The following is a 57,671-nucleotide window of genomic DNA, read 5'->3' as shown; positions in this document are numbered from 1 at the left end:
AAAACCTCCGCCCATGCGGCGCATGTCGACCACGATTTTGTTCATCGACACATCAAGCACTTCGGCGACAAGCTTCTGCACTTCCGTCGGGTTCTGCGTCGAGCAGTAGACGATCATGCCGCCGTCTTCCGTCGGCATCACCGAAGAGATCTGGGTTTCGAGGTAGAAGTGTTCCTGGCCGCCGATGTGCAGCGTGCCCTGGATGCGGTGCTCGGCAGTCGCCAAGGCACCCGCAGAGTCGCCGCGCTGATGGGTGTGGCTGTCGAGCACGAAGTGGCGTTTGCGCAGGGCTTCGACCACGTCCAGCACCGGCTCGAGATCTTCGTATTCGATGATCGCGGCCATCGCGGCCTTGCGTGCGGTTTCGAGGTCTTTCGCCGCCACGGCGAGCACCGGCTGACCGACGAATTGCACGTCATCAATCGCCAGCAGCGGGTCGCCCGGCAACAGCGGCCCGATGTCCTTCAGGCCCGGCACATCTTCATGGGTGATCGCGATGCGCACGCCTTCGAAGGCGTAGCAGGGCTTGGTGTCAATGCTGATGATTTTCGCGTGGGCGCGGTCCGACAGGCGTGCATAAACATGCAGCTGGTTCGGAAACTCCAGGCGGTCGTCGATGTACTGCGCTTCACCGGATACGTGCTTGGCGGCGCTGTCGTGCTTGACGCTGCGGCCGACACCGGTGGTCAGGTCCTTGGCGAACAGTTCAGCCAGTTCGGCTTGGGTCTTCTCTACAGCGTGATGATTAGACATAAGCGGTCACCCGAGTCTCGATGTGCGGTGTTTGCAGTTCGATGAAGTATTTACGCAGCAGGTTTTGCGCGCTGAGCAGGCGGTACTCTTTGCTGGCGCGGAAGTCCGACAGCGGGGTGAAATCTTCGGCCAGTGCGGCGCAGGCGCGTTCGACGGTGGCGTTGTTGAACGGCGCACCGAGCAATGTTTTTTCGCAGGCACTGGCGCGTTTCGGAATGGCCGCCATGCCACCGAAGGCGACGCGGGCATCGGCGATCACACCGTTTTCCAGACGGATTTGGAACGCGGCGCACACAGCGGAGATGTCATCGTCCAGACGCTTGGACACCTTGTAGGCGCGGAACAGTTGTTCGGCGCGGGCCCGCGGCACGATGATCTTCTCGATGAACTCGCTTTCCTGACGCGCGGTGACCCGGTAATCGATGAAGTAATCTTCCAGGGCCAGGGTGCGCCGGGTTTCGCCTTTGCACAGGACGATTTGCGCGCCCAGGGCGATCAGCAGGGGCGGCGAGTCTCCGATGGGCGAGGCGTTGCCGATGTTGCCGCCGAGGGTGCCCTGGTTGCGGATCTGCAGCGAGGCAAAACGTTGCAGCAACTCACCGAAATCCGGGTACTCGGCCTTTAATGCTTCGTAGCAGTCGGAGAGGGCGGTGGCGGCGCCGATTTCCAGGCGATCATCGAAACGCTCGATGCGCTTCATCTCGGCGACGTTGCCGACGTAAATCATCACCGGCAAGGTGCGGTGGAATTGTGTGACTTCAAGGGCCAGGTCTGTACCACCGGCCAGCAGGCGCGCCTGTGGATAAGCGTCATAGAGGTCGGCCAGATCGACGACGGTCAGCGGCACCAGGCAGCGCTTGTCGCCACTGTTGAGCTCGCCGATGGACGTTGGGGCAATCGCTTTCAAGCGCGCGATGGTATCGGCTTCACGCGCATCGAACTGGTCCGGTTGCTTGCCGCAGCAAGACTGTTCGGCGGCTTGCAGGATCGGCCGATAACCGGTGCAACGGCACAGATTGCCGGCCAGCGCTTCGTGCGCCTTGTGAGAATCGGGTGCATCGCTGTTCTTTTGCAGGGCGAACAGCGACATGACGAAGCCCGGGGTGCAGAAGCCGCATTGCGAACCGTGGCACTCGACCATGGCTTTCTGCACGCTGTGCAGTTCGCCCTGATGCTTGAGGTCTTCGACGCTGATCAATTGTTTACCGTGCAACGACGACACGAACGTCAGGCACGAGTTGAGGCTGCGATAGCGAATGTGTTCGCGGCCGTCGTCATCCGTTTGTAGCTCGCCGACCACCACAGTGCAGGCGCCGCAGTCACCGCTGGCGCAGCCTTCTTTGGTGCCGGGTTTGCCCACATGGTCGCGCAGATAATTGAGCACGGTCAGGTTTGGGTCCAGGGCGTGCTCGCTACGGAGTTCCTGGTTAAGTAAAAACTGGATCACGGAAGGCCTCGCAGACTCATTATTGTTGTTAACCGACTTGAACCGAATTTAGCAGGTCTGACTTTTCGGTCAATGATTTTCTGACTTAAAGGTCAGGAAATAGCATTTTGTCGACAAACACCTCATTTCTTCAGTATTGACCCTCACGCACACACCTGCTTTTTTGCTTGAATCGTGCCAAAACCGCCGAGTGGGCACTCCGCCATGAGCTATCAAGTGGGTTACACTGCGCCGCTTGTGCAGATCGAAGAGTTTGAAGGACAACCATGACGTTCAAGGCGCCGGACAGCCTCGCCGAGCAAATCGCTCACCACCTCGCCGAACGCATCATTCGCGGCGAAATGAAGCCCGGGGAGCGCATTCAGGAACAGAAGGTCACGCTGGCGCTCAATGTCAGCCGCGGCTCGGTCCGTGAAGCCTTGCTGATCCTCGAGCGTCGCCACCTGATCGCGATCCTGCCGCGACGAGGCGCCCATGTCACCGAACTCACGGCGCACAAGGTCCAGAGCCTGTGCACGCTGATGAGCGAGCTGTACATCCTGCTCGGTAACGCCGTGGCCAGTGGCTGGAAAGTCCAGGCCGACATGGCGCCGTTCGTGCAGATCCAGCAACGTCTGGCCGCCAGCTACGAGCGTCAGGACATCCGCACCTTCGTCGACGACAGCTTCAATGTGATGCGCGCCGCGTACCCGTTCGCCAACAACCCGTACTTGCAGGAAACCGTCGAGAATCTGCAGCCGGCCATGAGCCGCGCGTATTTCCTCGCCCTGGACCAGCGCAAGGCGTCGATGAGCGAATTCCTCGAACTGTTCGAGCGCCTGCTCGCTGCCGTGCTGGCCCGTGACTTTCCGCAGATCCGCGAAGTGCTGACGGCGTATGCCCAGCGCAGCTGCGATCTGGTGGTTTCTGCCCTGACGGACGCTTAAGCGTGCGGCTCAAGTGCATCAAGCTGGCGGGGTTCAAGTCCTTCGTCGATCCGACCACGGTGAACTTCCCCAGCAACATGGCGGCAGTGGTCGGGCCCAATGGTTGCGGCAAGTCGAACATCATCGACGCCGTGCGCTGGGTGATGGGCGAAAGCTCGGCCAAGAACTTGCGTGGCGAGTCGATGACCGACGTCATCTTCAATGGCTCCACCAGTCGTAAACCGGTGAGTCAGGCCAGCATCGAGCTGGTGTTCGATAACTCCGACGGCACGCTGCTCGGCGAATATGCCGCCTATGCGGAAATTTCCATTCGCCGCAAAGTGACCCGCGACAGCCAGACCACTTATTACCTCAACGGCACCAAATGCCGACGTCGCGACATCACCGACATCTTCCTCGGCACCGGCCTCGGCCCGCGCAGCTACTCGATCATCGAGCAGGGGATGATCTCCAAGCTGATCGAGTCCAAGCCCGAAGACCTGCGCAACTTTATTGAAGAAGCGGCGGGCATCTCCAAATACAAGGAGCGCCGGCGCGAGACTGAAAACCGCATCCGCCGCACCCACGAAAACCTGGCGCGCCTGACCGACCTGCGCGAGGAGCTCGAGCGTCAACTCGAACGCTTGCACCGTCAGGCCGAAGCCGCGAAGAAGTATCAGGAATACAAAGGCGAAGAGCGCCAGCTCAAGGCCCAGCTGTCAGCCTTGCGCTGGCAGGCATTGAACGAACAGGTCGGTCAGCGCGAAGCGGTGATCGGCAATCAGGAAGTCACCTTCGAAGCGCTGGTCGCCGAGCAACGCAACGCCGATGCCGCCATCGAACGCTTCCGGGACGGGCACCATGACCTGTCCGAGCGCTTCAATCTGGTGCAAGGGCGCTTCTATTCGGTCGGCGGCGACATCGCCCGGGTCGAGCAGAGCATCCAGCACGGTCAGCAGCGTCTGCGTCAGTTGCAGGACGATCTGAAAGAAGCCGAGCGCGCACGTCTGGAAACCGAGTCGCATCTGGGGCACGACCGCACACTGTTGCTGACCCTCGGCGAAGAGCTCGACATGCTCACGCCGGAGCAAGAAGTTACCAGCGCCGCCGCCGAAGAAGCCGCCGCCGCGCTGGAAGAATCCGAAACCACCATGCACGGCTGGCAGGAGCAATGGGACACGTTCAACCTGACCGCCGCCGAGCCGCGGCGCCAGTCCGAAGTGCAGCAGTCACGCATCCAGCAGCTGGAAACCAGCATGGAGCGTCTGGCCGACCGTCAGAAGCGCCTCGGTGAAGAGCGCGCGTTGCTCTCGGCGGACCCGGAAGACGCGGCGATCATGGAACTCAGCGAGCAACTGGCGGCCAGTGAAGCCACGCTTGAAGATTTGCAGGCCAGCGAAGAAGCCCAGGTCGAACGCCTTGAGCAACTGCGTCAGGAATTGCAGCTCGCGTTGCACAATCAGCAGCAGGCGCAAGGCGATTTGCAGCGCCTCAACGGTCGTCTCGCTTCCCTTGAAGCCTTGCAGCAAGCCGCGCTTGATCCGGGCACCGGTACCGCCGAATGGTTGCGTGAGCAGCATCTGGCGGATCGCCCGCGTCTGGCCGAAGGTCTGAAGGTGGAAGCGGGTTGGGAGCTGGCGGTGGAAACCGTGCTCGGCGCCGACCTGCAAGCGGTGCTGGTGGACGACTTCGGCGATTTCGATCTGGCTGGTTTTGCTCAGGGCGATTTGCGCTTGCTCAGCCCGGCCACTGATGGCGTGCGCGTGCCGGGCAGTTTGCTCGACAAGGTCGAGGCGCAGATCGATCTGTCGCCGTGGCTGGGGCAGGTCAGGCCGGTCGACAGCCTCGAACAGGCGCTGGCGTTGCGCAGTCAATTAACCCTTGGGCAGAGCCTGATCAGCCGTGATGGTTACTGGGTTGGTCGGCACTTTTTACGGGTGCGGCGGGCCAGCGAAGCCGAAAGCGGTGTGCTGGCGCGCGGTCAGGAAATTCAGCGGTTGACCGAGGAGCGTGAAGAGCGCGAAGCCACGGTCGAGACCCTGGAAACCCAACTGCAGAACCTCCGGGCGCAACAGCGTCAGCAGGAAAACGGACGCGAACATCTGCGCCGTCTGCTGCAAGACGAAGCGCGTCAGCAAGGTGAATTGAAAGCTCAACTGTCCGCCGGCAAAGCCAAGGCTGAACAGCTGACGCTGCGTCGTACGCGCCTCGACGAAGAGCTCGCGGAACTGGGCGAACAGCGCGCGCTGGAACACGAAAACATCGGTGAGGCACGCCTGCAATTGCAGGAAGCCCTCGACGCCATGGCGCTCGACACCGAGCAGCGTGAATTGCTGTTGGCCCAGCGCGACAGCTTGCGCGAGCGCCTCGATCGGGTGCGCCAGGAAGCCCGGCAGCACAAGGATCACGCGCATCAATTGGCGGTGCGTCTCGGTTCGCTCAAGGCGCAACACGACTCGACGCGTCAGGCGCTGGAACGGCTGGAAATGCAGTCCGAGCGCCTGACCGAAAAACGCGAACAGCTCAGCCTCAATCTGGAAGAGGGCGAGGCGCCGCTGGAAGAGCTGCGGTTGAAACTGGAAGAATTGCTCGACAAGCGCATGACCGTCGACGAAGAACTCAAGACCGCGCAAATCGCTCTGGAAGACGCTGACCGTGAACTGCGTGATGCGGAAAAACGACGTAACCAGGCCGAGCAGCAGTCGCAGTTGATTCGCGGCCAGATGGAAACCCAGCGCATGGAATGGCAAGCCCTGACTGTGCGCCGCAAGACCCTTGAGGATCAACTGCTGGAAGACGGCTACGACCTGCACGGCGTGCTCGCCACGCTGACGGCCGAGGCCAACGAGAAGGACGCCGAAGAAGAACTTGAACGCATTGCCGCGCGCATTCAGCGTCTCGGTGCGATCAACCTCGCGGCCATCGACGAATACCAGCAACAATCCGAGCGTAAACGTTATCTGGATGCGCAGAACGATGATCTGGTGGAAGCGCTGGACACGCTCGAGAACGTGATTCGCAAGATCGACAAGGAAACCCGCAACCGCTTCAAAGATACCTTTGATCAGATCAATGGCGGTTTACAGGCGCTTTTCCCAAAAGTTTTCGGTGGAGGGCGCGCGTATTTGGAACTGACGGGCGAAGATCTACTCGATACAGGGGTAACGATCATGGCGCAGCCGCCAGGGAAGAAGAACAGCACCATCCATTTGCTCTCCGGTGGCGAAAAAGCCCTGACCGCATTGGCGCTGGTTTTTGCGATCTTCAAGTTGAACCCGGCGCCGTTCTGCATGCTCGATGAAGTTGACGCACCACTGGATGACGCTAACGTTGGACGCTACGCACGGCTGGTCAAGGAAATGTCGCAGACGGTGCAGTTCATCTACATCACCCACAACAAGATCGCCATGGAAATGGCCGATCAACTGATGGGTGTGACGATGCACGAACCGGGTTGCTCGCGTCTGGTGGCAGTGGATGTCGAGGAGGCGATGGCAATGGTGGACGCCTGAGTCGGCGTCTGTAGGACGGGTATTGCCAGGCCGTAGGACGTTTTTACTGGGTCTTACTTGCTGGCCAATCGACATATTCGCTAAAGCCATGGTGACAGACGGTGTAAAGTTGCCTTTGGTCGTGCTAGTTTAATGTCAATTTTTCGTATACGTGGGCAAAACGCCTGTCAGAACATAGAGTTGGCGCCACGTTTTAAAGCGGTTTACGAGTTGTAAACCCCTTATTTTTCAGCATTTTTTATAGAGGCACGGGATTACATGGAAATCGGTCTGCGCGAGTGGCTGATCGTCATCGGCATTATTGTTATTGCCGGTATTCTTTTTGATGGCTGGCGCCGTATGCGCGGCGGCAAGGGAAAACTGAAATTCCGTCTTGACCGAAGTTTGTCCAATCTGCCGGACGAGGACACCAGCGCCGAGCTGTTGGGCCCGCCCCGCGTGCTGGACACACACAAGGAACCGCAACTGGATGAGCACGATCTGCCCTCGGTGAGCATGCCTGCCCGTGAACCGCGTGAGTCGGGTTCCAAGCGCGGCAAGCGTGGTCATGGCGAACCGTCGCAAGGCGACATGAACCTCAGCCTTGATCTGGATGGCGGCCCGAGCTTCAGCAGTCGTGACGACGATTTCCCGGATGACACCAAAGCCTCGCCAGCCGTGACTGAAAAAGATCAACCACAAGCTGAAGAAGTGCTGGTGATCAGCGTGATCTGCCGCGACGCCGCCGGTTTCAAAGGCCCTGCGTTGTTGCAGAACATTCTGGAAAGCGGTTTGCGTTTCGGCGAGATGGACATCTTCCACCGTCACGAAAGCATGGCCGGTAATGGTGAAGTCCTGTTCTCCATGGCCAATGCGGTCAAGCCGGGCATCTTTGATCTGGACGACATCGACCACTTCAGCACCCCGGCCGTGAGCTTCTTCCTCGGTCTGCCTGGACCGCGTCATCCGAAGCAAGCCTTCGACGTGATGGTGGCTGCGGCGCGCAAACTGTCCCAGGAGCTGAACGGCGAACTGAAAGACGACCAGCGCAGCGTGCTGACCGCCCAGACAATTGAGCATTACCGTCAGCGCATCGTCGAGTTCGAACGCCGCGCGTTGACCCAGAAGCGTTGATTCAAAGGTTGCTCCCGCGCCGTGCGCGGGACGATCGGCAAAATAGATTGAGCAGCCTCGGCTGCTCTTTTGCTTTATGAGAGAACACCCATGACCGCCGTCAAAAACCGCATTCTAGAGCTGCGCGCTGAGCTGGATCAGCACAACTACCGCTATCACGTGCTGGACGAGCCGAGTATTCCGGATGCCGAATACGACCGTTTGTTCCACGAGCTCAAGGCCCTTGAAGCGGCTAATCCTGAACTGATCACCAACGATTCACCGACCCAGCGTGTCGGCAGTGCGGCGTTGTCGGCGTTCACCCAGGTGCGTCATGAAGTGCCGATGCTCAGCCTCGGCAATGCCTTCGAAGAAACCGACATGCGCGAGTTCGATCGCCGGGTGACGGAAGGCCTGGACTTGCCGGCTGGCGACTTGTTTGGCGGCGGTGCGGCGGTGGAATACAGCTGTGAACCCAAGCTCGACGGCCTGGCAGTCAGCCTGCTGTATCAGGACGGCGTGTTGGTGCGCGGCGCGACTCGCGGCGACGGCACCACCGGCGAAGACATCAGCGTCAACGTCCGTACCGTGCGCAACATTCCTCTCAAACTGCACGGCACTGGCTGGCCGGCGATCCTGGAAGTGCGCGGCGAAGTGTTCATGTCCAAGGCCGGTTTCGAGCGGCTCAACGCTACCCAGCTGGACGTCGGCGGCAAGACTTTCGCCAATCCACGCAACGCCGCGGCCGGCAGCTTGCGCCAGCTCGATTCGAAGATCACCGCCAACCGTCCGCTGGAGTTCTGCTGCTATGGCATCGGTCAGACTTCGGCCGATATTGCCGACACGCACATTGGCAACCTGCAGCAGCTCAAAGTCTGGGGCTTGCCGATCAGCCATGAGCTGAAGCTGGCGCACGGCGTCGACGAATGCCTGGATTACTACCGCGACATCGGCGAACGCCGCAGCGGGCTGGCGTATGAAATCGACGGCGTGGTGTTCAAGGTCAACAGCATCGCCTCTCAGCGTGAGCTGGGTTTCCGCGCTCGCGAACCGCGCTGGGCGATCGCGCACAAATTCCCGGCCATGGAAGAACTCACTGAGCTGCTCGACGTCGAGTTCCAGGTCGGTCGCACCGGCGCCGTCACGCCGGTCGCGCGTTTGAAACCGGTCAAAGTGGCCGGGGTCACCGTGGCCAACGCGACGTTGCACAACATGGATGAGGTCGCGCGACTGGGCCTGATGATTGGCGACACCGTCATCATCCGCCGCGCGGGTGACGTGATTCCGCAAGTGGTGCAAGTGGTGCTCGAGCGTCGTCCGGACAATGCCCGGCCGGTACACATTCCCGAGCAGTGCCCCGTGTGCGGTTCGCAGGTCGAGCGCACGCAACTGGTCAAACGCAGCAAAGGCCGCGAGACCGTCAGCGAAGGCGCGGTGTACCGCTGCGTCGGTCGTCTGGCCTGCGGTGCGCAACTCAAGCAGGCGATCATTCACTTCGTTTCCCGCCGTGCCATGGACATCGAAGGCCTGGGGGACAAGAGTGTCGAGCAACTGGTCGACGAAGGCCTGGTGAGCTCGCCGGCCGATCTGTATGCCCTGAAGTTCGACGACATTGTCGATCTGGAAGGCTTTGCCGAGGTTTCGAGCAACAAGTTGCTGAGTGCCATCGAGGACAGCAAAAAGCCAAGCCTGGCGCGGTTTATCTATGCCCTCGGGATTCCCGATGTCGGCGAAGAGACGGCCAAGGTGCTGGCGCGTTCTCTGGGGTCGCTGGAGCGGGTTCAGCAGGCGTTGCCGCACGTGCTCACGTACTTGCCGGACGTTGGCCTGGAAGTGGCTCACGAAATTCACAGCTTCTTTGAAGATGCGCATAACCAGCAAGTGATCAAGGAGTTGCTCAAGCACGGTCTGCAGATTCAGGATCAGGGCGAGCTTGGGGCCGAGTTCGCGGCCAGCACGACGCTGGGCGGGTTTCTCGACAAGCTGCACATTCCTTCGGTCGGGCCGGGCGGGGCGCAGAAGCTGGCGGACCGGTTCGGTTCGCTGGAAGGTGTGTTCGGTGCGGACTGGCTGGACTTGCGTCAGACGCTGCCGGAGAAACAGGCCAATTCGGCTCGCGAGTTTTTTGCGCTCGAGGACAATCGTCTGATCGCTGAGGCTGCCGAGAAGCAGTTGCGCGATTTCGGCATGCATTGGCAGAGCGAGAAAAAAATCGTCGAAGGGCTGCCGCTGGCCGGGCAGACCTGGGTGCTGACCGGTTCGCTGGAGTTGATGAGCCGCGACGTCGCCAAGGAAAAACTTGAAAGCCTGGGGGCGAAGGTAGCGGGATCGGTGTCGGCCAAGACCCACTGCGTGGTGGCAGGGCCGGGAGCGGGTTCCAAGTTGGCCAAGGCCAATGAGCTGGGGTTGAAGGTGCTCGATGAAGAAGCGTTCGTCGAGTTCCTGAAACACCACGGTATCGCGGTCGAGTCGTGATCGTTCCCACGGTCTGCGTGGGTCTGCCGCCCCGGACGCTCCGCGTCCCTGGATACGTTCCCACGCAGAGCGTGGGAACGATCGCTGCGTGGCGATGATCTAGTCTTGGCAAGCCTCAGGGAGAGATCGCCATGTACCGCTTCTTCGAACAGCTCAGCGCGCGCATCGCCGCGCCTTTCATGGGCGTCAACTCGCGCAACAGCAAGGTCTGGCAATGTCGCTGCGGGCAGTCGCTGTTCTTTCGCAACAGCCAGTGCCTGGCCTGTTCGGCGGCGCTGGGCTATCAGCCTGAGCAGAGTCGCTTGTCTTCGCTGCAGCCAGGTGAGCAGGCCGACACCTGGCTGCTCGATGCCGACCCGCAAGCCGGCGTGTTCCGCCGCTGCGCCAATCTCGATTCCCCGGCGGCGTGCAACTGGCTGCTCCCGGCCAATGACCACGATGCGCTTTGCATCGCCTGTAGCCTGAATCACACCATTCCCGACCTGTCGATTCCCGAAAACCACGAACGCTGGCGCAAGGTCGAAACGGCCAAGCGACGACTGGTCGCGCAGTTGGTCAGCCTCGGTTTGCAGGTGATACCCAAAACCGTCGACGAAGAAACCGGCCTGGCGTTTGATTTTATCGGTGTCGACCTCGAAGGCAAATCACCGACCACCGGTCACGCCAACGGCTTGATCACCCTCGACATCAAAGAAGCCGATGACGCCCACCGCGAGCAGGTCCGGGTGCAAATGCACGAGCCCTATCGCACGTTGCTCGGGCATTTTCGGCATGAGGTCGGGCATTATTACTGGGACCGGTTGATCGCCAGCAGCGATTGGCTGGAGCCTTTTCGTGGGTTGTTCGGTGATGAGCGCGCCAGCTACGCCGAGGCGCTGGAGCGGCATTACCAGCAAGGCGCGCCACTCGACTGGCAACAACAATGCGTCAGCGCCTACGCGACCATGCACCCGTGGGAGGACTGGGCGGAAACCTGGGCGCATTACCTGCACATGATGGATGCGGTGGACACCGCGCTGGGATTCGGCATGAGCGCGCGGGAAATGGATTTCGATTACCAGCCATTCCCGTCAAGCGCGCTCTACGACCCGCAGCATCCCGGCGGCGCGGCGTTTCTGTCGTTCGTCAATGCGTGGATCGAGTTGGCGGGCATGCTCAATGAGTTGTCGCGCAGCATGGGCCAGCCGGATTTCTACCCGTTCGTCCTGCCGCCGCCGGTGATCGCCAAGCTGCACTTCATCCATCTGGTGATCCAGCAAGAGGGCGGCAGGGCGGATGAGGTGCTGCAGGACCTCTGACCATCCTGTAGCCGCTGACGTGCAGCGCGAGGCTGCGTCCGGCTGCGAAGCAGTCGTGAAATCTACCAGCGCGGTGTTTCAGGTTGACCGCGGACGCAGCCTCGCGCTGCTCGTCAGCGGCTACAGAGGAAGGTCTTTCACAGGGATTGCATGTCCTTGAAGCCGTTCATGTTTTTTAATCCGCCCCAACGGTTGTAACTTCGTCTCAGATAGGTACAATGGCGCGGCTCGCCGTCAGGTGAGCGTCGTTATGGTGACCCCATCGGTCCCCCCGCAACGATTACCCGTGAACCTGGTCAGATCCGGAAGGAAGCAGCCACAGCGGGAACATTGTGTGCCGGGGTGTGGCTGGTGGGGTTGCCTCCATAACGCACCGCGAATCCTCTTTCGCGTTTTCTATCTGAAAATATTTTTTTGTCGTTCTGCCATGGATCATCTCCAGGGCGGTTTTTCGACGTTTGCGGTTTTCAGAACGAACATTTCACTTATGCACCGATATTCATTGCTGCACGAAGGCTTGGACAAGCCTTGGTCAAGCTGCGAGCATTGCGCGCCCTCGTCAGACTGGCGCGAGGTATTCAAGTCAGATTGATCTGCAGTCTTGCAGGGCCATCAAAAATGCGCGTCCGGGATGACACGCCATTCTTCCGCTAGCGACAGCGAGCCTGATTCATGGATGAGAAGTACCGCAGGGCTGTGGATGCCGCCGCGATTTTTTCCGAGACCGACCTGAACGGCCGGATCACCTACGTCAATGACCAATTCTGCGCCGTGTCCGGTTATAGCCGTGAAGAGCTGATCGGCCAGAATCACCGTCTGCTCAATTCCGGCGTGCATTCCTGCGAATTCTTTTCTGTGATGTGGCGCACCATTGCGCTGGGCAGTGTGTGGAAAGGCGAGATCTGCAATCGCGCCAAGGACGGCAGCCTGTACTGGGTCGACAGCACCATGGTGCCGGTCCTCGATGATGACACCGGGCGGGTCGATCGATACCTGTCGATCCGGTTCGACATCAGTGAAAAACGCGAGTTGCTGCATACCTTGCAATGGCGGGTCGGGCATGACGTGCTGACCGGATTGCCTAATCGCGCGTACCTCTCGGATTTGCTGGATCAGGCGCTGGAGTTCTCACGGCTGGAAGACACCCCGCTGGCGGTGTGCATGCTCGACCTCGACGGGTTTAAAGCGGTCAACGACGGCTACGGCCATGCCAGTGGTGATGTGTTGCTGGTGGAGGTGGCCAGGCGTTTGCGTGGCATCGTGCGGGGCGAAGATGTGGTGGCGCGTCTGGCAGGCGACGAGTTCGTGCTGGTGTTGCGTCATGTGCGGGATCTGCCCGAACTGCGTGCGGCGCTGAACCGGGTGCTGGGTGCGATTTCGGCACCGTACGTGCTGCATGGCAAGGACGTTCATGTGTTCGCCAGCATCGGGGTCACGCTGTTTCCCCTCGACAATGAAGATGCTGAAACCCTGTTGCGTCACGCCGACCAAGCCATGTACGTGGCCAAGCAGCGCGGACGCAACCGTTTTCACCTGTTCGACGTGACTCGGGATCAAGAGGTCAAGGCGACGCACCAGACCGTCCAGCGCGTGCGTCAGGCGTTGGCAGCCGGTGAACTGCGTCTGCATTTCCAGCCCAAGGTCAACATGCGCCTGGGTAAGGTCGTCGGTTTCGAGGCGCTGTTGCGCTGGGCGCACCCGCAAAACGGCCTGATACGGGCCAGGGATTTCTTGCCCGCGGTGGAGGAGACGGACCTGATCATCGACATCGGCGAGTGGGTGATGGATCAGGTCCTGGCGCAGTTGCACCGCTGGCAGCAGGCGGGGCAGTGCTGGCCGATCAGCCTGAACATCGCGGCACGGCATTTTGAGCGTGCGGATTTTGTTGAACGGCTCAAGCAGGTGCTCGCTCGGCACGCCGAGGTGCCTGCGCAGATGCTTGACCTGGAAATCGTCGAGTCGGTGGCCATCGAGAATATCCACCACGTCAGCGTCTGTTTGCAGGCTTGTCAGGCGCTGGGGGTGCAGTTTTCGCTCGGCGACTTTGGCACCGGTTATTCGTCACTGAGCTATCTCAAGCGTCTGCGCACGCAAACCATCAAGATTGATAAGACGTTCGTGCGCGACATGCTGGAGGATCGCGATGACCTGGCGCTGACCACCGCTGTGATCGGTCTGGCCCGGGCATTTGGCCGGCAGGTGATTGCCGAAGGGCTGGAAAGCATCGAGCACGGTGAGTTGTTGCTGAGACTGGGTTGCGAGGTCGCCCAAGGCTATTTCATCGCCCGGCCAATGCCGCCCGAAGCGGTGCCAGGCTGGGTGGCGGGGTTTGTAGTGCCGCCGCAATGGCAGGCAGTGACCATGTCCCTGTAGCCACAGGCTGCTAAAAGTTTGCGGGGGTGCCGATGTACAACCGGATAATGTCATCAATCTCCCCGGACATTTTCATCCGCAACAACGTGCGCAGAATGCGCTGCACCGGCACCTTGGGGTCATTGCGCACATAGCAACCGACATTCTGTTCCTGCAACACGGCCACCGCTTTCAATTGTCGGTCGGGCAGCAGGCGCTGATTGAACCAGTCCAGTGTCCATTGATTGCTCACGGCATAGCGATGACGCCCGGCATTGAGTTTTTCCAGCACTTGTTCCTGATTGCGCGCGTCTTCGCGGCGCAGGCGATCGGCATCGAACAGCGGTTGCAGCGTCGGGTAGTAATAGCCGAGCACTGTGCCGATGGGCTGGCGTGAAAGGTTCGCAGGCAACACCAGGGCGGGCGGGGCTTGCTGACTGACCAGCACGTCACGCTGAAACCACAGCGGGATGCTCCAGATGTAGTCGCCTGACTGATTCGGTAGCCATGACTGCGCGGCATAGCAGCGCACATCGACCTCGCCGTGTTCCATGGCGTTTTGCACTCGCGCCCGGGGCAGTACGTGAAATTCCGCCGGCACTCCCACCTGAGTGGCCAGGCTGAGCATCACGTCATACAGGATGCCCTGGGTCAGGCGGCCATGATCCAGTTGCACCATCGGCATCGCCCAACTGTCGGGCACGACAAATCGCAACGGCGCTTCGGCAGCGGCGGCGCTCACACTTATCCACAGCAATGCCCCCAAGGCACAACGCATAAACGCTCCGGTACAGCTGAAACCCGAGCCGATTAAAGCCCCCAAAGTGCAGCTTAGCCAGATTAGACGAGCACACCGGATGCAATTTTGGCCTTGCTCCGCTAGCATTAGCCGCTTCTGTTCCTTCGTTGCGACGGTTTTCGATGAGTTATCAGGTTCTTGCACGTAAATGGCGTCCGCGCTCGTTCCGCGAAATGGTCGGCCAGACCCATGTGCTCAAGGCTCTGATCAATGCCTTGGACAGCCAGCGGCTGCACCATGCCTACCTGTTTACCGGTACGCGCGGGGTGGGCAAGACCACCATTGCGCGGATCATCGCCAAATGCCTGAACTGTGAAACAGGTATCACTTCGACGCCGTGCGGCGAGTGCTCGGTGTGCCGCGAAATCGATGAAGGGCGCTTTGTCGACCTGATCGAGATCGACGCCGCGAGCCGGACCAAGGTCGAAGACACCCGCGAACTGCTCGACAACGTGCAGTACGCCCCGAGCCGCGGGCGCTTCAAGGTCTACCTGATCGACGAAGTGCACATGCTCTCCAGCCATTCCTTCAATGCGCTGCTGAAAACCCTCGAAGAGCCGCCGCCCTACGTCAAGTTCATCCTGGCGACGACCGATCCGCAGAAACTTCCTGCAACCATTCTGTCGCGGTGCCTGCAGTTCTCCCTGAAGAACATGACGCCGGAACGCGTAGTCGAGCATTTGACCCACGTGCTGGGTGTCGAGAATGTACCGTTCGAAGACGACGCATTGTGGCTGTTGGGCCGTGCCGCCGATGGCTCGATGCGCGATGCCATGAGCCTCACTGACCAGGCCATCGCCTTCGGTGAAGGCAAGGTCATGGCCGCCGACGTGCGGGCGATGCTCGGTACGCTGGATCACGGCCAGGTCTACGACGTTTTGCATGCGTTGATCGAAGGTGACGCCAAGGCGTTGCTCGAAGGCGTTCGTCATCTGGCCGAACAAGGCCCGGACTGGAACGGCGTGCTTTCGGAAATTCTCAACGTACTGCACCGCGTCGCCATCGCCCAGGCCTTGCCTGAAGGCGTCGACAACGGTCACGGCGACCGTGACCGGGTACTGGCGCTGGCCCAGGCGTTGCCAGCCGAAGACGTGCAGTTTTATTACCAGATGGGCCTGATCGGCCGGCGTGATTTGCCGCTGGCGCCGGACCCGCGTGGTGGCTTTGAAATGGTCCTGCTGCGGATGCTCGCCTTCCGCCCCGCAGACACCGCGGACGCCCCGAGGCAACCGCTAAAGCCAGTGGGGATCAGCCAGGCCACAGTTGATTCCGCAAATTCAGTGGCTGCCGCGCCGGTTGTTGCGCCGGTAGTCGCTGCGGCAGTTGCACCTGCTCCCGTTGTTGCCGTTCCAGTTCCCGCGCCGGAACCTGAACCGGTTGCGCCCGTTGTCGTACCGGAACCGGTGGTTGAGCCCGTAGCGGTCGAGGCCGTCGTCGACTTGCCGTGGAACGACCCGGTCGTTCCCGACGTCATGCAGCAACCCGCCGTCGAGCCGGTACTGGAAACCGCCAGCGAGCAGCCCGAGTTGCCGCCAATGCCGTTGCCAACGCCGGACAGCGTGGTGCCGGATGCGCCGGAGTGGGCCGCTGCGCCGATCCCGGAACCGTCCGTTGCCGACGTCGATGCCGCTACCCCTGGCATCGACCAGGACGACGAACCGCCGCTGGACGAGGATTACATCGAGCCGGACATGGATTCGGCCTACAGTTACCTTGATGAACTGGCCAGCGAACACACCGCCGAACCCGCGCCGGAACCGGAGCCGGAACCCGCTGCGATGCCGGCCACCGGTCTGGCGCTGCAATGGCTGGAAATGTTCCCGAAACTGCCGATCTCCGGCATGACGGGCAGCATTGCCGCCAACTGCACGCTGATTTCCGTCGAGGGCGATCACTGGCTGATGCACCTGGACCCGGCCCACAGCGCCTTGTTCAATGCGACCCAGCAACGTCGTCTCAACGATGCGCTGAACCAGTTTCACGGGCGCACGCTGACCCTGAGCATGGAGCTGATCAAGCCTGAGCAGGAAACTCCGGCCCAGGCGGCGTCCCGGCGCCGAGCCAACCGTCAGCGCGAGGCCGAGGAGTCGATCCACGGCGATCCGTTCATCCAGCAAATGATGCAACAGTTCGGTGCGGTGATCCGTAACGATACTATTGAACCTGTCGACGCTCTGGTCAGTCAGGGCTAATAACTGAAGGCGTTCGGTCAACAGGGCCGGACGCTGTTTAATCCAAGTACTTTTGAGGTGATTCCCATGATGAAAGGTGGCATGGCCGGCCTGATGAAGCAGGCACAGCAGATGCAGGAAAAAATGGCCAAGATGCAGGAAGAGTTGGCCAACGCCGAAGTCATCGGTAAAGCGGGCGGCGATATGGTCACCGTGGTGATGACCGGTCGTCACGACGTCAAGAGCGTGACCATCGACCCAAGCCTGGTTGAAGGCTTGAGCGAAGACGACAAAGAGATGCTGGAAGCCGTCGTCGCCGCCGCCGTCAACGATGCCGTGCGCAAGATCGAAGCGAACAGCCAGGACAAAATGTCCGGCATGACCGCAGGCATGCAATTGCCGCCGGGCATGAAGCTGCCATTCTGATTCGCTAAAGCGCATCGGATGAGCTACAAAAAAATGCCAGGCATCGCGCCTGGCATTTTTGTTTCTGCCTGATGGGTGTAGCGTCTGTGCGATCGCCATCGCGGGCAAGCCTAGCTCCCACAGGCGTCACCTCAATCCTGTGGGAGCGTGGCTTGCCCGCGATGAAGTCACCTCGGTACACCTGACGAAACATCGAACCTGAAACCGCCACAAAGGTCTGCTCCCCTATACCACTCGATTCTCGATCAAAGGAGACGCTCACATGCCACAAGCATTGACCCTCAACCAACGTATCGTCCTGGCGTCCCGCCCGGTTGGCGCGCCGACGCCGGAGAATTTTCGCCTGGAAAGGGAAGCGTTGCCGGAGCTCGCTGACGGTCAGGTCCTGCTCAAGACCCTTTACCTGTCGCTGGACCCGTACATGCGCGGTCGCATGAGTGACGCGCCGTCCTATGCCGCCCCGGTCGAAATCGGCGAGGTCATGACCGGCGGCGCTGTCAGCCGGGTCGAACGCTCGTTGAATCCAAAATTCCAGGAAGGTGATGTGGTCGTCGGCTCCACCGGCTGGCAGAGCCATAGCATCAGCGACGGTCGCAACATCATCCCGGTGCCGTCCGGGTTGCCGAGCCCGTCGATGGCCTTGGGCGTGCTGGGGATGCCGGGCATGACGGCCTATATGGGGCTGATGGACATTGGCCAGCCGAAGTCCGGCGAAACCCTGGTGGTCGCGGCGGCATCCGGTGCCGTGGGGTCGGTGGTCGGTCAGGTAGCGAAGATCAAGGGTTTACGCACGGTCGGCGTCGCCGGTGGCGCGGAAAAATGCCGTTATGTCGTCGACGAATTAGGTTTTGATGCCTGCGTCGACCACAAGAGTCCGGACTTCGCCCAAGAGTTGGCGGAGGCGTGCCCCAACGGCATCGACATCTATTACGAGAACGTCGGTGGCAAGGTGTTCGACGCGGTATTGCCGCTGCTCAACCCCAAGGCGCGTATTCCGCTGTGCGGCCTGATCGCTTCCTACAACGCCCACGAAGCCCCGAGCGGCCCGGATCGTCTGCCGCAATTGCAACGGACGATTTTGACCAAGCGCGTGCGAATCCAGGGCTTCATCGTGTTCGACGACTACGGCGATCGCCAGCCGGAATTCATCAGTGCCATGGCGCCGTGGGTGCGCGACGGCAAGGTGAAATTCCGCGAAGACGTGGTCGATGGTCTCGAACAGGCACCCGAAGCATTCATTGGTCTGCTGGAAGGGCGCAACTTCGGCAAACTGGTGGTGCGGGTCGCGCAGGACTGAGTATTTGACGCTAAAGAGAGGCGCGGGTATAAACCGCGTCTCGTTGTTTTGTCGGACGTTTCCCTATGAGCTTCAGCCCTTTGATTCGCCAACTGATCGATGCCCTGCGAATTTTGCCGGGCGTGGGTCAGAAAACCGCCCAGCGCATGGCGCTGCAACTGCTTGAGCGTGATCGCAGCGGTGGTTCGCGACTGGCGTTGGCCTTGAGTCAGGCCATGGAAGGGGTGGGTAATTGCCGTTTGTGCCGCACGCTGACCGAGGACGACCTGTGCCCGCAGTGCGCGGATACCCGCCGTGACGACACGTTGTTGTGTGTGGTGGAAGGGCCAATGGATGTCTATGCGGTGGAGCAGACCGGTTTCCGTGGTCGCTACTTCGTGCTCAAAGGGCATTTGTCGCCGCTTGACGGTCTTGGGCCTGAGGCGATTGGTATTCCGCAGTTGATGGCGCGGATTGAAGAGGCCGGGACTTTTACCGAAGTCATTCTTGCGACCAACCCGACGGTGGAAGGTGAGGCGACGGCGCATTACATTGCGCAGTTGCTTAGCAATAAGGGGCTGATTGCTTCGCGTATTGCTCACGGTGTGCCGTTGGGGGGGAGCTGGAGTTGGTGGATGGCGGGACGTTGGCGCATTCGTTTGCCGGGCGTAAGCCGATAGCCTTGTAGTGGCTGAACGGGCCTCATCGCGGGCAAGCCCGGCTCCCACACTGGATCTCCAGTGTTCACCACAGCATTGTGGGAGCTAGGCTTGCCCGCGATGGCCGCGCCTCAGTTCTCCGTATTGACACAATCCTGTTGAAAACCAAGCAAGCGCTCGGTTAACGTCGCTGAACCTTCAGTGGAGTTCGCCGATGCCTGCCTTTCAGGAATACTTCGATCCCAGCCACCAATTGGTCCGTGACAGCGTCAGACGTTTCGTCGAGCGGGAGATCCTTCCGGACATTGATCAGTGGGAGGAAGCTGAAAGCTTTCCCCGTGAGCTCTACCTCAAGGCCGGTGCTGCCGGGATTCTGGGAATTGGCTATCCCGAAGCGCTGGGCGGCAGCCATGAAGGTGATCTGTTCGCCAAGGTCGCTGCCAGCGAAGAGCTCATGCGCTGTGGCTCGGGTGGACTGGTGGCCGGTTTGGGGTCGCTGGACATCGGCTTGCCACCGATCCTCAAGTGGGCCCGGCCCGAAGTGCGTGATCGCGTGGTGCCGCAGGTGCTGACCGGCGAGAAGATCAGCGCCCTGGCGGTCACCGAACCCAGCGGCGGTTCCGACGTCGCCAATCTGCAAACCCGCGCCGTGCGTGACGGCGACTTCTATCGCGTCAGCGGCAGCAAAACCTTCATCACCAGCGGCGTTCGCGCCGATTACTACACCGTCGCAGTGCGCACCGGCGAGCCCGGTTTTGGCGGCATCAGCCTGTTGTTGATCGAGAAGGGCACACCCGGTTTCACCGTCGGCCGTCAGTTGAAGAAAATGGGCTGGTGGGCATCGGACACCGCGGAGTTGTTCTTCGATGACTGTCGGGTGCCGGTGGGCAATCTGATTGGCGCGCAAAACATGGGTTTCGCCTGCATCATGGGTAACTTTCAGAGTGAGCGGCTGGCGTTGGCATTGATGGCCAACATGACTGCGCAGCTGGCGCTGGAGGAGAGCCTGAAGTGGGCGCGTCAGCGCGAAGCTTTCGGTAAACCCATCGGCAAGTTCCAGGTACTCAAGCATCGCCTCGCCGAGATGGCGACCGCGCTGGAAGTGTCTCGGGAATTTACCTATCGCCAGGCGGCGAAGATGGCGGCGGGGCAGAGTGTGATCAAGGAAATTTCGATGGCCAAGAACTTTGCCACCGACACGGCGGACCGGATCGTCAATGATGCGGTGCAGATTCTGGGAGGCTTGGGTTACATGCGTGACAGTCTTGTGGAGCGGCTGTACCGGGATAACCGGATTCTGTCGATTGGCGGCGGGACGCGGGAAGTGATGAACGAGATTATCAGTAAACAGATGGGGCTTTAATTGGTGGTGTAGCGGCTGACGTCATCGCGGGCAAGCCCGGCTCTCATATGACATAGGTCACTGTGGGAGCCGGGCTTGCCCGCGATGGCGTCAGTACCAACGCCGCTTACTTGTCAGTCAACGCAAACTGCGTCAGGCAGAAAGTAGGAATCCCCATATCTTCCAATCGCTGCGACCCACCCAGCTCCGGCAGATCAATAATCGCCGCCGCTTCATGAACCCGCGCGCCCATGCGTCGAATCAGGTTCGCCGCCGCAATCAGCGTGCCGCCCGTGGCAATCAAGTCATCGAACATCACCACCGAATCGCCCTCGCACAGGCTGTCGGCGTGGACCTCGAGGAACGCTTCGCCGTACTCGGTCGCGTAACCCTCGGCCAACACGTCGGCCGGCAGTTTGCCTTGCTTGCGGAACAGCACCAGCGGTTTGTTCAACTGATACGCCAGCACCGAACCGATCAGGAAGCCACGCGCGTCCATCGCCCCGATGTGGGTGAAATCGGCTTCGACGTAGCGATGGGCAAAGCTGTCCATCACCAGGCGCAGGGCCGTGGGTGACTGAAACAACGGCGTGATGTCACGAAAGATCACGCCCGGCTTGGGGAAGTCGATCACGGGGCGGATCAGGGATTTGATGTCGAAGGAGTCGAAGACCATCGTCGAGGTGTCCTGGCAGGCTGCAAACGTCGCAGTATAACGGCGGCTGAACCGTTTCGCTCAGCCGCAAGGGTGACAATCAGCCTTCGAGAGAGCCGCCGGCCAGCGCGCAGAGTTGGATCGGGTCGAGGATACGAATTTCCTTGCCTTCAGCGGCGATCAATTCGCTCTGCTGAAAACGGGTGAACACCCGGGACACGGTTTCGACCGCCAGCCCCAGGTAATTGCCGATTTCGTTGCGCGACATGCTCAGGCGGAACTGGTTGGCCGAGAAACCGCGGGCGCGGAAACGTGCCGACAGGTTGACCAGGAACGTGGCAATGCGCTCGTCGGCGGTTTTTTTCGACAGCAGCAGCATCATTTGTTGATCGTCGCGAATCTCGCGACTCATGACGCGCATTAACTGGCGACGCAGTTGCGGCAGTTGCACGGACAGTTCGTCGAGGCGATCGAAAGGGATTTCGCACACTGAGGTGGTTTCCAGCGCTTGCGCGGACACGGGGTGCTTTTCAGTGTCCATGCCCGACAGGCCGACCAGTTCACTCGGCAAGTGGAAACCGGTGAGCTGTTCTTCACCGGCGTCGCTCAGGCTGAAGGTCTTGAGGGCGCCGGAGCGCACCGCATAGACGCAATCGAAGGTGTCGCCCTGGCGAAACAGGAACTCACCTTTTTTCAGCGGACGGCCACGCTTGACGATGTCGTCCAGCGCGTCCATGTCCTCCAGGTTCAGAGACAGCGGTAAACACAGGGGGGCGAGGCTGCAATCCTTGCAATGGGCCTGGTTATGAGCACGCAGTTTGACTGGCTCGGACATTTCTTCAATCCTTGTGGGAAAATCACACATAAGACGTAAGGGTAACCCACGGGATGGCATTCCGGCCAGTTTGTGCAGATATTGTCACGCCACGATACCGCGTGATGTTTGGCGGTCCTGTAAACTCTGAAATCCGCCTCCATGGCGATGAAGAATTAGATCACCCGGGAAAATCGTTGGTGGTTGAGTTGCTGAAGATAAGCATCGAACACCATGCACACAGAGCGCACCAGCAAACGACCGGCCGGCAGTACAGTGATTCGTTCGTTGTCGAGGCTGATCAAGCCGTCATCGGCCATGGTCAGCAACTGCGGCCACAATTGGCCGAAGTAACCGCGAAAGTCGATGTTGAACGCTTGCTCGATCTCGACGAATTCCAGGCTGAACCTGCAGATCAGCTGCTGTATCACCGCCCGCCGCAGCCGATCATCGGCGTTGCACACCAGGCCACGGCTGGTGGCCAGTTGACCCGTGGCCAGGGTGTTCTGGTATTGAGCCAGATCGCTGGTGTTCTGGCAGTACAGATCACCGATCTGGCTGATGGCTGACACCCCCAAACCGATCAAATCGCAATGGCCGTGGGTGGTGTAGCCCTGAAAATTGCGCTGCAGGGTTGATTCCTCCTGGGCGATCGCCAGTTCGTCGTCGGGCAGGGCGAAGTGGTCCATGCCGATGTAGCGGTAACCGGCCGTGGTCAGTTGCTCGATGGTGCGCTGGAGCATTTCCAGCTTCTGCGCCGGTGTCGGCAGCTCGTCGCTGTTGATGCGTCGCTGCGGCATGAAGCGTTCGGGCAGGTGCGCGTAGTTGAACACCGAGAGCCGATCCGGTTGCAGGTTGATCACTTCATCCACCGTGCGGGCGAAGTTTTCGGGCGTCTGCCGGGGCAAGCCGTAAATCAGGTCGATGTTGATCGAGCGAAATTGCAGGGTTCGGGCCGCATCGATCACCGCGCGGGTTTCTTCCAGGCTTTGGAGGCGGTTGACCGCCCGTTGCACGGCCGGGTCGAGGTCTTGCAGGCCAATGCTGACACGATTGAACCCCAGCTCGCGCAACAGGCCCATGGTTGACCAGTCGGCTTCGCGAGGATCGATTTCGATGCCGTAGTCGCCGGAATCATCGTCCAGCAAGTTGAAGCTCTTGCGCAGTTGAGCCATTAACTGGCGTAGTTCATCGTGGCTGAGGAACGTCGGGGTGCCGCCGCCGAAGTGCAGTTGTTCGACCTTCTGCGCCGGGTCGAGGTGACAGGCGATCAGCTGGATTTCCTGCTCAAGACGCTGCAAGTAGGGCAGGGCGCGGCCGCGATCCTTGGTGATGACTTTGTTGCAGGCGCAGTAGTAGCAAATGTTCGCGCAGAACGGCACATGCACGTACAGCGACAACGGGCGCAGGGCCTTACGGCTGTCGCGCAGTGCGTGAAGCAGGTCGAACGAGCCGACTTGACTGTGGAATTGCACAGCCGTCGGGTAAGAGGTGTAGCGCGGTCCCGCCAGGTCATAACGGCGGATCAGATCGGTGTCCCAACGAATGGCGTCGAGCATCATGCGGGCATTCCCCCGGATAGGCTTGCAGTGTGGGCGAGTCTAGGGGGGAGGCGTTGGGGCATCTTGATTTGCATCAACGGTGAGCACGGACGTGTAGCAGCTGCCGAAGGCTGCGTCCGGCTGCTAAGCAGTCGTAAATCTTTCACCTCGGGCTCTCAGGGGATTTGCATGCTTTGTATAGGCGAGGACTTCGTCCTCGAACGCAGCCTGCGGCAGCTGCTACAGGGCGGACTAGTGACCCATCAACCAATGCTGATGCGGCCCCGGCAAGGTCCAGAGGCCGAACAGCATCACCAGCAGACCACCGGCCATGCGCACGCTGCGTTTACGCAACAGCGCCGTCACCCGCTCAGCCGCCAGGCCTGTGGCCAGCAACACCGGCCAGGTGCCCAGGCCGAACGCGAGCATCAACAAAGCGCTGTCCAGCGCATTCCCCTGACTCGCCGACCACAGCAAAGTGCTGTAAACCAACCCGCACGGTAGCCAGCCCCAGAGCGCGCCCAGCAGCAAGGCGCGGGGCAGGCTCGACACGGGCAGCAGTTTGTTGGCAATCGGCTGGATATGCCGCCACAGGCCGCGACCCAGGCTTTCGATGCGAGTCAGGCCGCTCCACCAACCGGCGAGGTACAGCCCCATGGCGATCAGCAGCAGACCGGCGATGACCCGCATAAACATCGCTGCCGGGCTGTTGGCCACGGCCCAGCCGGCCAGGCCGATCAAGAGGCCGGCGGTGGCGTAGCTGAGGATGCGGCCCAGGTTGTAGGCCAGCAGCAAGCGAAAGCGTCGGTTGCGTTGTTCCTTGGGAATCGCCAGGGTCAACGCGCCCATCAAGCCGCCGCACATACCCAGGCAATGGCCGCCCCCGAGCAAGCCGAGAATCACCGCAGACACCAGCAGTGGCGCCAATTCAAGCATGAGGCGGCGCCTTGTCGTCGGGTTTGGCCGGATGGCCGCTGGCTTCATCGACCGCAGCTTTGTGGGCCGGGTCCTGGTCGTCGAACAGAATGCTGTGGGCCGGGCCGTCGAGGTCATCGTACTGACCGCTGTCCACCGCCCAGAAGAAGATGTAGACGGCGATGGCCACGATCAGCAGCGCGGCCGGAATCATCACGTAAAGAGCTGGCATGGGTGGACTCCATGCCCGCGCGGCTCAGGCCGGCAGCGGGCGGGTTTCTGGCGTGGCGCGGGTGGCTGGCGAGCTCGGCAAGCGAGTCAGGCGCAGGGCATTGAGCACCACGGTCAACGAACTGATCGACATGCCGACGGCAGCCCACACCGGAGTGATCCAGCCGAGGGCAGCGAACGGCAACATGAGGCCATTGTACAGCCCGGCCCACAGCAGGTTCTCGATGATTACCCGACGGGTTCGCCGGGCCAGACTGAAGGCTTGCACCAGTGCGTCGAGACGGTTGGACAGTAACACGGCATCGGCACTGGTTTTCGCCAGATCCGTGGCCGAGCCCATCGCCACGCTGATGTCGGCCGCGGCCAGTACCGGCACGTCGTTGACCCCGTCTCCGAGCATCAACACCTTGCGGCCTTCCTTGTGCAGTTGTTGCAGGACTTGCAATTTGTCGTCGGGACGCAAACCGCCACGCGCCTCGTCGATTCCCAACTCGGCGGCAACGCTGGCGACCATCGGCGAGCTGTCTCCGGACAGCAGCAATGTGCGCCATCCCCGCGCCTTGCAGGCTTGCAGCAACGCAGGGGCATCTGCGCGCAACCGGTCGTCGAGGACAAACCACGCCAGAGGGCCCTGACTGTCGCCGAGCAGCAGCCATTGGCCCGCTTCATCGGGCATCGAAGGTGCGGCAGCGCCACTGAGTTCGCAGACAAAACCTGGCTGGCCAATGCGCAGGCGTTGTACGCCGACCAGGCCTTCAAGCCCCAGCCCCGGTGTGCTGTGGACTTCTTCGGCGGCCAGTGGCGCGCGGCCGAAGGCGCGGGCGATCGGGTGTTCGGAGCGGTTTTCCAGCGCGGCCGCCAGGCTCAGGCATTGGTCACTGTCGAGTGCGGCCAGCGGGCGGATTGAACGTAAGGCGAGGCGCCCTTCAGTCAGGGTCCCGGTCTTGTCGAAGATCACCGTGTCGATCTGGTTCAGACCTTCCAACACATGGCCGCGCGTCAACAGCAGGCCGAGTTTGTGCAGCGTACCGGTGGCGGCGGTCAGCGCGGTGGGCGTCGCGAGGGACAAGGCACACGGACAAGTGGCGACGAGCATGGCCAGCACAATCCAGAAGGCCCGGGATGAATCGAGTTCCCACCACAACAGGCCAATGGCGGCAGCGGCGATCAGCGATAGCAGCAAAAACCACTGCGCGGCGCGGTCGGCGATTTCCGCCAGGCGCGGCTTTTCGGCTTGCGCGCGATCCAACAGGCGGACAATGGCGGACAGTCGTGTGTCCTGGCCCAGGGCCAATACTTGCACGGTCAGCGCGCCTTCAACGTTCAACGTGCCGGCGGTGACTGCATCGCCTGGCATTCGCGGTTGCGGCAAGTATTCACCGGTCAGCAACGATTCATCGATGCTCGACTGACCGTCGAGGATCTTGCCGTCTGCCGGCAGAATGGCCCCCGGATGGACCAGCACCTGATCGTCGACGCGCAATTCGCTGAGCAGGATTCGCTCGCTCTGGCCATCCGCGCTCAGGCGCAGGCATGAAGCGGGCAGCAGGTTGACCAATTGGGCAGTGGCCGCAGCGGTACGTTCTCGGGCGCGGCGTTCCAGATAACGACCGGCCAGCAGGAACAGCGCAAACATGCCGACTGCATCGAAATACAGCTCACCAACGCCGCTGATCGAAGTCCAGATCCCGGCGAGGTAGGCGCTGCCAATCGCCAGCGACACCGACACGTCCATGGTCAGGTGGCGGGTGCGCAGGTCGCGCATCGCGCCTTTGAAGAACGGCGCACAGCTGTAGAACACGATTGGCGTGGTCAGGAACAGCGCGACCCAACGCAGAATGGTGTGCAGTTCGGGGCTGAGGTCGATGTTGAATTCCGGCCAGGTGGCCATCGTCGCCATCATCGCCTGGAACCACAGCAGGCCGGCCACGCCGAGTTGGCGCAAGGCCAGACGGTTCTCACTGGCCAGTTGTTCACTGGCGCGGTCGGCTTGATAGGGGTGGGCGGCGTAACCGATATGGCGCAACTCACTGAGCACCTTGCTCAACGGTAATTGCGCATCGGCCCAGCGTACGTGCAGGCGATGGTTGGACAGGTTGAGGCGCGCTTCGGCCACCGCCGGCAAGCCGCGCAGGTGTTTCTCGATCAGCCAGCCGCACGCGGCGCAGCTGATGCCTTCCATCAACAGGGTGGTTTCGGCGAGGTCGCCGTCGTGGCGCACGAACGGCGCTTGCACGTCGGCGCGGTCGTACAGCGCCAGTTCGTCCACCAACTGCACCGGCAAGGCTTCGGGGTTGGCCGATGACTCGCTGCGATGCTGGTAATAGCTTTCCAATCCGCCCGCCACAATCGCCTCGGCCACGGCCTGGCAACCCGGGCAGCAGAACTCGCGGGTTTCACCCAGGACCGCCGCGGTGAAGCGGCTGCCAGCCGGGACGGGCAGGGCGCAGTGGTAGCAGGGGGTTGGAGTGGTCATTCGGTTTTCACAGGGGGTTGTCCGATGATCGTTCCCACGCAGAGCGTGGGAACGATCAGAGTCGGGCTTACTTTTTCAGGTCTTCCGCGCCTTGCAGCGGCTCATCGCCCAGCAGCAGGTCCTTGTCATGGCTGACCTGTTCTTCTTCGAACAGGCGCCAGGTCTTGTCGCCTTCGACCCCCAGCAGTTCTACAAAGCGACGGCCTTCGACCTTGTCGCTCAGTTGACCGATGTAGCGGCCCTGTTCCGTGTCGCTGTGGGCGAGGGTGATCTTGCGATCCTTCTCCGGTTGCGTCGGCGAGATCAGGTTCAGTTCAAGGGTTTTCGGTTGGCTGTTGCCGCTCAGGTGCAGGTCGACTTCGCCGGTCACGCCATCCAGATGCACGCTGGCCCGTAACAGCAGGGTCTGGGCCAACAGTTCACGGTCGAGGGAGCGGTTGATGCCTTTGCCGGCTTCGTAGTAGTTGTCGTTCACCAGGTTGTCCGGGTTGTTCACCGCGATGGTCACCATGGACAAGGTCAGGGTCACCGAGCAGGCCAGAATCCCGATGATGATCCACGGCCAAAGGTGCTTGTACCAGGGACTTGCGGCAGTTGCTGCGGGCATGATCACTTCTCTCAACGAATTTGGGGGCCGATGAATCGGCTCTTGGCTTCAACATGAACGCTGTCGTCATCGGCATCCTTGAGGATGAATTTCACCTCGTTGGTGCTCGATGGCAGTTGTTCCGGTGCACTGGACAGCTCCACTGGCTGGCTGAAAATTTCCCCGGCGGCGACTTTGATCTCGCGCTTGCCTTGCAGCTTGAGGTCCGGCAGGCCGGTGGCTTCCAGCACGTAGGTGTGGTCGCGCTGATCCTTGTTCATGATCTTCAGGCTGTAGACGTTTTCGATCCGGCCCTCGGCGTTCTCGCGGTACAGCACGCGGTCTTTGCTGACGTCGAAACCGACCAGCGAGCGCATGAAGAACGCGGTGATCAACAACGAGATCATCGCCAGCAGCACCACGGCATAGCCGATCAGGCGCGGGCGCAGTTTATGGGTTTTTTGCCCGGACAGGTTGTGCTCGGTGGTGTAGCTGATCAGGCCGCGCGGGTAATCCATCTTGTCCATGATGGCGTCGCAGGCGTCGATACAGGCGGCACAGCCGATGCACTCGATTTGCAGGCCATCGCGGATGTCGATGCCAGTCGGGCAAACCTGTACGCACATGGTGCAGTCGATGCAATCGCCCAGGCCTTGAGCCTTGTAGTCGATGCCTTTCTTGCGCGGGCCACGGGATTCACCGCGGCGTGGATCGTAGGAAACGATCAGCGTGTCTTTGTCGAACATCACGCTTTGGAAACGCGCGTACGGGCACATGTAAATGCACACCTGCTCGCGCAACCAGCCGGCGTTGCCGTAGGTGGCGAGGGTGAAGAAACCGACCCAGAAATACGACCAGCCATCCGCTTCGCCGGTGAAGAAGTCGAATACCAGCTCACGGATCGGCGAGAAGTAACCGACGAAGGTCAGGCCGGTGACAAACCCGATCAGCAGCCACATCGAATGTTTGCTGAGCTTGCGCAGGAATTTGTTGGCGCTCATCGGCGCTTTGTCGAGCTTGATGCGCTGGTTGCGGTCGCCTTCGGTGACCTTTTCGCACCACATGAAAATCCATGTCCAGACGCTCTGCGGGCAGGTGTAACCGCACCACACGCGACCGGCGTAGACCGTAATGAAGAACAGGCCGAAGGCACTGATGATCAAAATCCCCGACAGCAGGATGAAGTCCTGAGGCCAGAAGGTTGCGCCAAAAATAAAGAATTTACGCTCCGGCAGGTTCCACCAGACGGCTTGGTGGCCGCCCCAGTTCAGCCACACCGTGCCGAAATACAACAGAAACAAAAAGGCACCGCCCATCATCCGCAGGTTGCGGAACAAACCCGTGAAGGCGCGGGTGTAGATCTTTTCTCGAGAGGCGTAGAGGTCGACGCTGTTGTTTGCGTTCTTGTTGGGTGGAGTGACGTCGTGTACCGGAATCTGGTTGCTCATCATTGCATCCCACGGCAGTGGAAAAATGCCTCGGTCAGTACATGCCGACCGCGGTCAAAAGGGGTGGTGCAGTGGCGCAATGATACGCCTGAAGCTCTAGCACAAGGGTGCGACCTTTGGTCGCGTTGGGAAAAAAACCTGAATGGTGTAGCAGATGTAACAAAACGTGATGCAGATCAATTGACTTGTGAAGTATGGACGAATTTTGGGGGGCAGGGCTCGTTCAGTTGCAGATTTCATGCTTGGGGTCGGTGAAGGGGCAAGCCTTTTGCCTTTGATTGTCTGGCACCCGGTTCGCTGTTTGACGATAAATACCGGCCTTTAATAGTGTTGGAAATTTCAGTGAGTGAAATACTATTAATTAATTAGAGGGGGCGTTGCGTGTTTTGTTTTTGAGGGTTTTGGCATAAGTTTGTTTTCGGCGAAGAGTCGCCGTTCTTATTTGGTTTTGATGGAAATGGAATTCTATGAAGTTGTTAACAAAGAGTGGCTTTATTGTCGGCCTCATGATGGCTTCAATAGCCAGTTATGCGGCGTATGTGCCGAGCATTATAAATCCGGAATTTGCGGTGTTTACTTCTGATCCGCAATACCCCTGGACAGATAAAACAGATGCTGGCGTAGAAGAATCGGATTCTGAACAGCAGGCCCGATCCCGAACGTTGATCGAAAGCCAGTATTCCGATATTGCTCATTTCAGGAAGAGTCGTCCGTGGATGGAAGTTCCTGTCATGATCAACGGTGATATTACGGCGTATGGTCACGGCTGGCAGCGCTCCTATATTCGCTCGGTGCAGAAGAAGTATTTCGGTAGCGATTTTGTCTACGGGCTGGGTAATCATGATTATGAAAATCTCGATTGTTTTTCCGCGAGTTGTGCTGCGGGCAGCATTACCGACTTCGAGGAACATCATCGCGATAAAGTGGGGAGTTTCGATTTAAAAATCAGTGGTCCTTTCTTTAATAAGCTGTATTCCGGAAGTCTCGCCTGGTCCAGAGATGTTGGGGATGTGCATTTTGTTCAGTTGAACAACGAGCCGACGTACTCGGATCGAATTTCCCATCCCTTGAACCCGACGACCTTCGAGATCACGGACTCACTGGATTGGTTGGAGCAGGATTTGAAGACGGCCCGTGCCAAAGGTCAGATCATCCTTCTAAATATGCATAAACCAGGTTACTGGAAAGGCGATTCGGAGCAGGTCACCAGGTTCCGCAAGATAATCGCGGACAATAAGGTCACTGCAGTCTTCGCTGGTCATCTACACGAGGACGCCGGAGGATTTCAGGGTGGATACTACTTTGGCGATGTGCCCTTATTCCTGAGCGGCGCGGCGTCACAGCAGACGTACTTGATTGCCAGCTTTTCGCAAGACCGGAAATCGATGACCGTTGACCTTGTCAAAGGGAATCACTGGCCGAGTCGCACCTTCGTGGCCACGGTTGCGGTCAGGTAAACTTTCGCTACCGGCCCATAACGAAAAAGGCCCCGCCAATTCACATTGGCGGGGCCTTTTTTTGTTGCTTCAAGCGTGTGTCTTACTGAGCGTCTGCCGCCGGAGCCTTCTCGCCGTGAGACAGGCTGTAGACGTAAGCGGCCAGCAAGTGAACCTTGTCGTTGCCTTGCAGCTGCTCTTGCGCAGGCATCTGGCCCTGACGGCCGTAACGGATGGTCTGCTGCAGTTGAGCGAAGCTCGAACCGTAGATGAACGCGGCCGGGTGGGTCAGGTTAGGGGCGCCCATTGCTGGCGTACCTTTACCTTCCGGACCGTGGCAAGCCACGCAGTTGGCGGCGAACAACTTCTGGCCGGCAACCGGGTCAGCCTTGGTGCCTTCCGGCAGTTTGCGGCCATCGAGGTTGGTCAGGACAAAGGCAGCGACATCGGAAACGCCTTGCTCGCCGATTACGTCAGCCCACGCCGGCATGACGGCGTGACGGCCGCCCATGATGGTGGTCTTGATGGTGGCAGGCTCGCCGCCCCAGCGCCAGTCGGCGTCGGTCAGGTTAGGGAAGCCGTAAGCGCCTTTGGCGTCGGAACCGTGGCAGACCGAGCAGTTGGAGGCGAACAGGCGGCCACCCATCTTCAGGGCTTGCGGGTCTTTGGCGACTTCTTCGATTGGCATGGAGGCGAACTTGGCGAAGATCGGACCGAACTTGGCGTCCGACTTGGCCATTTCCTTTTCCCACTCGTGAACGCCGGTCCAGCCGGTCTGGCCGTTGGCGAACGCAGTCTGCTTCTCGTTATCGAGGTAGTTGTAACCCGGCAGCAGGCCTTTCCAGTTGCCCAGGCCCGGGTACAGCACCAGGTAACCCAAGGCAAAAATGATGGTGCCCACGAACAGCATGAACCACCATTTTGGCAGTGGGTTGTCGTACTCCTCGATCCCGTCGAAGGAGTGGCCAACCGTTTCTTCCGTCTGCTCGGCGCGCTGGCCCTTGCGGGTGGACAGCAGCAGCCAGGTCAGGGCGAAGATGGTGCCGAGACTGAGGACTGTGACGTACAGACTCCAGAACGTAGTCATTCTTTGTTACTCCTAGAAGCTTGCTCGACGTGCTTGATGGCTTCGGGATCATCCGCGAAAGGCAGCAAGGTCGCGTCTTCAAACTCCGACTTGCGCTTGGGGCTGAACACCCACAACGCCAGACCGATGAAGGCCACCATCACAACAACGGTGCCCAGGCCACGAATCATCCCGATATCCATCTAAATCACCGTTTGCTTTTGATGATGGTGCCCAGGCCTTGCAGATAGGCCACCAGCGCGTCCATTTCGGTTTTGCCCTTCACAGCATCCTTGGCGCCGGCGATGTCTTCGTCGGTGTAAGGGACGCCGAGCGTGCGCAAGACTTCCATTTTCTTGGCGGTGTCTTTGCCGTCGAGCTTGTTTTCCACGAGGAACGGGTAGGCCGGCATTTTCGACTCAGGCACTACGTTGCGCGGGTTGTACAAGTGCGCACGCTGCCAGTCATCGGAGTAACGACCGCCGACACGGGCCAGGTCCGGACCGGTACGCTTGGAACCCCACAGGAACGGGTGGTCCCAGACGCTTTCACCGGCAACCGAGTAGTGGCCGTAACGTTCGGTTTCGGCGCGGAACGGACGGATCATCTGCGAGTGGCAGCCGACACAGCCGTTGGCGATGTAAATGTCGCGGCCTTCCAGTTCAAGCGCAGGGCGAGGCTTCATGCCTTCGACCGGCTTGTTGGTAACGTCCTGGAAAAACAGCGGAACGATCTGGGTCAGGCCGCCGATGCTGACGGCGATAACCATGAAGAAGGCCAGCAGGCCAATGTTCTTCTCGACTGCTTCATGCTTCATCAGTGAGCTCCAACTACAGCAATCTGTTCAGCAGCTTTGGCTTCAGCCGGGTTCGAGGCACGTACGGTACGCCATACGTTGTAGGCCATGAACAGCATGCCGCTGGCGAAGAACGCACCGCCCAGGGCGCGAACGATGAAACCAGGATGGCTGGCTTGCAGCGCTTCGACGAACGAGTAGGTGAGGGTGCCGTCGTCGTTGATTGCGCGCCACATCAGACCCTGGGTAATGCCGTTGACCCACATCGAAGCGATGTACAGAACGGTACCGATGGTCGCGAGCCAGAAGTGCGTGTTGATCAGGCCGACGCTGTGCATCTGCGCACGACCGAACAGTTTCGGGATCATGTGGTAGATCGCGCCGATCGAGATCATCGCTACCCAGCCCAAGGCACCGGCGTGTACGTGGCCGATGGTCCAGTCGGTGTAGTGAGACAGCGAGTTGACGGTCTTGATGGCCATCATCGGGCCTTCGAAGGTCGACATGCCGTAGAACGCCAGCGACACGACCAGGAAGCGCAGGATCGGGTCGGTGCGCAGCTTATGCCAGGCGCCCGAGAGGGTCATCATGCCGTTGATCATGCCGCCCCAGCTCGGAGCCAGCAGGATGATCGACATCGCCATGCCCAGGGACTGAGCCCAGTCCGGCAGCGCGGTGTAGTGCAGGTGGTGCGGACCGGCCCAGATGTACAGGGTGATCAACGCCCAGAAGTGCACGATCGACAGGCGATAGGAGTAGATCGGACGCTCGGCCTGCTTCGGAACGAAGTAGTACATCATCCCCAGGAAGCCGGTGGTCAGGAAGAAACCTACGGCGTTGTGGCCGTACCACCACTGGATCATCGCGTCAGTCGCACCCGAGTAAGCGGAGTAAGACTTGAACAGGCTGACCGGCAGCGACATGTGGTTGACGATGTGCAGCATCGCGGTCACGACAATGAACGCGCCGTAGAACCAGTTACCGACATAGATGTGCTTGGTCTTGCGCTTGACGATGGTGCCAAAGAACACCAGTGCGTAAACGATCCAGACAATAGCCAGCAAAATTGCCAGCGGCCATTCCAGTTCCGCGTATTCCTTGGTCGTGGTGTAGCCCAGCGGCAATGTAATGCCGGCTCCGACGATCACCGCTTGCCATCCCCAGAAGTGGAAGGCCGCGAGGCTGTCGGAAATCAGTCGCGTTTGGCAGGTTCGCTGCACGACGTAATAAGAAGTGGCAAACAGTGCACAACCACCGAAGGCGAAAATCACCAGGTTGGTGTGCAACGGGCGTAAGCGTCCAAAAGTCGTCCACGGCAGACCGAAGTTCAATTCCGGCCATACAAGCTGTGAGGCGATGAAGACACCGAGCCCCATGCCAAGGATCCCCCAGACCACCGTCATGATGGCGAACTGGCGGACTACCTTATAGTTATAAGCAGTCGGACTGATTGCTGTGCTCATTCTAAGGTTCCACGGTTTGGGTGTTTTATTAGGAGTAAAAATCGGCCGCAAGTATGGAGAAAGCAGGGGGTCATTGCAACGCGCCATGACCTGGGTCAATGCTTTCAAAAGCTGATTCTGCGGCCTTTCCATGCGCCGCGTAAGGACAAAATCACCCAAGGGCAAAATGTCGCAGCGGACGAAAATGAGAAGGGGGTCCGGTCAGATGTAACGGGGTGTGTTCAAACGCAACGATCGGGTGACCGACGGCAATTGGCGCGACAGCCGGTATCTACCAGCCTTTGCGGCTTGCCATTGAGCAGAATCGTCGAACACATCGGCTAAAAACGACCTGGAACCGGCTCATGCCAGTCCGCACCGAGCAAGCTTAGACCCGAATCTGGTGAACCGAAAGAAAGAGCGTGGGGAGGGTGCGACAATGGGTCGCAAAGAAGCAGTTGCAAGCTTCAAGCTGCAAGCTTCAAGAAGATCTCGTCGCTTGCAGCCTTTGCTTTTGTCTTTACTTGACGCTTATAGCTTGAACCTTGCCGCTCAACTGCTCATCACCTTTCGAAAGGCTATAAACATAAGCCGCGAGCAGTTGCACCTTATCGTTGCCGAGCAATTCGTTCTGCGCCGGCATATGGCCCTGGCGGCCATGGCGAATGGTCTGTTGCAGCTGCGCCAGGCTTGTACCGTAAATAAAACCGGCCGGGTGCGTCAGATTCGGCGCGCCCATGGCTTCTGTGCCCTGGCCTTTTGCCCCATGACAGGCGACGCAGGTGGTACTGAACAGTTGCTGTCCGGCTTGCAGGTCGGCGCCGCTGTCGGCAGGCAACGGCAGGCCGGCGAGGTCGTGACGCACATAAGCGGCGACATTCTTCACGCCGGTCTCACCGAGGATTTCACCCCAGGCCGGCATCGCGGCCATGCGCCCGCCCATGATCGTGGTTTTGATCGTGTCGGCCATACCACCCCAGCGCCAATCGCTGTCCGTCAGGTTCGGGAAACCAAATGCACCCTTGGCGTCCGAGCCGTGGCAGACCGAGCAATTGGACGCAAACAGGCGCCCGCCCATCTTCAGCGCTTGCGGGTCCTTGGCCACTTCTTCCACGGGCATCGCAGCGAATTTGGCGAAGATCGGCCCGAACTTCGCGTCGGCCTTGTCCATCTCCTTTTCCCATTCGTGCACGCCAGTCCAGCCGTTTTCATAGCCCGGCAGAATGCCTTTCCAGTTGCCCAGGCCCGGGTAAAGAATCAAATAACCGACGGCAAACACCAGCGTGCCGGCGAACAGCATGAACCACCACTGCGGCAGCGGGTTGTCGTACTCCTCGATGCCGTCGAAGCTGTGGCCCATGGTCTGGTCGACGCTGCCCTTGGTTTCGCCCTTGCGGGTGCCGATCAGCAACCAGGTCAGGCCGATCAGGCTGCCGATAGTCAGTACGCAGATCCACGTACTCCAGAAGGTGGTCATGGCCGGGTACTCCTTGTTTCAGGTTCTTGGGTGGCGTCATCGGGTTTCGGTTCGTCGGCGAACGGCAACAGGCGCGCTTCGGCGAATTCCGGGTTGCGCTTGCTGTTGAACACCCACAGCGTCAGGCCGACGAAGGCCACAAACACCACGATCGTGCCTAAGCCTCGAATCATTCCACTGCTCATTTCAACGACCATGGCTCACCTCTTGCTCTTGATGGCAGTGCCGAGCACTTGCAGGTAAGCGACCAAGGCGTCCATTTCGGTCTTGCCCTTGAGCGAAGCGGTGGCCCCGGCGATGTCATCGTCGGTGTACGGCACGCCCAAGGTGCGCATGGCGCGAATCTTGGTTTCGGTGTGGCTGCTGTCGAGCTGATTGGCCACCAGCCATGGATAGGCAGGCATTTTCGATTCCGGCACCACGTTGCGCGGGTTGTACAAGTGCGCGCGGTGCCAGTCTTCCGAGTAGCGACCGCCGACCCGCGCCAGGTCCGGCCCGGTACGTTTCGAGCCCCAGAGGAACGGGTGATCCCAGACGCTTTCGCCGGCGACCGAGTAGTGGCCGTAGCGTTCGGTCTCGGCCCGGAACGGGCGGATCATCTGCGAGTGACAACCCACGCAACCTTCGCGGATGTAAATGTCGCGACCTTCCAGTTGCAGGGCGGTGTAGGGCTTCATGCCTTCCACCGGTTTGTTGGTCACGTCCTGAAAGAACAGCGGGACGATCTGGGTCAGGCCGCCGATGCTCACGGCCAGCACCATCAACAACAGCAACAGGCCGACGTTTTTCTCGATTGTTTCGTGTTTCATGGCGGACTCCTCAAGCCATCTGCGCGGCAGCGGCGACGTCGGCAGGCTGCGAGGCCCGTACGGTGCGCCAGGTGTTGTAAGCCATCAGGAACATGCCGCTGAGAAAGATCGCACCGCCCACCAGTCGCACGACGAAGCCTGGGTGGCTGGCCACCAGGGTTTCGACGAAGGAGTAGGTCAGCGTGCCGTCTTCGTTGACTGCGCGCCACATCAGGCCCTGGGCGATGCCGTTGACCCACATCGAGGCGATGTAGAGCACGGTGCCGATGGTGGCGAGCCAGAAGTGCGCGTTGATCAGGCCGATGCTGTGCATCTGCTCGCGACCGAAGATTTTCGGGATCATGTGGTACAGCGCGCCGATGGAAATCATCGCCACCCAGCCGAGTGCTCCGGCGTGAACGTGGCCGATGGTCCAGTCGGTGTAGTGGGAGAGGGCGTTAACCGTCTTGATCGCCATCATCGGCCCTTCGAAGGTCGACATGCCGTAGAACGCCAGCGACACCACGAGGAAGCGCAGGATCGGGTCGCTGCGCAACTTATGCCAGGCGCCCGAGAGGGTCATCATGCCGTTGATCATGCCGCCCCAGCTTGGCGCCAGCAGGATCAGCGACATCACCATGCCCAGCGACTGTGCCCAGTCCGGCAGTGCGGTGTAGTGCAAGTGGTGCGGGCCGGCCCAGATGTACAGGGTGATCAGCGCCCAGAAGTGCACGATCGACAGGCGATAGGAATACACCGGGCGCTCGGCCTGTTTCGGCACGAAGTAATACATCATCCCGAGGAAACCGGCGGTGAGGAAAAAGCCCACCGCGTTGTGGCCGTACCACCACTGGACCATGGCGTCGGTCGCACCGGAATACACCGAGTAGGACTTGGTGAAACTCACCGGCAACTCAAGGTTGTTGACGATATGCAGAATCGCCACGGTGATGATGAACGCACCGAAGAACCAGTTGCCGACGTAGATGTGTTTGGTCTTGCGCTTGGCCAGCGTGCCGAAGAACACGATGGCGTAGGCGACCCAGACGATGGTGATCAGAATGTCGATCGGCCATTCCAGCTCGGCGTATTCCTTGGAACTGGTGTAACCCAGCGGCAGGCTGATCGCCGCCAACAGGATCACCAGTTGCCAGCCCCAGAAGCAGAACGCGGCGATTTTCGGCGCAAACAGCTGTGTCTGGCAGGTGCGTTGCACCGAATAGAACGAACTGGCGAACAGGGCGCAACCGCCGAACGCGAAGATCACCGCGTTGGTGTGCAACGGGCGCAACCGGCCGAAACTGGTCCACGGCAAATTGAAGTTGAGTTCGGGCCAGACCAATTGGGCCGCGAGAAAAACCCCGAGCCCCATGCCGACGATGCCCCACACCACCGTCATAATGGCGAATTGGCGGACCACCTTGTAGTTGTAGGCGGTACTGATAGAAGTGTTCATGGTTCCCCATCCACGGTTCAGCTGAAGTGAAGTCGTCTGCGCAAGGCAATGACGCTCCCTTCGGCCGGAGTTATAGGCAGACTAAAAGCGAGGCAAGCATGGACAAACAGCACAAGGCCGGTATTGACGGGGATCAATGGGCGCAGTGCGTGCAGGATCATGGATGGTTGTGGAATGCGGCTACAGGGCCGGCATCGACGACGTTGATCCTTGCCCATGGCGCCGGAGCGTCGATGGACAGCGAATGGATGAACGACATGGCCGCACGCCTTGCTGCGCTGGGCGTCAACGTGTTGCGCTTCGAGTTTCCATACATGGCGCAACGGCGTGTTGATGGGGGTAAGCGACCACCCAATCCGGCGCCGAAACTGCTGGAATGCTGGCGTGAGGTGTATGCCGTGGTGCGACGCCATGTCACTGGGCGTTTGGCTATTGGCGGCAAGTCCATGGGTGGGCGGATGGCGAGTTTGCTGGCTGATGAGTTGGGGGCGGATGCATTGGTGTGTCTGGGGTATCCGTTTTACGCAGTGGGTAAACCGGAAAAACCTCGGGTCGAGCATTTGGCCGGGTTGAAAACGCGGACGCTGATTGTTCAAGGCGAGCGGGACGCGCTGGGGAATCGTGAGGCGGTCGAGGCTTACACGTTGTCACCGAGTATCGAAGTGTTCTGGCTGGTGGCAGGGGATCATGATTTGAAGCCGTTGAAGGCTTCGGGGTTTACGCATGAGCAGCATTTGGCGACTGCGGCGCAAAAAGTAGCCGAATCTATCTGTCAGATTTTTAGTTTTAATACCTAGCCGGATCTTCATCAGATAAAAAATGAACGTTTGAATAGAGAATCCCCGATGTATCTATCAGGGATTTCTACAATGCGCTGGTAAGGGGAGGAATCCCTGCTGACCGAACTAAATGTTGTCCCGTAATTCGGAGGTCATTTGTATATTTCCTTCTGGATTTAAGTTGTAGCCGTCGCTGGTGAATGTGGCAGCAAAAGTGCCTGATACAGTCCCTTTTTTGGGGTCGAGCTTGATGCGGAGTTTTGCTGTGTCCGCATCGACAATCCTGATCCAATTACCTGGCTTGTCGGGAAGGGAGTGAAAGTGTTGAAAGTTGAGTCCGTTTCCGAGCGTGTACTCTTGCGCAATCAGATCGTCTCCCTTGTAATCGATCCACATTTGGTAGGCGAAATAAGTGCCCTCGGAGCTGTTTCCTACAGACCCCCAGAAGAGCCAGCTGATTTTTCCGCTGGCATGCTGATGTTTAGAAAAACTATTCTGTTCAGATGTTGTTTTATGTGCATTGTCATTCCAGTCGAACAAGTTTTTGGAAGTTATAGATTGTTGTTCTGGCAGTAAAATATCGTGAATAGCCATGGTTCGTCTCCTGCGGTTTATTGATTTGTTAATCAGGTAATTGCCAGGTTGCGAAAATGGTTTTAGCGGGTAATAGGTCTTTCTGCTACTGTCAAAGTTGTCAGTTGTATGTTTTGTTGAATTGTGATGATGGGGGAGGGAGTACATAAATAGCGTATAAAAAACAATTGGTTGAGTTAAAGCTCTTACGTCAAAAGGGACCGCATGGTTTCTACAGACGAAAAAAAACCGGATGTTTGATTTTCCGGTTTTTATTCATCCCTTCAACGATCAGCGATTAAACCGCTCCACCAACGAATACTGCGTATTAGCCGTCTTCGTCAGCTCTTCACTCAACAACGCCGAGTTCTGCGCCTGTTCCGACGTCTGGTCAGCCAGTTGCGAGATGTTGCTGATGTTGCGGCTGATCTCTTCAGCTACTGCACTTTGCTCTTCGGTCGCCGCCGCGATCTGGGTGGTCATGTCGGTGATGTTGGCCACCGCTTCGCTGATCCCCACCAGCGCCTGATCCGCTTCCAGTACCCGCGCCACCCCTTCTTCGGCCTGGCGATGCCCGGCTTCCATGGTTTGCACGGCGGTGCTGGCAGTCTGCTGCAGCTTGGCAATCAGGGCGTGGATCTGCCCGGTGGATTCACTGGTGCGCTGCGCCAGTTGACGAACTTCGTCAGCCACCACCGCAAAACCACGGCCCATCTCCCCGGCGCGGGCCGCTTCGATGGCGGCGTTCAAGGCCAGCAAGTTGGTCTGGTCGGCGATCCCTTTGATCACATCGACCACGCCGCCGATTTCGTCGCTGTCCTTGGCCAGTTGAGTCACGGTCAGGCCGGTTTCACCCACCACCACCGACAGACGCTGGATGGCATCGCGGGTTTCCCCGGCGATGTCGCGGCCGCGACCGGTCAGGCGATTGGCCTCCTGGGTGGCGTCGGCGGTGCGCTGTACGTGGCTGGCGACTTCCTGAGTGGTGGCGGCCATCTGGTTGACGGCGGTGGCCACTTGCTCGGTTTCGACGCGCTGACGTTCCAGGCCGCTGGAGCTGTTGTGCGCCAGGGTATCGGACTGTTTCGCTTGTTCGGTCAGGTGCTCGGCGGTGTCCTGCAGACGGGTCAGGCAGGTTTTCAGACGGGCTTCCTGGCTAAGGATCGACATTTCCAGGCGCGCCTGGGCGCCGCGGCTGTCGGTGTACATCTGTGCGATCAACGGGTCGGACGTGGTTTGCCCGGCCAGGACCAGCAGGCGCTTGAGACCACGCTGCTGCCAGCTCAGCCCCATCAGGCCCAACGGCACCGACAGGCCGGCCGCCAGGGCAAAGCCCCAATGGGAATTCAGCGTCGCACCGATCATGAAACTCAATTGGCTGACCAGAATGAACGGCAGCCAGTCCTGAAGCACCGGCAGCCATTTATCAGTCGATGGAATGGCGGACTTGCCCTGGTTGATGCGTTGGTAGAGCGCTTCGGCACGCTGGATCTGTTCGGTGGTGGGTTTGATCCGCACCGACTCGTAACCGATCACCTGGTTGCCCTCGAACACCGGTGTCACGTAGGCGTTAACCCAATAGTGATCACCGTTCTTGCAGCGATTCTTGACGATGCCCATCCATGGCAAGCCTTGTTTCAGAGTGCCCCACATGTGCGCGAACACGGCGGCCGGGACGTCGGGGTGACGGACCAGGTTGTGCGGTGCGCGGACCAGTTCCTCACGAGAAAACCCGCTGATCTCGACGAACGCGTCGTTGCAGTAGGTGATCACGCCCTTGGCATCGGTGGTGGAAATCAACCGTTGCTGTGCCGGGAAGGTCCGTTCGCGTTGGGTAATGGGCTGGTTGTTACGCATGGCTAATTCAATCCGCAAGGCTTTGAAAGGTTGTCGGCGGTGTCAGGAATTAGTTGAAATTATTTTTCAATAATCAGCGCTGCGTCGCAAAATGAGCATTGCCTCAACCCGCGAGCATCGGATAGGTGAACAGCGCGAAGTGCAGCAGGTTCAGGCCGAAATGGGTGGCAATGGCGGCACCCAAACCGCCGAAACGATAGGCCAGGCCGTACCCGACACCGGCGAGGCTCGCCAACAGCACCCATTGCCAGCCAGCACCCACATGCACCAGGCCGAACAGCAACGACGCGAGCAGCAGGGCGAGGTTTTCGCCATAGGGCAGGTGTTTGAAGCTACGGCTCAGGCCGCCCTGGATGTAGCCTCGGAACAGCGCTTCCTCAACCAGCGTGACTAGCAACAGATTGTTCAGCAGCCACAGCCAGGCCTGGTCTGGCCACTTCGGCGCCCAACTGATCATGCCCAGCAACAGCGCCCCACCCAAGGCCAGTACGGCACACAGCGTCAGGGCCAGGGCGGTGGCGTAAACGCCCAGGCGCCAGGAGCGCCGGCCGACAATCCATGGACATACCAGCAGTAGCCAGAAGCCGATCAGCGGTTTGTCCTGATTCAGGTACATGGAAAACGGCACGGCATCGGCGGTGAGGTATTGAGGGGCGATCGCGCGACCGTTGAAGAACCCGGGGAGCCAGTGCATCGCCAGCGACATGGCCAGGAAGATGAACAGGCCGTGACCGAAGTAACGGACGATCGGGAGTTTTTGCTGGCGGACGGCGGCACCGGCCGCTAACAGCAAGGCGATGGTGATCAAGGCCAGCCAGCTGAGTTGGCCGTAGGTCAAAGCGAGGCTGAAGCCAAGGGAGAGAAGGGCCAGGTAGGTCCATGGCAGGGCGATCATTGAGCATCCTTAATGTGCAAAATTTTGCGGCATACGCCGGCCCCCTGTAGGAGTGAGCCTGCTCGCGATAGCGGAGTGTCAGGCGACATTGATGTTGAATGTACCGCCCTCATCACGAGCAGGCTCACTCCTACAGAGGTTTTGTGTTGGGTATGCAAAAGCGGGGGGATTATGGGCCGTTTGCGGCACAAACAAAAACACCGCCCGAAGGCGGTGTCTTTGTCAGCAGGCCTTTATGAGGCAATCAACTGGCGCAGCACATAGTGCAAAATCCCGCCGGACTTGAAGTACTCGACCTCATTGAGCGTATCGATGCGGCACAGCACGTCGATCTTTTCCTTACTGCCATTTTCACGGGTGATCACCAGCGTCAGGTTCATCCGCGGCGTCAGCTCCACACCGGTCAACCCTAGGATATCCAGGGTTTCCTTGCCGGTCAGGTTCAGGCTCTTGCGGTTCTGATCCAGCTTGAACTGCAACGGCAACACGCCCATGCCGACCAGGTTGGAGCGGTGAATTCGCTCGAAACTTTCCGCGATGACCGCTTTCACGCCCAGCAGGTTAGTGCCCTTGGCCGCCCAGTCGCGGCTTGAACCGGTGCCGTATTCTTGACCGGCAATTACCACCAGCGGCGTGCCTGACGTTTGATAACGCATGGCCGCGTCGTAGATCGGCATTTTCTCCATCGTAGGAATATAGAAAGTGTTGCCGCCTTCCTCGCCGCCAAGCATTTCGTTGCGGATACGAATGTTGGCGAAGGTGCCGCGCATCATCACTTCATGGTTGCCGCGACGTGAACCGTAGGAGTTGAAGTCCCGCGGCTCCACGCCTTTGTCGCGCAAGTACTCACCGGCCGGGCTGTCGGCCTTGATATTGCCGGCGGGGGAGATGTGGTCGGTGGTCACCGAGTCGCCGAGCAGCGCCAGTACCCGCGCCCCGGCGACGTCCTTGACTTCCGGCGGCGGGCCGCCGATGTCGTCGAAGAACGGCGGATGCTGGATGTAGGTCGAATCGTCCTGCCACACATAGGTCGCCGCTTGTGGCACCTGGATGGCTTGCCATTGCTCGTCGCCGGCAAACACTTCGGCGTATTCCTTGTGGAACATCGCCGTGTTGACCTGACTCACTGAATCGGCAATTTCCTTGCTGCTCGGCCAGATGTCCCGCAAGTACACCGGATTGCCGTCCTTGTCATCGCCCAGCGGCTCACGGCTGATGTCGATGCGCACCGTACCGGCTAGCGCATAGGCAACGACCAGCGGCGGGGAGGCCAGCCAGTTGGTTTTCACCAGTGGATGCACGCGTCCCTCAAAGTTGCGGTTACCCGACAACACCGAAGCAACGGTCAGGTCGGCGGCCTGAATGGCTTTTTCAATCGGCTCCGCCAATGGGCCGGAGTTGCCGATGCACGTGGTGCAACCGTAGCCGACCAGCGCAAAACCCAGTTCATCGAGGTATTGAGTCAGGCCCGCTGCCTTGTAGTAGTCGGTGACCACTTTCGAACCGGGCGCCAGTGAACTCTTGACCCACGGTTTGCGCTTGAGGCCTTTCTCCACAGCCTTTTTCGCCACCAGACCCGCCGCCATCATCACGCTCGGGTTGGAGGTGTTGGTGCAGGACGTGATCGCGGCAATCACCACCGCTCCGTTTTTCAGGCGGTAGGTCTGGCCGTCGTGTTCGTAATCGGCTTCACCGGCCAAGTCCGCGTTGCCCACTGCGACACCGCCGCCGCCCTCACTTTCCAGGCGTCCTACTTCCTTGCTGGTGGGTTTGAATTGCAGGTCGATGAAGTCCGTGAACGCCTGCGCGACATTGGGCAGGGAAACACGGTCCTGCGGACGTTTAGGGCCGGCGAGGCTGGCTTCGACGCTGGTCATGTCCAGCGCCAGGCTGTCGGTGAAGATCGGTTCCTTGCCCGGCAGGCGCCACAGGCCTTGAGCCTTGCAGTAGGCCTCGACCAGTTTCACCGTTTCCGGTGGTCGGCCGGACAGGCGCAAATACTCCAGCGTCACATCGTCCACCGGGAAGAAGCCGCAAGTGGCGCCGTATTCAGGGGCCATGTTGGCGATGGTCGCGCGGTCGGCCAGCGGCAGGTCGGCGAGGCCGTCGCCGTAGAACTCGACGAACTTGCCGACCACGCCTTTCTTGCGCAGCATCTGGGTGACGGTCAGCACCAGGTCGGTGGCGGTGATGCCTTCCTTGAGTTTGCCGGTGAGTTTGAAACCGATGACTTCGGGAATCAGCATCGACACCGGTTGGCCGAGCATCGCCGCTTCCGCTTCGATCCCGCCGACGCCCCAGCCGAGCACGCCGAGGCCGTTGATCATGGTGGTGTGGGAGTCGGTGCCGACCAGTGTGTCGGGGAAAGCGTAGGTGCGGCCATCCTCGTCCTTGGTCCAGACCGTGCGTCCGAGGTATTCAAGGTTGACCTGGTGGCAGATCCCGGTGCCCGGCGGCACCACGCTGAAGTTGTGGAAGGCGCTCTGGCCCCAACGCAAGAACGCATATCGCTCACCATTGCGTTGCATCTCGATGTCGACGTTCTGCTCGAAGGCGCTGGCACTGGCGAATTTGTCGACCATCACCGAGTGATCGATCACCAGGTCCACCGGCGACAGCGGGTTGATGCGTTGCGGGTCGCCGCCAGCCTTGGCCATGGCGGCGCGCATGGCGGCCAGGTCGACCACGGCGGGCACGCCGGTAAAGTCCTGCATTAGCACGCGGGCGGGGCGGTACTGGATTTCGCGGTCGGAGCGACGCTCCTTGAGCCACGCGGCAATCGCCTTGAGGTCGGCGCCGGTGACGGTTTTTTCGTCTTCCCAGCGCAGCAGGTTTTCCAGCAGCACTTTCAACGACATGGGCAGCTTGTCGAGATCACCGAGGCTTTTGGCCGCGTCGGGCAGACTGAAATAATGGTAGGTCTTGTCGTCGACTTGCAGGGTTTTAAGGGTTTTCAGGCTATCGAGGGACGGCATTGAAATGACTCCTTTGGGTCCGCACGGCGACGGACTGGCGGGACGGACAGAGCTCTTAACCTAGCCCTGTTTGGACGTTAAGGCTAATAACTGGACTCTATGGTTAAGTCCAAGGTTCCGAACTCGGCTATCATGCGCCGGTTTTCGTGACAGGCTTTGCTACAGGGCAAGTTTGCGCATCGATTCATTGCCGATTGCCCAGGAGATTCAATGAACACCCTCTTTATGCATTGCCGGCCGGGCTTCGAAGGCGAAGTCTGTTCCGAGATTGCCGAACACGCCGCCCGCCTGAACGTGGCCGGTTATGCCAAGGCCAAAACCGCCAGCGCCTGCGCCGAGTTCATCTGCACCGAAGAAGATGGCGCCGAGCGCCTGATGCGTGGCCAGCGTTTCGCCGAGCTGATCTTCCCGCGCCAATGGGCGCGCGGGATCTTTATTGATCTGCCGGAAACCGACCGCATCAGCGTGATCCTGGCGCACATGGCGGACTTTCCGCTGTGCGGCAGCCTGTGGCTGGAAATGGTCGACACCAACGATGGCAAGGAACTGTCGAACTTCTGCAAGAAGTTTGAAGGTCACCTGCGCAAGGCGCTGATGGCCGCCGGCAAACTGGTGGAAGATGCGCACAAACCGCGTCTGCTGCTGACGTTCAAGAGCGGCCGTGAGGTGTTCATGGGCCTGGCTGAGTCGAATAACTCGGCGATGTGGCCGATGGGCATTCCGCGCCTGAAGTTCCCGCGTGAGGCACCAAGCCGTTCGACGCTGAAACTGGAAGAGGCCTGGCATCACTTCATCCCGCGTGACCAGTGGGATGAGCGTCTGCACAGTGACATGACCGGCGTCGATTTGGGCGCTGCCCCCGGCGGGTGGACCTGGCAACTGGTTAACCGCGGCATGCTGGTGACCGCCATCGACAACGGCCCGATGGCCGAAAGCCTGATGGACACCGGTCTGGTGCAACACTTGATGGCCGACGGTTTCACCTTCAAGCCCCGGCAGCCGGTGGACTGGATGGTTTGCGACATCGTCGAGAAGCCGGCGCGCAACGCCGCGATGCTGGAAGAGTGGATTGGCGAGGGGCATTGCCGGGAAGCGGTGGTCAACCTCAAACTGCCGATGAAGCAGCGTTATGCCGAGGTGAAGCGCTTGCTGGAACGCATCGCCGATGGGTTCAAGGAGCGCGGCATTCGGGTCGAGATCGGCTGTAAGCAGCTTTATCACGACCGGGAAGAAGTGACGTGCCACCTGCGCCGGCTGGATGTAAAGAAACCGAAATCCCGCTGATCCACACAACCCATTTGTGGGGAAGAGCTTTTGTGGGAGCCCCCATAGGGGCGGCTGTATGCCACAGATGACCGAAGACCCGGCAATGCGCGACAATGCTGGCCAGTTTCAGGAGTTAATCATGAGTGAAATGCTTGATACGCCGGTAGACGGCACCCTCGACGCCACCGGCCTCAACTGCCCGGAACCGGTCATGATGCTGCACCAGCACATCCGCGACCTGGTGCCCGGCGGCCTGCTCAAGGTGATTGCGACCGATCCGTCGACCCGTCGCGACATTCCCAAGTTCTGCGTGTTTCTTGACCACGAACTGGTGGCGCAGCACGAAGAGGCGGGCACCTACCTGTACTGGATTCGCAAGAAACTCGCTTAACCCGCCGAATGACTGATACGAATCCGCTTGCGTGCACTGCGCGCCAGGCGGATCGACAGCATCAGCGCCGCGCAGCTCAAGCCCACGATCAAACCTTGCCACAGCCCGCTCGGGCCACTGGGTGCACCCAGCCAATCGGTCAGGCCCAGCGCGTAACCCACCGGCAAACCAATCCCCCAATAGGCGAACAGCGTCAGGATCATCGTCACCCGCGTGTCCTGGTAACCGCGCAATGCGCCGGCTGCCGTCACCTGGATGGCATCGGAAAACTGGAACAGCGCCGAGTACACGATCAGCATCGCGGCCACTCGAATCACCGTCGGGTCAGCGGTGTAGATCGCTGCAATGTGCTCGCGCAGCAACAGCATCATGCTCGCGGACAGGCAGGCATACGCCAGCGCCGTGCCCATGCCGACGCCCGCGGCGAAACGTGCCTCGCGTGGTTCCTGTCGACCGAGGGCCTGGCCGACCCGCACCGTCACGGCCATGCCGAGGGAGTAAGGGATCATGAACACCAGCGAGCTGAAGTTCAGGGCGATCTGATGGCCGGCGACCACGGTGGCGCCAAGGCTGCCGATCAGCAGCGCAATGACGGCAAAGATGCTCGATTCGGCGAACACCGCGATGCCGATCGGCAGGCCAATGCCCAGCAAGCGCTTGATCACCGACCATTGCGGCCAGTCGAAACGGCTGAACAACTGGCTCGACTGATACGCCGGCGCCCAGCGTTCCCAGCCGGCCATGCCCAGCGCCATCACCCACATCACAATCGCCGTGGCCCAGCCGCAACCGACACCGCCCATCGCCGGTACACCGAAGTGGCCATAGATGAAGATGTAATTGAGTGGAATGTTCAGCGCCAACCCGCACAGGCCCAGCACCATCGCCGGACGCGTACGCCCCAGGCCATCACTGAAGCAGCGCAACACATGGTAGAAGGCGACGGCGGGCAAGCCGCTGGCGATGCCGTGCAGGTATTGCATGCACGGGCCGATCAATTCGGGATCGACCTTCATCATGTGCAGGATCGGCTCGGCGCTGAACAGCATGCCGGTGGCCATCAAACCCACCACCAGGGCGAGCCACAGTGCCTGACGCACAATCGGCCCGATTTCGCTGTGGGTGCCGGCACCAAAGCGCTGGGCGACTTTTGGCGTGGTGGCCAGCAAGGTGCCGGTCATCAGCAGAAACACCGGCACCCAGATGGAGTTGCCCAGTGCGACCGCCGCCAGATCCCGAGGCCCGACCCGGCCCGCCATCACCGCATCGACAAACCCCATGGCAGTGGTTGCCAGTTGCGCGATCATGATCGGCAGCGCCAGGGTGAGCAGGTTTTTCAGCTCCAGGCGAACCCGGGCCGGGCGGGTGAGGGTGGTAGCGGCAAGGCGGTCAGTCACGGAATTCAAAGGCGAAACGTCCAAAGGTGTTGATGCGCAAGGCGATGCATTCTACGCCCTGACGCAGTGGTCAGGAAAAGTCCTGTGTTAGGGATTTGTAATTGTATTTCGGACGTTGCGAGATTCCCTGCGCAATGCTTGCTGGCTCACAAAGGTCATCTCCGCCTACACTGCCGATCCGCCAAAGGAGCCTGCCATGCTGATTGTTGCCGACGAAAATATCCCGCTGCTGGATGCCTTCTTCTCAGGGTTCGGTGAAATCCGCCGGGTACCGGGACGTTCCATCGACCGCGCCACCGTCGAACAAGCCGATGTGCTGCTGGTCCGCTCGGTGACCAACGTCAATCGTGCCTTGCTCGAAGGCAGCAACGTGCGCTTTGTCGGCACGTGCACCATCGGCACCGATCACCTGGACCTGGACTACTTTCAGCAAGCCGGCATCACCTGGTCCAGCGCGCCCGGCTGCAATGCCCGGGGTGTGGTCGACTACGTGCTCGGCAGTCTGCTGACCCTGGCTGAAATCGAAGGCGCTGACCTGACCCGGCGCACGTATGGCGTGGTCGGTGCCGGCGAAGTCGGCGGTCGTCTCGTCAAGGTCCTGCAAGGTCTGGGCTGGAACGTGCTGGTGTGCGATCCGCCCCGGCAGGCAGCTGAAGGCGGTGATTTTGTCAGCCTCGAACAGATCATCGAGCAGTGCGACGTCATCAGCCTGCACACCTTTGAAGAAGCACGGCGCGCAGTCGACCTGGCATTTGTTCGATAAAAACCGCTTGGGTCAGCTCAAACCCGGCACCTGGCTGATCAACGCCAGTCGTGGCCCGGTGGTCGATAACGCCGCCCTGCGCCAAGTGCTGCTTGAGCGCGAAGACCTGCAAGCGGTGCTCGACGTTTGGGAAGGTGAACCTGAGGTCGACGTGGCGCTGGCGGAGTTGTGCGTGCTGGCGACGCCGCACATTGCCGGTTACAGCCTTGATGGCAAACAGCGTGGGACGGCGCAGATCTATCAGGCGTATTGCGCGTTTCTCGGGCAGCCGGCTCAGGTCAGCCTGAGTGATTTGCTGCCGGCACCGTGGTTGTCGCAAGTGACCCTGCATGCGCAGGCTGATCCTGCGTGGGCGCTGGCCATGCTGTGCCGTGGTGTGTACGACCCGCGCCGTGACGATGCGGATTTTCGCCGCAGTCTTGTAGGCAGTGTGAGCGAACAGCGTGCGGCGTTTGATGTGCTGCGCAAGCATTACCCGTCGCGTCGGGAGATTGATGGGTTGCAGGTGCGGATTGAGGGGGATTCGGCTGAGTTGCGCAGGATTGTGGCGGCGTTGGGGGCTTCGGCTGTATAGAGACCGAGTTGGCCCCATCGCTGGCAAGCCATGCTCCCACAGGTCTTGGGGCGTTCGCTGAATGGGTGGACGATTCAGCACCCTCAAAAATCACCCATAAAAAACCCGGCCAACCAGGGCCGGGTCAAGAAGACGGTGGCTATATCACTCTTGTTCGGCAGGCTTGACCAATCGCTTTTCCAGTTCGCTGCACGCTTTCTGGATCATGTCTTCAGTGATCGGTACTTCACGCCCATCGGCATCGATAATCGAGCACCCCAGAGACTGGTGTGGCTGTGTGCGGATCACTTGAATCTTGTCTTCGCTGCTGTTTTGCAAGGACATGGCCTGTCTCCTCTTCAGGTGTGTGCTTACTTTAGAACCTTCAGGTGACCGGGCTATGACAACTCCCTGCGATCTTTCCCGAACGGCAATGTCAGTCCACCAGAAATTTATAAACGTTGCCACCCGGACTTTAGACCAATAGCGTCTAGGGGCTAGTCGTCGCGGTCATAATTAACCTGACTCATTGTGATTTACAGCGTTCACCCGCTGACCGTGTAGGCTGGCGATATCAATGGCGTACTGGATAACCCTCGATGCTCTCTGCTCGTCACCGCCGCGCGATCCGCCTGACCCTTCGCTTTCTTGCACCGTATCGCTGGCAAGCCTTTGGCGCCTTGCTCGCGTTGATTGTCACCGCCGGCATTACCTTGTCGATGGGGCAGGGCATCCGCCTGCTGGTGGATCAGGGGTTCATGACCCAGTCACCGCACCTGCTCAATCAATCCATCGGCCTGTTCATGGTGCTGGTGGTGGGGCTGGCGATCGGCACCTTCGCGCGTTTTTACCTGGTGTCGTGGATCGGCGAGCGGGTGGTCGCAGACATCCGCCGGCAGGTCTTCAACCACCTGGTTTATCTGCATCCGGGGTTCTACGAAAACAATCGCAGTTCCGAAATCCAGTCGCGGCTGACCGCCGACACCACGTTGCTGCAATCGGTGATCGGCTCGTCGTTGTCGCTGTTCCTGCGCAATCTGCTGATGGTCATCGGCGGAATCGTGCTGCTGTTTATCACTAACCCCAAGCTCACCAGCATCGTGGTGATTGCGTTGCCGCTGGTGATTGCCCCGATCCTGATTTTCGGCCGTCGGGTGCGCAATCTGTCGCGCCTGAGCCAGGACCGGATTGCCGATATCGGCAGCTATGTCTCCGAAACCCTCGGCCAGATCAAAACCGTGCAGGCGTACAACCATCAGGTCCAGGACGAGCAGCGCTTTGCCCTGACCGTGGAACAGGCGTTCGACACCGCGCGTAAACGCATCTTCCAGCGCGCCTGGTTGATCACGCTGGTGATCGTGCTGGTGCTGGGTGCTGTCGGCGTCATGCTGTGGGTTGGTGGCATGGACGTGATCGCCGGGAGGATCTCGGCCGGTGAACTGGCGGCGTTTGTTTTCTACAGCCTGATCGTCGGCAGTGCCTTTGGCACCTTGAGCGAAGTAATCGGTGAGTTGCAGCGCGCGGCGGGGGCGGCCGAGCGGATTGCCGAATTGCTGCGTTCGGAAAATATCATCCAGCCACCGACCACCGGCCTGGTAACCTTGCCGGAGCGGGTGAAGGGCGATCTGGTTCTACAGGATGTGCGTTTTTCCTACCCGTCGCGGCCCGAAAGTTATGCCGTCGATGGCTTGAGTCTGACCATAAACGCGGGCGAAACCCTCGCGCTGGTGGGGCCGTCCGGGGCCGGAAAATCCACGGTGTATGACTTGCTGCTGCGCTTTTACGATCCGGCCGCCGGGCAGATCCTGCTCGATGGCGTGCCGTTGACCCAGCTCGATCCGCTCGACCTGCGCCGTTGCTTCGCGCTGGTTTCGCAAAATCCTGCGCTGTTCTTCGGCAGCATCGAAGAGAACATCCGCTACGGTAATCCGGGGGCAACCCTGGCTCAGGTTCAGGAAGCGGCAAAAATCGCCTACGCCCACGACTTCATTGAGCAAATGCCCCACGGTTACCAGACGCATCTTGGCGACGGCGGCCTCGGGCTGTCTGGCGGCCAGCGCCAACGCCTGGCCATTGCTCGCGCATTGCTGGTGGACGCGCCGATCCTGTTGCTCGACGAAGCCACCAGCGCCCTCGATGCCCAGAGCGAACACCTGATCCAGCAAGCCCTGCCCAGCCTGATGAAAAACCGCACCACGCTGGTGATCGCTCACCGTTTGGCCACGGTGAAAAATGCTGACCGGATCGCGGTCATGGACCAAGGGAAACTGGTGGCGGTGGGGACGCATCAGGCGTTGATTGCGAGCAATGCGCTGTATGCGCGATTGGCGGCGTTGCAGTTTAGTGATGGGCACAACACGGTGATCGACCCGGTTACCGACTAAGTCGAGCACCCCAAAAAAAGCCCGCATCAATCGATGCGGGCTTTTTTTTGTCAGTGGGTCAAAACGGGATCACTGATCATCAAAATACCGTTCATGCCAATCCACCAGCGGCTGTGGCGAGTTGAGCTTCTGCCCGTAGATCACCGAATACGACAGCACGTTCTGCACATACTGACGGGTTTCGTCGAACGGGATGCTTTCCACCCAGACGTCGAAGCTCAGGTGGTCTGCGCCGCGCAGCCACTGGCGCACGCGGCCGGGACCGGCGTTGTAGGCGGCGGAGGCGAGGACGCGGTTGCCGTTGAACTGGGCATGGACCTGGCTCAGGTACGCGGCGCCGAGCTGGATGTTTTTGTCCGGGTCGATCACTTGCTGCGGCGAGGCCAGCGGAATGCTGAACTTGCGTGCGGTTTCCTTGGCGGTGCCGGGCATCAGTTGCATCAGGCCGCTGGCGCCGACGCCTGAGCGGGCGTCGTCCATGAAAGCACTTTCCTGGCGCGTGATGGCGAACACCCAGCTGGAATGCAGGCCGCGTACTTTGGCTTCGCGGACCAGGGTTTCGCGGTGGGCCATCGGGAAGCGGATGTCCAGATCGTCCCAGTACTGCGCCTGACTGATGGTGCGGATCGCCGGGAAATACCATTTCAGGTCATAGGCCAGTTTCGCCTGGGCGACCATTTCGTCACGGTTGAAGTGACGACTGACGTAATACCACTCGCGGCGACCGTCGACGACCTGCCCGCGGGCGTGGAACTCCAGTGCTCGACGTATACCTGGCGTATTGCGCACCTTATTGATGGTGGCCTGGCTGAGTACCAGCGGTTTGTTGAGTAGCGAGTACGGTAGCTGCGAGCGGTCGGCGGCAAGGAAGCCATAGAAATCACGTTCGCGGGCAAGGCTCTTGTACAGCGTCTGCGCTTCCGGGTTCTGTGGCTGCGCCAGCTCAAGGGCGCGGGCCTGCCAGTAGCGCCAGCGGTTCGTGGTCGCCAGGTCCTGTGGCAAGCGGCGAGACAACTGATAGGCGTCGTCCCAGCGAGCCAGGCGAAGCAGCAGGCGCAGGCGCCATTCGGACACGGTGTTGTCGCGCAGTTCCGGGTCGTACTTGGTCATGACATCAAGCGCACGAGGGTCATAGCGTCGCGCCAGCGTCAGGCCGATTTCCCGGGCGATCGCCACTTTTTCATCGCGAGAGAAGTGCATGCTGCTGGCATAACCGTCGAGCAAGTCCATGGCCTTGTCCGGGTCCTGCTTGGCCAGGCGGCGCAGGCCAAGGCTGACCACGTCGGACATCGGTTCGTCAGCCGGGGTGAAGCGCGAAGGCTGGTTGAGCAGCTCGGGCTTTTGCGCCACATCGATCAGCAGTCGTCCGCGAGGGGCGAGGGTGGTCAGGCCGTTAACCAGGCTGTTGGCCAGTGGATAATTGCGCGCCTGGGCGGCGAGCTTGGCGCGCTCCCAGCGTTTTTGCTCGGTCAGTTGACCTTCGGCAGCCCATTGCCCGAACAACGCGTCGCAGGCGGCGGGCTGGGATTTGCCGGTCAGCCACAGCTTATTGGCGTTGGCATAGCCTTCAGCCTTCTGGTTGTGGCCAATCTGATACTGCGCATTCAGGCAGTCCAGTTCGGTGAAATTGAGCTTGGGGTCGTAATACTTGACGAAGGTCGCCCAGTCGCCACGGTCGGCCAGCCAGCGCAACCAACGCAATTTCATCCAGTTGGCTTGCGGCAGGTCACCGTGGTCGGCGAGGAATTTCTCGATTTCGGCATTGCTGGCGGTTTTTAGACGGGCGGTCAACTCGTCATAGGCCAGGTACGGCTCCAGCGGGTAATCACTGAGGGCCTGGCTGTAGCGAAAGTAAGGACCGGTATCGCCTTTGGCCAGGGCGCGCTTGGCTTCATCGTAATATTGGCGCTGGGTGGACAGGTCCACTGCCTGCGCTGATTGAACGGCAGTAGCAGAAAGTAGCAAGCAAGATAAAAGACTGAAAAGGCGACTGCGCATGAGACGTCCGGGCAGAGAAATCATGAGACAAGTGCGGGATTACCTGCACTGAATAATCTGTAGCTTAGCCTTTTGCCAGCAACGGGCGAAAGCTTTGCAGGCCTGTCAGCCCAAGTTCGTAACATTTGTTATGCAGAGTGCTTCGAGAGTGAAATTGCCGGCCTTCTGAAGCCTCAAGTCAGGTAGAATGCGCCCCCGGTTTTTGGAGAAGCTCATGACCCTGCTCAAATTCAGCGATGTGTCCCTTGCTTTCGGCGCTATGCCGTTGTTGGACAAGGTGTCCTGGCAGATCGCCCGTGGTGAGCGGGTGTGCATCATCGGCCGCAACGGCACTGGCAAGTCCAGCATGATGAAGCTCGTCAAGGGCGACCAGAAGCCCGACGAGGGCTCCGTTTGGCGTGCACCTGGCCTCAAGATTGGCGAATTGCCGCAAGAATTGCCGGTGGCCGACGAGCGGACCGTGTTCGACGTGGTTGCCGAGGGCCTGGACGGTGTGGGCGAGCTGCTCGCGCAGTATCACCACCTGAGCCAGAACATCGTCACCGACGCCGACCTGGACAAACTGATGCACGTCCAGCATGACCTCGAAGCCCGCGATGGCTGGCGTTTGCAGCAACTGGTCGACAGTACGTTGAGCCGTCTGCAGTTGCCGGCCGACAAGACTCTCGCCGAATTGTCCGGCGGCTGGCGTCGTCGCGTCCTGCTGGCTCAGGCCCTGGTCTCCGAACCGGACCTGCTGCTGCTCGACGAACCGACCAACCACCTGGACATCGGTGCCATTGCCTGGCTCGAAGAAGCGCTGAAGGATTTCCAGGGCGCCGTGCTGTTCATCACGCACGACCGTTCATTCCTGCAAAACCTTGCGACGCGCATCCTCGAACTGGACCGCGGTGGCCTGATCGACTGGAACGGTGACTACGCCAGTTTCCTGGTGCACAAAGAAGCTTCGCTGGCCGCTGAAGAAACCGCCAACGCGCTGTTTGACAAGAAGCTGGCCCAGGAAGAAGTCTGGATCCGCCAGGGCATCAAGGCCCGTCGCACCCGTAATGAAGGCCGCGTCCGCGCATTGAAGGCTTTGCGCGTCGAGCGCAGCGAGCGCCGTGAGCGCACCGGCAAGGCCAACATTCAGCTGGACACCGCTGACAAGTCCGGCAAGCAGGTGATGGTCCTCGAGAACGTGAGCTTTGCTCACCCGGGTGGCCCGTTCCTGATCAAGGATTTCTCGATGGTCCTGACGCGCGGCGACCGTATCGGTCTGCTCGGCGCCAACGGTACCGGCAAGACCACACTGCTGAAGCTGATGCTCAGTGGTCTGCAACCAACCAGCGGCACAGTGGAAGAGGGGACGCGCATCGACGTGGCCTATTTCGACCAGTTGCGCCATCAGCTGGACCTGGAAAAGACTGTGATCGACAACGTGGCCGAAGGTCGCGACTTCATCGATATCGATGGTCAGAGCCGTCACGTGCTGAGCTACCTCGGTGACTTCCTGTTCAGCCCGCAGCGTGCCCGCACGCCGGTCAAGGCGCTGTCCGGTGGTGAGCGTGCCCGTCTGTTGCTGGCCAAGCTGTTCAGCAAGCCGGCGAACCTGCTGGTCCTCGACGAACCGACCAACGACCTCGATGTTGAAACCCTCGAACTGCTGGAAGAGGTCTTGCTGACCTTCAACGGCACCGTGCTGATGGTCAGTCACGACCGGGCATTCCTCGACAACGTGGTCACCAGCACCCTGGTCTTCGAAGGTGAAGGCAAGGTTCGCGAGTACGTCGGTGGTTATCAGGACTGGCTGCGTCAGGGCGGTTCGCCGCGCCTGCTGGGCGTGACCGAGAGCAAATCCGGCAAGGCCGACCTGACCTCCGCGGTTGTAACGGCGCAGGCAGCACCTGTCGTTGCAGCTGCTGAAGCGCCGGTGGCTAAGAAGAAGCTTAGCTACAAGCATCAGCGTGAGCTGGAAATGCTGCCGGCTCAGATCGAAGCCATGGAACAGCAGATTACGGCGGTTGAAGCGCAAATGGCCGATGCCGGTTTCTATCAGCGTCCTGCTGCCGAGACGGCCGCGGTGATTGCGCAGCTGGAGCAGTTGCAGGCCGAGCTGGACGTGATGGTCGAGCGCTGGGCCGAGCTGGATGCCTGATTGATCCCGTAACAAAAAAAGCCCGGCGTTCAGTGATGAGCGTCGGGCTTTTCATATGTAACGCGAGCTACAGGCTGATGCAGATCAAATGTGGGAGCGTTTCAGCGTTTGATCAGATGTACCGCCAGTACGTCGCAAGGTGCACCGTGCAGCACATCATTGGCGGTCGACCCGAGCAGCAGCGCCAGGCCATGGCGGCCATGGCTGCCGACCACGATCAGGTCGCAGTGGTTTTCCTTGGCGAAATGATGGATTTCCTGGCGTGGCTGGCCATAGGTCAGGTGGCAGTTGGCACCTTCAAGCTCTGCGTATTTGGCTTTCAGGCGCTCTAGGCGCTCCTTGGCCTGATCGAACTGCTGTTGTTGCAGTTGTGACAGGTCCATCGGCACGTCGCCACCAAAGGCCATGGCCATTGGCTCGACAATGTGCACCAGGGACAATTTCGCCCCGTTGCTCACCGCCAGCTCGCGAGCGCGGTGGATTACAGGGTCGCACTCTTCGGTTAGATCTACAGCGACCAGAATATGGTTGTAGGGCATGAGGTGCTCCTCCTGAGGATTGCAATATTGGTAAGTATGGCTGGTTTCAAGCGCAATGGTTCCAGAGTGACCCAAAGCGCCCATCAAGAATCGGGAGTACAGATATGACGGTCTGGATAGTGGTGTCAATCCTGCTGGTGGTGCTGAGTCCGCTGGCATGGTTGCGACCGTCACGTGGTCAGAGCGGGCGCATGGCCCTGCGCATGGAGGCACGACGCATGGGCCTGGCCATGCAGCTGGCGCCTCAGGAATGGCCGCACTGGCTGAGCCAGGAGCCGCCGAGCCCGTGTGCGCAGTACCATCGGCCACGCCGTGGCAATCAGCCTGCATGCTGGAGCTACTGGCAAAAATCACCAGGCGTATGGGTGAATCAGTGGCAGGAGGTTTGCGAGGATCGAGCGTTGCTCAATCATTTTGAAAAATTGCCAGCCAACGTCTACAAGATCGAGGCGGACAAGCAAATGGTTACCTTGTATTGGGGCGAGAAGGGCGAGGCGACTGTTTTGCAGGACATTGACGCGGTGCTGAAAGCGCTGGCGTAAAGTAAGGATATTTCGCGCTGCAATGGCGCGACGGGTCTGACAGACAGGCAATAAAAAGCCCGACATCATCATCGGGCTGGGGTTGGCCAGGCAGGCCGGTAATTCGCTGTAGGGCTGATCTTACGCCGGACATTCACCCAGCGCGTTCATCTTTTTTCTTCAGGTTCATGCCAGCGTAGCTTGTTAAACGCGGGCTGCAGCGAATTAGGGCGACTTTTCTAACTATTGATTCTATGAATGAGTTCACATGCATCTGCGTGTTGAAGATCTTCGCAGTACGGAAGTGACCGCAAAGTCGCGTTTCAACCCGTATTTTGGGCGATTGACAATTGTCGGAAATTCCGTGAAGGTGGCGTACCCAAATCAAACGGGCGTATGAATTGAGCGTTTGTATTTCAGATCGCTCCTACAGAATCCCGACTATCGCGTTGGAGGGTGTGCCGGGTGGATTGGCGTAGCATTGACGTTTAACGTCCTGCCGAGCCATTCGCCTGCGTCCGACGTGTACTGTTCAGCTTCCATATCGTGGAGATCAGTTGATGATTTACGAAGGTAAAGCCATCACGGTTAAGGCTCTTGAAAGTGGCATCGTCGAATTGAAATTCGACCTCAAGGGTGAGTCCGTCAACAAGTTCAACCGTCTAACCCTGAACGAACTGCGTCAGGCTGTGGACACCATCAAGGCAGATGCTTCGATCAAGGGCGTGATCGTCAGCAGTGGCAAGGACGTGTTCATCGTCGGCGCCGACATCACCGAATTTGTCGAAAATTTCAAGCTGCCTGATGCCGAGCTGGTTGCTGGCAATCTGGAAGCCAACAAGATTTTCAGCGATTTCGAAGACCTCAACGTCCCGACTGTCGCCGCGATCAACGGTATCGCCCTGGGTGGCGGTCTGGAGATGTGCCTGGCGGCGGACTACCGCGTCATGTCCACCAAGGCCAAGATCGGTCTGCCGGAAGTCAAGCTGGGCATCTACCCGGGCTTCGGCGG

At 59.9% G+C, this 57,671-nt stretch carries 45 protein-coding genes, 1 other RNA gene and 2 pseudogenes (2 of these 48 running past the window's edge); 21 read left to right on the top strand and 27 right to left on the bottom strand.

The window, feature by feature from the left end:
• Positions 1 to 753, bottom strand: partial view of a xanthine dehydrogenase molybdopterin binding subunit gene (xdhB, locus tag AB4N43_RS07445; RefSeq protein WP_059181318.1) — the 5' end (the start) only. It extends 1,647 nt beyond the left edge of the window; only the first 753 of its 2,400 coding nucleotides appear in the window; the start codon lies at positions 751 to 753; its stop codon lies off the left edge, out of view.
• On the bottom strand, positions 746 to 2,200 hold the full coding sequence (gene xdhA / locus AB4N43_RS07440) for a xanthine dehydrogenase small subunit (RefSeq protein ID WP_460153671.1): 1,455 nt from the start codon (positions 2,198 to 2,200) through the stop codon (positions 746 to 748). The genes xdhB and xdhA overlap by 8 nt, the downstream gene beginning before the upstream one ends.
• 266 nt (positions 2,201 to 2,466) lie before the next feature.
• Here xdhA and AB4N43_RS07435 point away from each other — a divergent pair, with 266 nt between their 5' ends.
• The 7 genes from AB4N43_RS07435 to AB4N43_RS07405 all read left to right on the top strand — a co-directional run bounded on the left by AB4N43_RS07435 (position 2,467) and on the right by AB4N43_RS07405 (position 13,855).
• Entirely contained in the window at positions 2,467 to 3,126 is a 660-nt protein-coding gene (locus AB4N43_RS07435) for a GntR family transcriptional regulator (RefSeq protein WP_027921744.1), read from the top strand.
• A 2-nt stretch (positions 3,127 to 3,128) separates the two neighbouring features.
• A complete protein-coding gene (gene smc / locus AB4N43_RS07430) occupies positions 3,129 to 6,617 on the top strand; it encodes a chromosome segregation protein SMC (protein ID WP_460153669.1) in 3,489 nt (1,162 codons plus the stop codon).
• A 258-nt stretch (positions 6,618 to 6,875) separates the two neighbouring features.
• Positions 6,876 to 7,730, top strand: a complete 855-nt coding sequence (zipA, locus tag AB4N43_RS07425; RefSeq protein ID WP_027921742.1) for a cell division protein ZipA — start codon at positions 6,876 to 6,878, stop codon at positions 7,728 to 7,730.
• Positions 7,731 to 7,820: 90 nt separating this feature from the next.
• Positions 7,821 to 10,184: an NAD-dependent DNA ligase LigA gene (ligA, locus tag AB4N43_RS07420; RefSeq protein ID WP_460153668.1), complete on the top strand. Its 2,364-nt coding sequence runs from the start codon at positions 7,821 to 7,823 to the stop codon at positions 10,182 to 10,184.
• Between the two features lie 131 nt (positions 10,185 to 10,315).
• On the top strand, positions 10,316 to 11,482 hold the full coding sequence (locus tag AB4N43_RS07415; RefSeq protein ID WP_460153666.1) for a zinc-binding metallopeptidase family protein: 1,167 nt from the start codon (positions 10,316 to 10,318) through the stop codon (positions 11,480 to 11,482).
• A 260-nt stretch (positions 11,483 to 11,742) separates the two neighbouring features.
• Positions 11,743 to 11,839, top strand: an RNA gene (ffs, locus tag AB4N43_RS07410) — signal recognition particle sRNA small type.
• 315 nt (positions 11,840 to 12,154) lie between these two features.
• Complete coding sequence (locus AB4N43_RS07405; RefSeq protein ID WP_460153664.1) at positions 12,155 to 13,855, top strand: putative bifunctional diguanylate cyclase/phosphodiesterase; 1,701 nt, start codon at positions 12,155 to 12,157, stop codon at positions 13,853 to 13,855.
• A gap of 10 nt (positions 13,856 to 13,865) precedes the next feature.
• Here the strand turns inward: AB4N43_RS07405 and AB4N43_RS07400 are convergent, their stop codons facing one another.
• The gene (locus AB4N43_RS07400) at positions 13,866 to 14,612 is read right to left on the bottom strand and encodes a substrate-binding periplasmic protein (protein ID WP_027921725.1); all 747 of its coding nucleotides are present in this window, start codon (positions 14,610 to 14,612) and stop codon (positions 13,866 to 13,868) included.
• Positions 14,613 to 14,755: 143 nt separating this feature from the next.
• Between AB4N43_RS07400 and dnaX the strand changes: the two genes are divergently transcribed.
• The 5 genes and pseudogenes from dnaX to AB4N43_RS07375 all read left to right on the top strand — a co-directional run bounded on the left by dnaX (position 14,756) and on the right by AB4N43_RS07375 (position 20,528).
• Positions 14,756 to 16,825, top strand: a complete 2,070-nt coding sequence (gene dnaX, locus AB4N43_RS07395) for a DNA polymerase III subunit gamma/tau (RefSeq protein ID WP_027921724.1) — start codon at positions 14,756 to 14,758, stop codon at positions 16,823 to 16,825.
• 66 nt (positions 16,826 to 16,891) lie between these two features.
• A complete protein-coding gene (locus AB4N43_RS07390; RefSeq protein WP_027921723.1) occupies positions 16,892 to 17,230 on the top strand; it encodes a YbaB/EbfC family nucleoid-associated protein in 339 nt (112 codons plus the stop codon).
• 262 nt (positions 17,231 to 17,492) lie between these two features.
• Positions 17,493 to 18,527, top strand: a complete 1,035-nt coding sequence (locus AB4N43_RS07385; RefSeq protein WP_460153661.1) for an NADP-dependent oxidoreductase — start codon at positions 17,493 to 17,495, stop codon at positions 18,525 to 18,527.
• Positions 18,528 to 18,592: 65 nt separating this feature from the next.
• Positions 18,593 to 19,194: pseudogene (gene recR, locus AB4N43_RS07380) on the top strand (recombination mediator RecR).
• Positions 19,195 to 19,379: 185 nt separating this feature from the next.
• Positions 19,380 to 20,528, top strand: a complete 1,149-nt coding sequence (locus AB4N43_RS07375; RefSeq protein ID WP_027921720.1) for an acyl-CoA dehydrogenase family protein — start codon at positions 19,380 to 19,382, stop codon at positions 20,526 to 20,528.
• 106 nt (positions 20,529 to 20,634) lie between these two features.
• Here AB4N43_RS07375 and AB4N43_RS07370 read toward each other — a convergent pair whose 3' ends face one another.
• From AB4N43_RS07370 to ccoG, 8 genes are all read right to left on the bottom strand, one after another.
• Positions 20,635 to 21,183: an adenine phosphoribosyltransferase gene (locus AB4N43_RS07370; RefSeq protein ID WP_027921719.1), complete on the bottom strand. Its 549-nt coding sequence runs from the start codon at positions 21,181 to 21,183 to the stop codon at positions 20,635 to 20,637.
• Between the two features lie 79 nt (positions 21,184 to 21,262).
• Positions 21,263 to 21,997, bottom strand: a complete 735-nt coding sequence (gene fnr / locus AB4N43_RS07365; protein WP_027921718.1) for a fumarate/nitrate reduction transcriptional regulator Fnr — start codon at positions 21,995 to 21,997, stop codon at positions 21,263 to 21,265.
• Between the two features lie 155 nt (positions 21,998 to 22,152).
• The gene (hemN, locus tag AB4N43_RS07360; RefSeq protein WP_027921717.1) at positions 22,153 to 23,535 is read right to left on the bottom strand and encodes an oxygen-independent coproporphyrinogen III oxidase; all 1,383 of its coding nucleotides are present in this window, start codon (positions 23,533 to 23,535) and stop codon (positions 22,153 to 22,155) included.
• A gap of 234 nt (positions 23,536 to 23,769) precedes the next feature.
• Entirely contained in the window at positions 23,770 to 24,453 is a 684-nt protein-coding gene (locus AB4N43_RS07355) for a sulfite exporter TauE/SafE family protein (protein WP_059181313.1), read from the bottom strand.
• The gene (gene ccoS, locus AB4N43_RS07350) at positions 24,446 to 24,664 is read right to left on the bottom strand and encodes a cbb3-type cytochrome oxidase assembly protein CcoS (RefSeq protein WP_027921715.1); all 219 of its coding nucleotides are present in this window, start codon (positions 24,662 to 24,664) and stop codon (positions 24,446 to 24,448) included. The genes AB4N43_RS07355 and ccoS overlap by 8 nt, the downstream gene beginning before the upstream one ends.
• A gap of 24 nt (positions 24,665 to 24,688) precedes the next feature.
• On the bottom strand, positions 24,689 to 27,139 hold the full coding sequence (locus AB4N43_RS07345) for a heavy metal translocating P-type ATPase (RefSeq protein ID WP_027921714.1): 2,451 nt from the start codon (positions 27,137 to 27,139) through the stop codon (positions 24,689 to 24,691).
• A gap of 67 nt (positions 27,140 to 27,206) precedes the next feature.
• A complete protein-coding gene (locus AB4N43_RS07340; protein ID WP_027921713.1) occupies positions 27,207 to 27,746 on the bottom strand; it encodes a FixH family protein in 540 nt (179 codons plus the stop codon).
• A gap of 11 nt (positions 27,747 to 27,757) precedes the next feature.
• Positions 27,758 to 29,173, bottom strand: a complete 1,416-nt coding sequence (gene ccoG, locus AB4N43_RS07335) for a cytochrome c oxidase accessory protein CcoG (protein WP_027921712.1) — start codon at positions 29,171 to 29,173, stop codon at positions 27,758 to 27,760.
• Between the two features lie 467 nt (positions 29,174 to 29,640).
• On the opposite strand from ccoG, the gene AB4N43_RS07330 reads away from it, so the two are divergent.
• A complete protein-coding gene (locus AB4N43_RS07330) occupies positions 29,641 to 30,630 on the top strand; it encodes a metallophosphoesterase family protein (RefSeq protein ID WP_027921711.1) in 990 nt (329 codons plus the stop codon).
• Positions 30,631 to 30,712: 82 nt separating this feature from the next.
• On the opposite strand, the gene ccoP (AB4N43_RS07325) is transcribed toward AB4N43_RS07330, so the two are convergent.
• From ccoP (AB4N43_RS07325) to ccoN (AB4N43_RS07290), 8 genes are all read right to left on the bottom strand, one after another.
• On the bottom strand, positions 30,713 to 31,696 hold the full coding sequence (gene ccoP, locus AB4N43_RS07325; protein ID WP_027921710.1) for a cytochrome-c oxidase, cbb3-type subunit III: 984 nt from the start codon (positions 31,694 to 31,696) through the stop codon (positions 30,713 to 30,715).
• On the bottom strand, positions 31,693 to 31,878 hold the full coding sequence (locus AB4N43_RS07320) for a CcoQ/FixQ family Cbb3-type cytochrome c oxidase assembly chaperone (protein WP_003175465.1): 186 nt from the start codon (positions 31,876 to 31,878) through the stop codon (positions 31,693 to 31,695). Before AB4N43_RS07320 ends, ccoP (AB4N43_RS07325) begins: the two co-directional genes overlap by 4 nt.
• A 5-nt stretch (positions 31,879 to 31,883) precedes the next feature.
• On the bottom strand, positions 31,884 to 32,492 hold the full coding sequence (gene ccoO, locus AB4N43_RS07315) for a cytochrome-c oxidase, cbb3-type subunit II (protein WP_027921709.1): 609 nt from the start codon (positions 32,490 to 32,492) through the stop codon (positions 31,884 to 31,886).
• Positions 32,492 to 33,934: a cytochrome-c oxidase, cbb3-type subunit I gene (gene ccoN, locus AB4N43_RS07310; RefSeq protein WP_027921708.1), complete on the bottom strand. Its 1,443-nt coding sequence runs from the start codon at positions 33,932 to 33,934 to the stop codon at positions 32,492 to 32,494. Before ccoN (AB4N43_RS07310) ends, ccoO (AB4N43_RS07315) begins: the two co-directional genes overlap by 1 nt.
• 499 nt (positions 33,935 to 34,433) lie before the next feature.
• Positions 34,434 to 35,390 carry a cytochrome-c oxidase, cbb3-type subunit III gene (ccoP, locus tag AB4N43_RS07305; protein ID WP_027921707.1) on the bottom strand — a complete coding sequence of 319 codons (957 nt, stop codon included), beginning with the start codon at positions 35,388 to 35,390 and terminating at the stop codon, positions 34,434 to 34,436.
• Positions 35,387 to 35,587 (bottom strand): cbb3-type cytochrome oxidase subunit 3, encoded by a 201-nt coding sequence (locus AB4N43_RS07300; RefSeq protein ID WP_460153656.1) that lies wholly within the window; start codon positions 35,585 to 35,587, stop codon positions 35,387 to 35,389. Before AB4N43_RS07300 ends, ccoP (AB4N43_RS07305) begins: the two co-directional genes overlap by 4 nt.
• Before the next feature lie 3 nt (positions 35,588 to 35,590).
• Entirely contained in the window at positions 35,591 to 36,199 is a 609-nt protein-coding gene (gene ccoO, locus AB4N43_RS07295; RefSeq protein ID WP_027921705.1) for a cytochrome-c oxidase, cbb3-type subunit II, read from the bottom strand.
• Between the two features lie 10 nt (positions 36,200 to 36,209).
• Positions 36,210 to 37,634, bottom strand: coding sequence for a cytochrome-c oxidase, cbb3-type subunit I (ccoN, locus tag AB4N43_RS07290; protein WP_027921704.1), 1,425 nt, complete (start codon positions 37,632 to 37,634; stop codon positions 36,210 to 36,212).
• Positions 37,635 to 37,732: 98 nt separating this feature from the next.
• On the opposite strand from ccoN (AB4N43_RS07290), the gene AB4N43_RS07285 reads away from it, so the two are divergent.
• Positions 37,733 to 38,431, top strand: coding sequence for an alpha/beta family hydrolase (locus tag AB4N43_RS07285; RefSeq protein ID WP_059181311.1), 699 nt, complete (start codon positions 37,733 to 37,735; stop codon positions 38,429 to 38,431).
• 108 nt (positions 38,432 to 38,539) lie between these two features.
• Here the strand turns inward: AB4N43_RS07285 and AB4N43_RS07280 are convergent, their stop codons facing one another.
• From AB4N43_RS07280 to acnA, 4 genes are all read right to left on the bottom strand, one after another.
• On the bottom strand, positions 38,540 to 39,007 hold the full coding sequence (locus AB4N43_RS07280; RefSeq protein WP_059181310.1) for a hypothetical protein: 468 nt from the start codon (positions 39,005 to 39,007) through the stop codon (positions 38,540 to 38,542).
• 270 nt (positions 39,008 to 39,277) lie between these two features.
• Positions 39,278 to 40,843 carry a methyl-accepting chemotaxis protein gene (locus tag AB4N43_RS07275; RefSeq protein WP_059181309.1) on the bottom strand — a complete coding sequence of 522 codons (1,566 nt, stop codon included), beginning with the start codon at positions 40,841 to 40,843 and terminating at the stop codon, positions 39,278 to 39,280.
• Positions 40,844 to 40,946: 103 nt separating this feature from the next.
• Positions 40,947 to 41,738 carry a CPBP family intramembrane glutamic endopeptidase gene (locus AB4N43_RS07270; RefSeq protein ID WP_027921700.1) on the bottom strand — a complete coding sequence of 264 codons (792 nt, stop codon included), beginning with the start codon at positions 41,736 to 41,738 and terminating at the stop codon, positions 40,947 to 40,949.
• Positions 41,739 to 41,971: 233 nt separating this feature from the next.
• Entirely contained in the window at positions 41,972 to 44,713 is a 2,742-nt protein-coding gene (gene acnA / locus AB4N43_RS07265; RefSeq protein ID WP_027921699.1) for an aconitate hydratase AcnA, read from the bottom strand.
• A 210-nt stretch (positions 44,714 to 44,923) separates the two neighbouring features.
• On the opposite strand from acnA, the gene rlmM reads away from it, so the two are divergent.
• Complete coding sequence (gene rlmM, locus AB4N43_RS07260; RefSeq protein WP_007945067.1) at positions 44,924 to 45,997, top strand: 23S rRNA (cytidine(2498)-2'-O)-methyltransferase RlmM; 1,074 nt, start codon at positions 44,924 to 44,926, stop codon at positions 45,995 to 45,997.
• A 121-nt stretch (positions 45,998 to 46,118) separates the two neighbouring features.
• Positions 46,119 to 46,370, top strand: a complete 252-nt coding sequence (gene tusA, locus AB4N43_RS07255) for a sulfurtransferase TusA (protein ID WP_007945068.1) — start codon at positions 46,119 to 46,121, stop codon at positions 46,368 to 46,370.
• On the opposite strand, the gene AB4N43_RS07250 is transcribed toward tusA, so the two are convergent.
• Entirely contained in the window at positions 46,367 to 47,776 is a 1,410-nt protein-coding gene (locus tag AB4N43_RS07250; RefSeq protein ID WP_410922281.1) for an MATE family efflux transporter, read from the bottom strand. The genes tusA and AB4N43_RS07250 overlap by 4 nt on opposite strands.
• Before the next feature lie 187 nt (positions 47,777 to 47,963).
• On the opposite strand from AB4N43_RS07250, the pseudogene pdxB reads away from it, so the two are divergent.
• Positions 47,964 to 49,104 (top strand): annotated as a pseudogene (gene pdxB, locus AB4N43_RS07245) (4-phosphoerythronate dehydrogenase PdxB).
• Positions 49,105 to 49,248: 144 nt separating this feature from the next.
• On the opposite strand, the gene AB4N43_RS07240 reads toward pdxB, so the two are convergent.
• Positions 49,249 to 49,428, bottom strand: a complete 180-nt coding sequence (locus AB4N43_RS07240) for a PA1571 family protein (RefSeq protein WP_410922279.1) — start codon at positions 49,426 to 49,428, stop codon at positions 49,249 to 49,251.
• 254 nt (positions 49,429 to 49,682) lie between these two features.
• On the opposite strand from AB4N43_RS07240, the gene AB4N43_RS07235 reads away from it, so the two are divergent.
• A complete protein-coding gene (locus AB4N43_RS07235) occupies positions 49,683 to 51,467 on the top strand; it encodes an ABC transporter transmembrane domain-containing protein (RefSeq protein WP_194939786.1) in 1,785 nt (594 codons plus the stop codon).
• A 69-nt stretch (positions 51,468 to 51,536) separates the two neighbouring features.
• Here the strand turns inward: AB4N43_RS07235 and AB4N43_RS07230 are convergent, their stop codons facing one another.
• The gene (locus tag AB4N43_RS07230) at positions 51,537 to 53,465 is read right to left on the bottom strand and encodes a transglycosylase SLT domain-containing protein (protein ID WP_027921694.1); all 1,929 of its coding nucleotides are present in this window, start codon (positions 53,463 to 53,465) and stop codon (positions 51,537 to 51,539) included.
• Positions 53,466 to 53,679: 214 nt separating this feature from the next.
• Here AB4N43_RS07230 and AB4N43_RS07225 point away from each other — a divergent pair, with 214 nt between their 5' ends.
• Positions 53,680 to 55,599: an ATP-binding cassette domain-containing protein gene (locus tag AB4N43_RS07225; RefSeq protein ID WP_194939785.1), complete on the top strand. Its 1,920-nt coding sequence runs from the start codon at positions 53,680 to 53,682 to the stop codon at positions 55,597 to 55,599.
• Positions 55,600 to 55,700: 101 nt separating this feature from the next.
• On the opposite strand, the gene AB4N43_RS07220 is transcribed toward AB4N43_RS07225, so the two are convergent.
• The gene (locus AB4N43_RS07220) at positions 55,701 to 56,138 is read right to left on the bottom strand and encodes a universal stress protein (protein WP_027921692.1); all 438 of its coding nucleotides are present in this window, start codon (positions 56,136 to 56,138) and stop codon (positions 55,701 to 55,703) included.
• 104 nt (positions 56,139 to 56,242) lie between these two features.
• Between AB4N43_RS07220 and AB4N43_RS07215 the strand changes: the two genes are divergently transcribed.
• Together AB4N43_RS07215 and fadB are read left to right on the top strand one after the other, a co-directional pair.
• Entirely contained in the window at positions 56,243 to 56,680 is a 438-nt protein-coding gene (locus AB4N43_RS07215; protein ID WP_027921691.1) for a hypothetical protein, read from the top strand.
• A 539-nt stretch (positions 56,681 to 57,219) separates the two neighbouring features.
• Positions 57,220 to 57,671, top strand: partial view of a fatty acid oxidation complex subunit alpha FadB gene (gene fadB / locus AB4N43_RS07210; RefSeq protein ID WP_027921690.1) — the start only. Its footprint extends 1,696 nt past the window's final position; the window shows 452 of its 2,148 coding nt (coding positions 1-452); the start codon lies at positions 57,220 to 57,222; its stop codon lies beyond the right edge, outside the window.

This window comes from Pseudomonas sp. S2_B07 (genome assembly GCF_054668435.1).
The sequence above is the reverse complement of the archived record's forward strand: the minus strand, read 5'-3'. Positions and strand labels throughout refer to the sequence as shown.

What these genes read in the sequence shown, in the direction of transcription:
- AB4N43_RS07435 (WP_027921744.1), top strand. Translation starts at nt 2,467, where the DNA reads ATGACGTTCAAGGCGCCGGACAGCCTCGCCGAGCAAATCGCTCACCAC.
- zipA (WP_027921742.1), top strand. Translation starts at nt 6,876, where the DNA reads ATGGAAATCGGTCTGCGCGAGTGGCTGATCGTCATCGGCATTATTGTT.
- ligA (WP_460153668.1), top strand. Translation starts at nt 7,821, where the DNA reads ATGACCGCCGTCAAAAACCGCATTCTAGAGCTGCGCGCTGAGCTGGAT.
- AB4N43_RS07415 (WP_460153666.1), top strand. Translation starts at nt 10,316, where the DNA reads ATGTACCGCTTCTTCGAACAGCTCAGCGCGCGCATCGCCGCGCCTTTC.
- AB4N43_RS07405 (WP_460153664.1), top strand. Translation starts at nt 12,155, where the DNA reads ATGGATGAGAAGTACCGCAGGGCTGTGGATGCCGCCGCGATTTTTTCC.
- AB4N43_RS07400 (WP_027921725.1), bottom strand. Translation starts at nt 14,612, where the DNA reads ATGCGTTGTGCCTTGGGGGCATTGCTGTGGATAAGTGTGAGCGCCGCC.
- dnaX (WP_027921724.1), top strand. Translation starts at nt 14,756, where the DNA reads ATGAGTTATCAGGTTCTTGCACGTAAATGGCGTCCGCGCTCGTTCCGC.
- AB4N43_RS07390 (WP_027921723.1), top strand. Translation starts at nt 16,892, where the DNA reads ATGATGAAAGGTGGCATGGCCGGCCTGATGAAGCAGGCACAGCAGATG.
- AB4N43_RS07385 (WP_460153661.1), top strand. Translation starts at nt 17,493, where the DNA reads ATGCCACAAGCATTGACCCTCAACCAACGTATCGTCCTGGCGTCCCGC.
- AB4N43_RS07375 (WP_027921720.1), top strand. Translation starts at nt 19,380, where the DNA reads ATGCCTGCCTTTCAGGAATACTTCGATCCCAGCCACCAATTGGTCCGT.
- AB4N43_RS07370 (WP_027921719.1), bottom strand. Translation starts at nt 21,183, where the DNA reads ATGGTCTTCGACTCCTTCGACATCAAATCCCTGATCCGCCCCGTGATC.
- fnr (WP_027921718.1), bottom strand. Translation starts at nt 21,997, where the DNA reads ATGTCCGAGCCAGTCAAACTGCGTGCTCATAACCAGGCCCATTGCAAG.
- hemN (WP_027921717.1), bottom strand. Translation starts at nt 23,535, where the DNA reads ATGCTCGACGCCATTCGTTGGGACACCGATCTGATCCGCCGTTATGAC.
- AB4N43_RS07355 (WP_059181313.1), bottom strand. Translation starts at nt 24,453, where the DNA reads ATGCTTGAATTGGCGCCACTGCTGGTGTCTGCGGTGATTCTCGGCTTG.
- ccoS (WP_027921715.1), bottom strand. Translation starts at nt 24,664, where the DNA reads ATGCCAGCTCTTTACGTGATGATTCCGGCCGCGCTGCTGATCGTGGCC.
- AB4N43_RS07345 (WP_027921714.1), bottom strand. Translation starts at nt 27,139, where the DNA reads ATGACCACTCCAACCCCCTGCTACCACTGCGCCCTGCCCGTCCCGGCT.
- AB4N43_RS07340 (WP_027921713.1), bottom strand. Translation starts at nt 27,746, where the DNA reads ATGCCCGCAGCAACTGCCGCAAGTCCCTGGTACAAGCACCTTTGGCCG.
- ccoG (WP_027921712.1), bottom strand. Translation starts at nt 29,173, where the DNA reads ATGAGCAACCAGATTCCGGTACACGACGTCACTCCACCCAACAAGAAC.
- AB4N43_RS07330 (WP_027921711.1), top strand. Translation starts at nt 29,641, where the DNA reads ATGAAGTTGTTAACAAAGAGTGGCTTTATTGTCGGCCTCATGATGGCT.
- ccoP (WP_027921710.1), bottom strand. Translation starts at nt 31,696, where the DNA reads ATGACTACGTTCTGGAGTCTGTACGTCACAGTCCTCAGTCTCGGCACC.
- AB4N43_RS07320 (WP_003175465.1), bottom strand. Translation starts at nt 31,878, where the DNA reads ATGGATATCGGGATGATTCGTGGCCTGGGCACCGTTGTTGTGATGGTG.
- ccoO (WP_027921709.1), bottom strand. Translation starts at nt 32,492, where the DNA reads ATGAAGCATGAAGCAGTCGAGAAGAACATTGGCCTGCTGGCCTTCTTC.
- ccoN (WP_027921708.1), bottom strand. Translation starts at nt 33,934, where the DNA reads ATGAGCACAGCAATCAGTCCGACTGCTTATAACTATAAGGTAGTCCGC.
- ccoP (WP_027921707.1), bottom strand. Translation starts at nt 35,390, where the DNA reads ATGACCACCTTCTGGAGTACGTGGATCTGCGTACTGACTATCGGCAGC.
- AB4N43_RS07300 (WP_460153656.1), bottom strand. Translation starts at nt 35,587, where the DNA reads ATGGTCGTTGAAATGAGCAGTGGAATGATTCGAGGCTTAGGCACGATC.
- ccoO (WP_027921705.1), bottom strand. Translation starts at nt 36,199, where the DNA reads ATGAAACACGAAACAATCGAGAAAAACGTCGGCCTGTTGCTGTTGTTG.
- ccoN (WP_027921704.1), bottom strand. Translation starts at nt 37,634, where the DNA reads ATGAACACTTCTATCAGTACCGCCTACAACTACAAGGTGGTCCGCCAA.
- AB4N43_RS07285 (WP_059181311.1), top strand. Translation starts at nt 37,733, where the DNA reads ATGGACAAACAGCACAAGGCCGGTATTGACGGGGATCAATGGGCGCAG.
- AB4N43_RS07280 (WP_059181310.1), bottom strand. Translation starts at nt 39,007, where the DNA reads ATGGCTATTCACGATATTTTACTGCCAGAACAACAATCTATAACTTCC.
- AB4N43_RS07275 (WP_059181309.1), bottom strand. Translation starts at nt 40,843, where the DNA reads ATGCGTAACAACCAGCCCATTACCCAACGCGAACGGACCTTCCCGGCA.
- AB4N43_RS07270 (WP_027921700.1), bottom strand. Translation starts at nt 41,738, where the DNA reads ATGATCGCCCTGCCATGGACCTACCTGGCCCTTCTCTCCCTTGGCTTC.
- acnA (WP_027921699.1), bottom strand. Translation starts at nt 44,713, where the DNA reads ATGCCGTCCCTCGATAGCCTGAAAACCCTTAAAACCCTGCAAGTCGAC.
- rlmM (WP_007945067.1), top strand. Translation starts at nt 44,924, where the DNA reads ATGAACACCCTCTTTATGCATTGCCGGCCGGGCTTCGAAGGCGAAGTC.
- tusA (WP_007945068.1), top strand. Translation starts at nt 46,119, where the DNA reads ATGAGTGAAATGCTTGATACGCCGGTAGACGGCACCCTCGACGCCACC.
- AB4N43_RS07240 (WP_410922279.1), bottom strand. Translation starts at nt 49,428, where the DNA reads ATGTCCTTGCAAAACAGCAGCGAAGACAAGATTCAAGTGATCCGCACA.
- AB4N43_RS07235 (WP_194939786.1), top strand. Translation starts at nt 49,683, where the DNA reads ATGCTCTCTGCTCGTCACCGCCGCGCGATCCGCCTGACCCTTCGCTTT.
- AB4N43_RS07230 (WP_027921694.1), bottom strand. Translation starts at nt 53,465, where the DNA reads ATGCGCAGTCGCCTTTTCAGTCTTTTATCTTGCTTGCTACTTTCTGCT.
- AB4N43_RS07225 (WP_194939785.1), top strand. Translation starts at nt 53,680, where the DNA reads ATGACCCTGCTCAAATTCAGCGATGTGTCCCTTGCTTTCGGCGCTATG.
- AB4N43_RS07220 (WP_027921692.1), bottom strand. Translation starts at nt 56,138, where the DNA reads ATGCCCTACAACCATATTCTGGTCGCTGTAGATCTAACCGAAGAGTGC.
- AB4N43_RS07215 (WP_027921691.1), top strand. Translation starts at nt 56,243, where the DNA reads ATGACGGTCTGGATAGTGGTGTCAATCCTGCTGGTGGTGCTGAGTCCG.